This is a genomic window from Flavisolibacter ginsengisoli DSM 18119 (assembly GCF_900129295.1).
Taxonomy (GTDB): Bacteria; Bacteroidota; Bacteroidia; order Chitinophagales; family Chitinophagaceae; genus Flavisolibacter; species Flavisolibacter ginsengisoli.
This window is the reverse complement of record NZ_FQUU01000024.1, coordinates 1-52,268: the sequence shown is the minus strand read 5'-3', so window position 1 is coordinate 52,268 and position 52,268 is coordinate 1. Positions and strand designations below refer to the sequence as shown.

Sequence of the window (52,268 nt, the reverse complement as noted above, 5' to 3'; positions counted from 1 at the left end):
CTATGTCTCCGTCAAGTTCACCTCACTTTTCTTCCCACAAAATTCTTAATCTTTCTTTTTTCAGCTATTCAATATGTCAATGAACTAATTTGATCTAAAGGCCTCTGTGGTTCTCCTCTCTCTACTTCATCATTCGATATTCCTTGTTCTATTGTTCTGCGGTTCTCTCACCTCAGTATAAACAGTATCCCACCGCTCCATGTCCTGTAATTATTGGACTTTAATGCTCCATGCGCCAGGTCGTACTGTGAATACCACTGGTAGGAAACAGAACCAGCCGATTTGATCTTGCCGGCATTATAACGGTCATCAAAGACCGTAACCCAGCTGATGGGAATATTGCCAATGGATTTTAATTTACCTCTCAATGATTCATCTTCATAAGAGCCATAATAATCAAGCAGAAGGTCGCCGGCAAACTTTAATTTCCCGCGTGTGCCTTTATCATCATACATGGAATAATAATCAAAATTCATCATGCCCATTGTTTTCAGCTTTCCTCTCCTGGTAGTCTCTTCATACGAATCGTAGTAGGTGACGTTGGTGGTGCCAATGCTTTTCACCTTGCCCCTGTAGGCAGAATCTGCCCCAGCATCATAGTATTCTACCCTTGCCAGGAAAGGCTGCAGCTTCTGGGCATAATAATTCCCCCTGTCAGAAAGTATTTCTGTACCCCATTCTATTATCTTCCCATCTTCCGTAATGCGCACCAGCACATCCTGGTCGGTAAGTATGGAGAAATAGGCAAGACTGCGTGCATTAGTGAATGTTACCTGCGCCAGTTGCTGGCCATAAGTAAAGCTTGTGGCAAAAATGAATAATATTGTAATGAAGGGTCTCATAACCAGCACTATGAAGATATAGCATTTCAAAATCCGCAGCAATACAGGCTGGGCGTATTATTATCACGAAGTTAATTTTGCTAATTCTCTGTATCCATTACCTGGCGGCCTTGAGAATTGCCAGGTGGTTTGCTATCAATTATAAATGATCCATGTAATTGGGTTTGCCTTATTTCCTTAAGATCTTGTCCATAGCTTTACCTTTTGCCAGTTCATCCACCAGCTTATCCAGGTAGCGGATCTTTTGCATCAGTCCTTCCATTTCTTCCACCCTGTAACCACAAATAACACCGGTAATTTTTGAAGCATTAGGATTGAGTTGGGGTGCTTGTGCAAAAAAGGTTTCAAAATCTACCTTCTTGTCAATTTGTTCCTGCAATGCCTGTTGATCATATCCGGTCAGCCAGCATATGATAGTATCCAGTTCTTCCTTTGTGCGTCCTTTTTTCTCTGCTTTATTAATATAATGCGGGTATACACCAGCAAAGGACATTTTAAATACTCTTGTATTATCCATATGTGCAGTTGTTATTCAAAGATAATTTTTGGCTTCACGAAAATATTACAGTCGAAAACGGCAGGCAATCACTACTAATGACTCAGTGCTGTTATAGGCCTGAGTTCCAGCTTGCGAAAGGCCACTTCAGCGCCTTCAGCCTGTATGGCTATTTTCCCTTCCCGGGCCGTGGCGCCATAGCCAAAGTTTACCAGGTCGCCATTCAACCAGACTTTCACACTGTCTGCCAGGCATTCAATGGTCATCTGGTTCCATTGGCCCACAGGCTTTTCCGATCCATTGGTAAGGTTGACGATCCTGCGTGCCTTGCCTTCGGTGATACCCCATGTTTCTTTGGGTCCGCGACGCTTTTCCATATCCGGAACTGTAATATCTTCAACAATGCACCAGAAGTCTCCTGCATTTTCATGCTCCATCTGCACTTCTATGGATTGGGGAAACATGCCATAAAGAGCCCTTGGTTTTGACGCATGTACCAGGATGCCGCAGTTGCCCGGATTTCCGGTAAAGCGGTACTCTGCATCCAGCCTGTAGTTTTTGTATACGGCATCAGTGAGCAGGTGGCCCTGGGGTTCTCCCTTGCTCACAAGCATACCATCCCGGACAATAAAGGCATCCGGTGCCGCAGCATTAGTATCCTTTTCCGGTATGTCTGCATGCCAGCCATCCAGGTTTTTACCATTAAATAAAGAGATTGATTGCTGGCTCTTTCGGGTCGCACAGGCTACGAGCAGGCATAGTACTGCTACACAAACTAAACTCTTTTGCATGCCAAAAGATAATGGAAAATTTCAAAACGAGTAGTGGTGGCAAAAATGCAGCGAGGGTTAGTTGAAAAGTTGAAAGGTTGACAAGTTGATAAGCAGAGATTCCAGTAATGTAAATAAATATTATTCTGTATAGCTGATATAGTTAGTACTCTTTTATATTTATTACGACAGCTATAAAAAGAGTACTTCAACCTAAAGAACCAGAAACAAAAAACTATAAACCAGAAACTTCTCAAAAACTGCCTAATCCTTTTCCCCTCAGATCCTCAATGATCCGTTGTTGCAGCATCAGCTTTGCATCCACGTATCCATGAGCTGCCACCCAGGCACTCACCAGTACTTTGTAGCCATCGGCTTCCACATTAGATACCCCAATACGGTGAACAGGATCTTTCAACAGCCCTGCCTCCGCATTAATGCTTTGTTCCAGGATGCCCTTCACCTGGTTGAAGTCAGCAGCGAAGGGAAACTTCAATTCAATATCCACCCTTCGCTTGCCTTCGCGACTCAGGTTCACGATCACTTCATTCGACAATTTGCTGTTGGGCATGATCACCGTGCGGTTGTCATAGGTCTTGATGATGGTAAAGAATATCTGTATGGTATGAACCGTTCCTTCCTGTCCCTGCGCGATGATATTATCGCCAATGCGGAAAGGTTTTAATAATAGGATGAGCACCCCGCTGGTAAAGTTCTGCAGGGTACCCGAAAGCGCCAGTCCTGCCGCCACACCAAAAGCACCCAACAGGGCTGCAAAAGCAGTCATCTGTATGCCTACGATCTGCATAAAAGCCAGTCCAAGGAGTATTTGAAGGGTAACGATGCTCAGGTTAACCAGAAAGGGACGGACAGAAGAATTCACCTGTTTTTTCAGGAGGTGGTTGGTCAGCCATTTTTTGAGGAGACTGATCAGCCAAAGACCTATAGCTACTAATACCAGTCCGAATAAAACCTTGGGTGCCATGGTCACCACCCAGGCAGAGGCCTTTACGTAAAAACTATTCCAGTTCACTTTTTTTATGGAGGGAAGGGTAAAAACCGTGCCCGGGAGTGAGTCAGGAGTCGGGAGTCGGCAGCCAGGAGATGAAACCACAGCGGCACAGCGGCACGGAGAAGCACAGGATGAAAAATTTAAAGCGTTAGAAAGTTGACAAGTTGAAATGTTGACCGGTTAACAAGAGGAAAACGTAAAATGTTAAATGAAAAAGCTATAGGTCTGAGGGAACATTTATAACTCAATGCATCCGCTTGAATGGTGAATAATTGTACCAGCCACCAACTAGCTTCTCCTCAAAAATCCTTTCCCATCCTGCCAATCTTAGTTCTAAAGTTTTACTTCCCCATCCAGTTTTTAAAATCTGCTGCTCTTTCGCGGCTTACCAGCACATCTTCTTCCGCGGCAGGGTGCAGTGTCAGTTTTAGTTTGTTGTTGAAGAAAGGGTGAATATCCTTTACTGATTTCACATGAACCAGGTACTGGCGGTTGGCCCTAAAAAATTCCTGGGGCGGCAGCATCTCCTCCAGTTCGTCCATAACATAATCGATATAATAAGATTCCTTTTTCCAGGTCTTCAGGAAAGTTACCCGGTTGCGGAAAAAGAAATAGGCGATATCATCCACCTCGATGGAAAAGTAGCGCTGGCCCGACTTGACCAGGAATCGTTCACGGTAGGCAGCTTCAGGGCGATGTAAATGTCGCAGCAATTGTTCCACGGCAGCCGATTGGGCAAAGGGCAGGTGGTTGCCAAATGTTTTGAGTTTATTGATCGCCGCCTGCAGATCCTCCGGCTTCACGGGCTTCAGTAAATAATCAATGCTGTTCACTTTAAACGCTTGTATCGCGTATTCATCATAAGAGGTGGTAAAGATCACCGGGGTGGTCACCGCTACCTGGTCAAAGATGGCAAAGCTTTGCCCGTCGGAAAGCTCAATGTCCATCAGTATCAGGTCAGGTTTGGGATTGGATTGCAGCCATGCCACAGAAGCTTCCACGCTATCATTTACTCCCACCACCTGCATGCTGGCATCGGCCTGCGAAAGTAACTGGCGCAGGCGGTCGGCTGCCAACGGTTCGTCTTCAATGATCAATACATTCATACCAATTGTTTTTTGAGAAGGGGTAGCATTACGGTAAATTGTTCGTCCCTGTCAGTGATCATTACTTCATTGTCCTGGTTCAGCAACCGGAATTTCGCCAGGATATTGGTCAGGCCCATTTTGTGGGAAACAATAGACTGTGTCTTCTTTTGCAGGTTGTTTTGCACGGTCAGGAAAACTTCTCCATTCATGCCGCCATTTTCGGTGCTCAACCTGATGGTCAGTGGCTTTGTTGATGACACTACATTGTGCTTGACAGCATTTTCCAACAGCAGTTGAAGGGTGAGCGAGGGCAACTGGTAGTGCAACCATTTTTCATCCACCGCTTCTTCCAGCTGTATGGCATTTCCAAACCTTGTTTTGAGCAGATGAAAATAGGAATGAGCAAACTGTAGTTCCTGCTGCAGGGTGGCCAGTTGGTTTTCGTTTGCCTGCAGCAGGTAGCGGTACACCGATGAAAGCTCTATCAGGAAGGCTTCAGCCTTTGCCGGCGACGTGGGTATGAGCGACAATACCGTATTGATGCTGTTGAACAGGAAATGCGGGTTGACCTGTGTTTTCAGCGAATCGAGCTGGCTTTGCAAATGCGCTTTTTTCAATTCTTCTTTTTCCCTGTCTATGCGGCGCAATTCAAAAAAATTAAAGATCACTTCGTGTGCGCCGATGATCAGCGCACTGAAAAAGAAACAGGGCCCGAAATTGTTTCGAAACTGGGCCATCCCGAACAGGCGATGTTCAAAAAGCCACATGGGAATGCCATAAACCACAGTAGACATGATCATGGATAGGACGCCGCTGACCAGGATGCTGTAAACAACCCTGCGCACGAGTTGGGTGTAATGCGGATATTTTTTTAGCCAGTACCGCCACACATAGCGTGCCACCAGCCATTGCAGGAAGGCAATCACCAGCATCAGGCCCAGGTCGCGCAACTGTTCCGGCAGGGTGCCGCTTCGGCCGCCTTCATCACTCATGTACCATCCAGAAAGAAAGGCAAGGATGCTGCCCAGCATCACCCTTCTTTCCTGTTTGGTGAGGTCGTTTTCCTGCATGGAGTTTAGTTGCTTCTAGTAAGATAAAAAGAAATATGAAAATAATTTCGCCCACTGCCATATTAGTATACAACCCTTATGCACTGGCTGCAAGACCAGGCGCTGTTTGTCGTGCATTGTTGGTAAATAGAATGTATGAGAGTCCACAAAACAGCAGCAGCAGCCATACATCGCTGGTGATCATGAGGGGATTTATTTCCATGGCATTGCCAAACCAGAATAGGATGCCTGCAAGGATAAATGAGATTGCAAAAGCCCTGGGCAAAACCCTGTGCTTTACAAATGCAATTCCAAACAGGACCAGGCTGACAGGGAAACACAGGCCGGGAAAGAACAAGGTTGGCGCATAAGCACCTTTATCAAACACCGATTGCACGATCGTGGGAAATTCATTGGCCTTCTCCATAGGGTAGTAAGCACCCAGCCGAAAAAGCGGCATCATGGTGGAGACGCCAATGCATCCCACAAAGTAAAATGCTGAGGCTATTACCGCCCATGTGGCGCTTTTGGGCGCTACCAGCCGGGCCAGTAAAAACCCAATAGGAATAAAGAAGATAAAGCTGGCTTCGCGCCAGAGACTCCAGGAAAAAGGGAAGGACTGGCTTACCCAGAGGCTGTCACCCACCAGTTGCAGCAGTGGGGCCAGCAGCAGGCAGGCGATCAATGAATGTTTGATGGTTGGATGTAAGGGTTGCATAAAAAGAGTTTTATGGTTTTTGATTGCTAAGGGTTATTTGATAACAGGTCATAGTAGGTTTTATGGGTAAGGGAAATGCTGTCGCAAAGGATTGGTTAGTACACAGTTTCCTGTAGTTTGGGGTGCACACCAGCAAGCCCGCGGATTGGCTGCTGATTGGCTTCGCCGGTATTGCCGGAACTGGTTATAATACCAATGGCCATCAGCGACCAGGTAAGGGCAGAGTAGATGCCGGAGAACAACAGCATGCCGGGTGTCCTGGTTAAGATAGCCCAGAGCACCAGACCTATAGGGAGCCAAAGACCAACAGCCAGTGGCACATAGCGGCGCCAGCCTTTTAATACGCCCTGTGCTGCTATGGTGATCCCGCTCACCAGCATACAAAGGTTGCCAATGGGCCAGAAGGCATCCAGCATGAAATACAGGGTGGTTTCAGCACGGGGCTGCATCCATTCGTAAATATTCCAGCAGTCGGCCAGTACCAGGCAGCTGATCTGTACCCAGAAAATGATTTTGCCAAATCGCTTATCGCCAAAAGCACCCATGCGTTTCAGGGCAATGACAGCGCAGATCCATCCCGTGGTATACAGGAGGTTGAGCAGCCCCGAAATGCCGGAGCTTTGGTTGATATTAAAACCATTGTTGGCGGTATCTATCAATAAAAAAGGAGCACCTATAAGGGCCAATATGCCAAGTGTTCTATTGTTCATGATGGTCTGGTTTAAATTGGTTAATTTTTTTTTCAGAGACAAAAATCGTTACCACAGGTGCGCAGGTCAAGGCTATGGTGATCGAAATGAGATGGAAAAGGTTTAAAACGTCAGAAGCAATGCCGGAAGGGTAAAATGAAAAGGTGGAAAAGGAGGTTTTTTGGAAGTTAACTACATTTCTATTCAGGAAATTCAGCGCTACCAACTCAATAAAATGTCGCCCTTACAGGGCTTTCACACCCAAATAAAATGTTTCTGCTACCAAAATATCGCCTCTCTGAGGCTTGGCCCCGGAAGATCATCTTCCCTGCTATAAAGGGATTATGTAAAAAGCAAAGCAATAGTTTGAGTTGGGGATTAGCCCTGTAAGGGCGGTATTATGGTAGAAGAATGCATAACGGAAGAGATCCACAAAGCCCCAGCGGGGCGGCATTTTCTTATTCCGTAAAACTCAAGAAGCTATTTTCTTTCCAGTCGTTTCGTTTGCATCCAGGCAAACTGACTCGCGGGTATAGAAATTAAGCGAATGATCTTCCGGTTTCTGCTACCAAAATATAGCCTCTCTGAGGCTTGGCCACGGAAGATCATCTTCCCTGCTAAAAAGGGATTATGTAAAAAGAAAAGTAATAGGTTGAGTTGGGGATTAGCCCTGTAAGGGCGGTATTATGGTAGAAGAATGTATAACGGAAGAGATCCACAAAGCCCCATCGGGGCGGCATTTTCTTACTTATCAACCCTGGAAGATATTTTCTTTCCAGGCTGTCTCGCTTGCATCCAGGCAAATTGACTTGCGTGTATAGAAATTAAGCGAATGATCTACCAGTTCAAAAGTATACCGCGTATAAGCGCTAAAGATTATTCTCCATTCAGTACTCATTATAAAATTATTACTTTGAGCCAGGATTTCCTGTTAGTAATTGTTATCCTCAGCCTTTTATAAAAACAAATAGACAAATTCATTGCTTTATAGAGAAACGAATAAAAAATATTTTACAATACGGCATTTTCAAAAACTATCAGCATGGACATCTCTTACCTCAACCCACTACCTGAATGGGAAGACCGGTTTCAGAACATAGACAAGAGTGAGGCATGGAAATGGAAAGAGACACTGCAGGCAGCAGAAAAATTGTACAATCAATGGCGCGAAGTATTTGGCCTGGTCATGGCCTTTGTTGAAACCTTACCGGAAGAAGCGGACGAGTTCCATAGTACGAAAAGCATGATCTACCAGAATGCTTATGTTATTGCACCAAAGATCATCAGTGCATCCGGCGATACGCTATACCAGATTAAAATGGAGAATGCAGCCCTTATCCGTTTCAATTGCCGTCAAATGTGGGAGCAAATTGGTTTTGCTGTGCTAACCAATAAAGCCGAAATGGAACATGAGGAAGTCATTGAAGAAGCGCTGAACAAATTCAAGGAATTATTCCGTGCCTGGGTGGCTACTTTTAAACGTGATGAGTATGAAGATGATTGGGGTTTGTTTTAAGCGATAAATCTTTCCTTGCGTTTTATTACTGCATTATAACTCATATGCCTCCAAACCCCGTCTATTGTTTATCACAACATTCAGTGCCCCGGCTTGAGTCCTCATAATATCTTTTCATCCTGGCTTATCTTCGTCTGCCTAATAAAGATTACTAATGAAAGTTGATGATAGCCTGTTACAGAAATACGCCCGTGTCATGGTGCACTATGCATTGAACGATGGTAAAGGGATCAATAAAGGTGATACGGTTTTCCTGGTAGGACAAGAGTGTACAAAGGATCTATTCATGGCTATGGCCAAAGAGGTCTATGCCGCAGGTGGTAACCTCATCACCAACTATCAACCCAACAACTTAAGGGACAATAGCCTTGCCCGCTTCCTGTTGCAGAATGGTTCGGAGGAGCAGATTGCTTTTTTCGCCACGCCCTACTGGAAGGGAATAGTTGATGCCACAGACCATATACTCTTTATCATTTCAGAGCCTGATATTCATTACCTGGAAGATATCCCAGCCTCGAAGATCAGCCTGATGAACAGTGCACGTGCTCCTTACATGAAGATGCGTGAAGCAAAGGAACAGGCAGGAAAATTATCCTGGTCACTTTGCCTCTACGGCACACAATCCATGGCTGACGAAGCAGGACTTTCCCTGGAAGCCTACTGGGAACAGATCATTGAAGCCTGTTACCTGAGGGAGGATGATCCTGTATCCAAATGGAAGTCTGTGCAGCAGGAGATCGAACTGATAAAAGACAAGCTGGACGCACTGCCAATTAACAAGCTGCATATCAAGGGTGTTGATGCAGACCTGTATATACAATTGGGTGAAAACAGGAAATGGTTGAGCGGTGGAGGCAAGAACATACCAAGCTTTGAGATCTTCACTTCGCCCGATTGGAGGGGAACGAACGGACATATCCATTTCAACCAGCCATTGTATTATTCAGGCAAACGCATATCAGGTGTGTCGCTGCAATTTGAAAATGGTGTTGTGGTAGCTTCTTCCGCTACAGAGAATGAAGATGCCTTAAAGGAAATGATAGCACAGGAGAATGCAGATAAGGTAGGTGAATTCTCATTGACAGATAAGCGCCATTCGAAGATCACGCAATTTATGGCCACCACGCTCTATGATGAAAACAGGGGCGGTGAATTTGGCAATACACATATTGCCCTCGGCAATGCTTATAAGGATACATTTACCGGCGATATGGCAACCGTAACAGAGGAGCAATGGGCTGAGATGGGATACAATAGCTGCCCTAAAGTACATACTGATATTATCAGCACCACCGACAGGACAGTTACTGCGACGTTACGCGATGGAACAGAGAAAGTCATTTACAGGGATGGAATGTTTACGTTGTAATAGAAAGAGGCATTACCTGTTAAGCTTCCAAATATTACATCTTACATATTAAATATTACATCTTCTTTCTTTTCCGCCAATAGGATATATCAACCGTTGTTATATTAATATTTGCCATGGTCTAAACCATGAATAACCTTTGTGTATGAAAAACTGCCAGCTGGTATTCTTGCTGTTGCTGATCGGACTGTCTTTACAGGCTCAGAAGAAAGATACTATTATCCCCAAAAAGAAATATTTCACCAGCCAGCTCAATGGTACGATAACACTGGATGGTATTCCTTCGGAAGAAGCCTGGAACGCAGTGGAATGGGGTGGTGATTTTATTCAGAACCAGCCCAATGAAGGACATGCTCCTTCCCAGCAAACCAATTTTAAGATACTCTATGATGCCCAGTTTTTATACATCGCCTATCAATGCCTTGACAAGTCGCCCGACTCTATTGACAAACGCATGGGCCGCAGGGATGAATTCCCCGGCGACTGGGTAGAGATCAACATTGACAGCTACCACGACCTACGTACTGGTTTTTCCTTTACCCTCTCGGTCTCCGGTGTGCGCAGCGATGAATTTATATCCAGCGATGGCAATAACTGGGATGCCAGCTGGAACCCTATCTGGTTTGCCAAAACTCATATTGATGATAAAGGATGGACAGGGGAAGTAAAGATCCCCCTGAGCCAGTTGCGCTATGGCAATGAGACCGATAAGGTCTGGGGCTTCCAGGTCACCCGCCGCATATTGCGTAAAGAGGAGCGCTCCAACTGGCAATACATACCACAGAACTCCGGCGTATGGGTCAGTGCTTTTGGTGAGTTGCATGGGTTGAAGAACATACCTATGCACCGCCAGGTAGAAATAGCGCCCTACATCATTGCCCAGGCAGACACGTATAAAAAAGAACCCGGCAACCCCTTTGCCAAAGGGTCTGACAGCAAACTAACAGGAGGACTTGATGGCAAACTGGCCGTGACCAATGACCTGATACTGGACTTTACCATCAACCCTGATTTCGGGCAGGTGGAGGCAGATCCCTCACAGGTACGCATAGACGGTTTCCAGAATTACTTCCAGGAAAGGAGACCCTTCTTTATTGAAAGCAGGAACATCTTTGACTACCAGCTTACGGGCTCGCAAGCTGGCGGCGATTATGATGCGGACCTGTTATTTTATTCACGCCGCATTGGTGGCTCACCTCATGGCTTTGTGAACCTGAACAGCGGCGAATATGCCGACCTGCCCCAGAATACCTCCATATTGGGAGCAGCCAAATTCAGTGGTAAAACAAAGCAGGGCTGGAGCATTGGGGTACTGGAGAGCATCACCCAACGGGAACAGGGAACCATAGATCATAATGGCGATAGAAGAAAAGAACTGGTGGAACCCCTGACCAATTATTTTGTGGGTCGCCTGCAAAAAGACAGTAAGTCGGGCAATACCGTTCTTGGAGGTATCATCACGGGTGTTAATCGTGAGCATGGCCTGGATGACCTGCTTAACCGCAGCGCCTATACAGGAGGGCTGGATTTCCTGCAATTCTGGAAGAACCGCACCTGGTACATCCGTGGCAATATTGTATTCAGTCATGTGCAGGGCAGCAAAGAATCTATCCTGCAAACCCAGACAGGCTTTGAGCACCTTTTCCAACGCAGCGGGGCCTCCGAGGTATCGGTAGACAGCAGCCGTACTGCGCTCACAGGCACAGGCGGTACCATCCGCTTTGGAAAGAGTGGTGGCAATATGGGTAAGTACGGGCAGGTGTTCCGCTTTGAGACAGGTGTCACCCTGCGCTCTCCACAACTGGAATTGAATGATATCGGGTTTATGCTCACCTCCAATGAGATCAATCATTTCACCTGGATGGGACTTCATTTTCAAAGACCGTTCTCGGTTTTCCGTACTGCACGCCTCAACTACAACCACTGGTCAAAATGGGATTACAGCGGCAAGTTTATTTACCAGGCTTTCAACTTTAATTCGCATGCCACTTTCAAAAGCAACTGGCAAACAGGAACAGGACTGACCTGGAATAGTTATGATATTTCAAACAATGCCTTAAGAGGAGCTTCGTCCTTACGCAGGCCGGCAGCACTCATGCACAATGTGTACCTGAATAGTGATTACCGTAAAAAGGTCTATGCCAGCCTGAGTGTATTCAATGCATGGGGCGCTAAAAACACGGTAAGAGATCATGAGCTGGGTCTTTCCATCAACTTTCAACCGGTCAATGCTTTCAATTTTAGTATTAGCGGCAACTATTCCTATTACTGGCGACGCCAGGATCAATTTGTAAGCAGTGCCAGTTATAACAATCTTTCCAGGACTATTGTGGGTGAGGTACGCCAAAAGACCCTACGCTTCACCGGTAGACTGAGTTATAACATCACGCCGGAGCTCACCCTGCAATATTATGGACAGCCCTATATCACGCGTCCCCTGTATGATCATTTTGCCTATGTTTCCAATCCCCTGGCTGCTAAATACGAAGACCGCTTCCATATATTCACCCCGGCACCGGTTAGCGATGGCACTGGCAAATGGATGGTGGATGAAAACGGGGATGGCGTTCCTGATTACAGCTTTGATAAGCCCGATTTTAATTTCGTGCAATTCCGGTCAAACCTGGTTGTTCGGTGGGAGTATAAGCCGGGGTCTGAGTTTTACCTGGTATGGTCGCAGGGAAATACCCCCGATGCTTTTTCTGACCTGGATACACCACTGGCCAAAAGCCTATTTGACAATGCCTTTGCCAGCAAGGCCAGGAATAGCTTCCTGGTAAAAGCTACTTACAGGTTCCTGAAGTAGTCCATACTAAATGAATGAGCAGGAGTGATGATGGTAAGGGGAAAAATCTCCTGGACAATCCATGGACATTGTACTTAAATTACTTTCTTTGCCGGCACAACCACTTGCCACCACCAGATGCCTAAGAATGCTTTTACTGCCATAGATTTTGAAACGGCCACCGGCCGGCGCAACAGCATTTGCCAGGTAGGCCTGGTGCGTGTGATCAGGGGCGAGGTGGTGGACCAGGTAAATTTACTGGTGCGTCCGCCGGGCAATGAATATTCAAAATACAATATTGACGTGCATGGCATCACGCCTCGCATGACTGCCTCGGCACTGCCCTTTGATAAAGTGTGGTGGGCACTGGAACATTATATTGCCGGCCAGCACCTGGTAGCGCATAATATGGCCTTTGATAATAGCTGCCTGTAGCAAACGCTTTCACACTACCGTATTCCCATTCCGCAATACCAAACGCATTGTACCTACCGCCTCTATGGCAAAAAGCTATCCCTTCTTTGCCAGCAGTACCGCATAGAGTTGAATCATCATGATGCCATATCCGATGCCGTTGCCTGTGCAAGGTTGTTCTGGATGCACCTGGGATCAGGATCAGGATTACATAATTAATAGATTTCCCGGATGTATTTTGATAGTTGCTATGGTAGTAACTAATATCATACACATGTAGACCCTGTCATGCTTTGACACATGAAATTGTGATCAGGTACAAGCCTATTATATATTAACCATAATTCTTCTCCATGGCGTTGAAACCAATTTGAGAACTAAATAATCTTCGATAATAGTACTGTCTGCAACCAACCTACATTTTCCCTCTGTCATGCTGACGTAGGAAGCATCTGTGGCAACCACATAGGTGACCATTGTACTATTGGAGCTTCATCAACCTAAATCATAAAGAATAAACACTTACAAATGGCGCTTTATCAACGGTTTATCTCAGTCACTATCAGGTAGTCAACCTGTAACCAAAGTAATTCAATAACTATGTAAGGAGCTGGTAATCAATGCAGACAGGCTAAGTTTCCATATTGGTTACAGCCAGGGTGAAGCATAGCAAAGGTATACCAACAGCATACCAACGGTATAGATACTGCGTGATCATCACGCAGTATCTATACCGCAGGTAGGGAGTTGATAGGGGCCAGCTATACTTCAGGTAGGTAGCAGCCAGGCAGTTCATAGAGTGGTAATTGCAAGGAGACATAAATCAGACAGACGCTATCAAAACTTTTACATAATAGAAGAAATACGAATTTCATGCACTCCCCATGCATTAGTTATGCTATATGTAGGCACTTGCCATACAGGAACTATGCACCAGCTATAGCATCTATATACCCAAAAGCTACATCTGCTATATTGACACTGGCTACAGACTACAGACTCCTGATTCCCGACTCCTTTCTCTGTGCCTCTCCCTGTCGCCCTGACTCCGTGGTTCCTTCTCTTTTCAACTGATTTTCCTCACGCTAATAGGAAACATTAATAATAATGCCTATACTTGTGACCTTTGTTTGCTTTAGGTAGCCGCTAATGAACCAAAACCCTGAACAGATTGCCCGGGATGAGATCGACAAGCAGTTGACTGCCTGTGGCTGGATTGTGCAGGACAAAAAACATATCAACCTTCGCGCCGGCCCTGGCGTGGCCGTTTGTGAATACCAGACCAATGTGGGACCAGCCGATTATGTACTCTTTGTAGATGGCAGGCCTGTGGGACTGATTGAAGCCAAGCGGGAAGAAGAAGGCGTTCGGCTGACCATGCACGAGGAACAGTCGGTGGAATATGCACAGGCCAAACTGAAATACATCAACAACGACCCGCTGCCCTTTGTATATGAGAGCACGGGCGATGTGACACGCTTTACGGATTACCGCGATCCCAAGCCCCGCTCAAGACCGGTATTTACTTTTCACCGGCCGCAAACATTTGAGTATTTGCTGCGGGAAGCTGAAACCCTAAGAAAGAGAGTTCACAATATCCCTGTCCTGCAACCTGATGGGCTGCGGGACTGCCAGGTAACAGCCATAACTAACCTGGAAAAGTCTTTCCGGGAGAACAGGCCCAAGGCCCTGGTGCAGATGGCTACGGGTTCGGGTAAGACCTTTACGGCCATTACATCCATTTACCGCTTATTGAAATTTGCCAGGGCAAAGCGGGTATTGTTCCTGGTGAATACGCGCAACCTGGGTGAACAGGCGGAGCAGGAATTCAAACGCTATGAACCACAGGATGATAACCGCCTCTTTCCTGAGCTCTATGGCGTTACCCGCTTGAGTAGCTCCTTTATTCCACCAGACAGCCAGGTATATATCAGCACCATTCAGCGACTGTATTCCATATTGAAAGGAACAGAACTGGACGAACGTGATGAGGAAGAAGATCCCGCTTCCAAAAAATGGAAGCCCAAAGAACCCATGCCCGTGGTGTATAACCAGAAGGTGCCGATGGAATTCTTTGACTTCATTGTGATAGACGAATGCCACCAGAGTATATACAACCTCTGGAAACAGGTGCTGGATTATTTTGATGCTTTTCAAATTGGTTTAACTGCTACTCCGGATAACCGCACGTTTGGCTATTTTGAAAAGAACATTGTTTCTGATTATGGCTACAAGAAGGCGGTGGAAGATGGGGTGCTTGTACCTTATAATGTTTTCGAGATACAGACAAAGATCACCAAAGAAGGCGCGAAGCTTTCGCTGGGTGAATATATAGACAGGCGGGAAAAGCTGACAAGGAAGAAATTCTGGAACCAGTTGGATGAGGATGTAGAGTACAGTGCCAAGCAACTGGATGATAAGGTGGTCAATCCTAACCAGATCCAGTTGATCATACAGGCCGTGAGGGACCAGTTGCCAGTAATGTTTCCCGACAGGGTGGACAAGGACGGGAATTTTGAAGTACCCAAGACCCTAATCTTCGCCAAGAGCGACAGCCATGCCGATGATATCATTAATATAGTGCGCAGGGAGTTTGCCGAGGAGAACAAGTTCTGTAAAAAGATCACCTACCGCACAGCGGAAGGAGAAGAAAAAGAAGACCCCAAGACAGTATTACAGCAATTCAGAATGAGCTATTACCCGCGGATTGCCGTGACGGTAGATATGATAGCCACGGGTACGGACATACGCCCGCTGGAAGTATTGCTCTTTATGCGGGACGTGAAAAGCCGCAGCTATTACGAGCAGATGAAGGGACGTGGCACCCGTACCTGCAGCCTGGATGAATTGAGAAGCACGGGCACTCCCGCCGCCAAATACACCAAGGACCATTTTGTGATCATTGACGCCATTGGGGTGGAGAAGAGCCAGAAGACCGATAGCCGGCCCATGGAAAAGAAGCCGGGCATGAGCCTGAAAGAAGTGCTGGAAGGCATTGCCATGGGCAATAAGGAAGAAGAGATGCTGAGCACTTTAGCCAACAGGCTGATACGGCTGGACAAGCAGATCAACGAAAAGGAGAAAGCTGCCTTTGCGGAGAAAGCTGGGGGCAAAAGCATCAACAGCGTGGTGAAGGACCTGCTGAATGCCTATGATGCAGATACGATAGAGCAGGTGAAATGTAATATTGAAAAGGAGCATCCCTATGCTACGGTGGAAGAGCAGGAAGCCATTTATACCAAGAAGCAATCAGAACTGGTGGAACAGGCCACTTCTATTTTCAATAGCTGGGAGTTGCGCAACTATGTGATTGATGTTCGTAAAAAATATGACCAGTACATAGATCATATCAACCTGGACGAGATACAAAATATTGGCTGGGTGAAGGACAATAAAGTTGCTGCCGAGAGCATCATACATGATTTCACCCATTGGATAGAGGAGCATAAAACTGAGATCACAGCACTGCAGGTATTTTATGCGCAGCCCTACCGCAGGCGCGAGCTTTCCTACAAGATGCTGAAGGACCTGGTGGAAACCATCAAGATGAACAAGCCTATGCTGGCGCCCCTGCAGGTGTGGAAGGCCTATGAGCAACTGGAAAAAGTGAACGGCCAGCCGAAGAATGAACTCATGGCTCTGGTGGCCCTGGTGCGCAAGGTGAGTGGTATGGATAGCAGCCTTACGGCTTTTGATAAAACCGTGGACCGCAACTTCCAGGACTGGATCTTTAAAAAGCAGGCAGGTACGCTGAAGTACTCCGAAGCACAGGTGCAATGGCTGCGCATGATAAAGGATTACATTGCCGGCTCTTTTCACCTTGACAAGGAAGATTTTGAACTGGATCCTTTCAATAAGCAGGGTGGATTGGGAAAAATGTGGCAGTTGTTTGGGGAAGAGACAGAGGAGATTATTAAGGAATTGAATGTAGAACTAGTTGCGTAAATAATATCAAACTGTATGGCTTCGAGTAACCCACATTTATTGAAAAGTCCCTCCCTGTTTGCCTTGTTTTGTATGTCATACTTACCATTGTTCTTTTTACTTATCATAAAAGTGATTGTAGCCAACAAAAACTATTTGAACTATGGAGGGTTTACTGAAGCAGCCACCTTTACATTTTTTGAAAAATTTGGTTTTGTACTGATTTTACTTTTGTTAAGCATCTACGCCTTAATAGGGGTCAAGATGACATTTCGAAATATAAAAAGCAAGAAAGCAAATGCATTCCCTGTTATAGTTTCATCAATCAAGCCAAAAAACGAAGAAGCCCTTTCTTATTTAGCGACATATGTTATTCCGCTTCTTATGCAAGGGGAGATAGGCCTATTTGAGTATACTACATTTTTTATACTGTTTATTCTTTATTATAAACTGTATTCAACATCGAGTTTGATATTGATCAATCCAATTTTAAACACTAAATATGGACTATATGAAATCGAATACAGTTATAATGATTCCAGCGAAAACAAAACCGCTTTAATTATTTCTCAACATCGATGGATAGATGAAGGGGAAGAACTAAAAATATTTAAACTCAGCCATCGATTATTTTTTGCCTTTTAAAATTATCTTATGACTTCTAAAAAGCTGCTAAATCGCCTCGAGGAATTCACCTCTGTTGAAACTGTGCATCTCTATGTTATAGAGAGAAAAACAAAACTAGACCATGGAACGAAAGCTCGTCCCTCGGATAAGTTTGAATATGCTCCGTTGCAAATACAATTAAGCCCTGAATTAATGCCTGTTATTTCTTCAATGCTGAAAAAGGTTATAGAGAAGAAAATAAAAGAAGATGTACAAATTGTGGAATATGAAGTTATTGACGATACAATTGATAAAATTTATTCTTACACAGATCTAGGAAAAATTTCAGGTTTCCAGGAATTTCTAAAAAATAGATTAAACAAACAAATTAGCCCATTAAAAACATTTGAAGAATTAGCCGATCTTGAAAAGGCGTGGGCATTATGCTATGGCTTTTACAATTCTAAACAAAAGAAATGGCTGTATTGTATAAAGAAATTACAACCAAGCAAAATGGCAGTTGAAATCGAAACATCCACAAGTGTAAATGAAGCGGTCAAAAATGGTTTTACAGCATTATTTGATACAAAGACAAAAAGCCTTAAGCCGTTTAAAGGCTTTTCTTTAAATATTGAACCTAGTATAGACATGATTTATGTTGATGAAGGCATTTATATATTTCAAAAAAAGGCTTTTGAGGACATCACAAGTATCACCGAAGAATTCGAAGTTGTGGCGCAAGAAATTGTTGCAGAAATTGAGGACATCAAGTTTGTTGACGGCCTTAAACATTTGTCTGGAGTTATTGCTCAAAAACCAGCGTTTAGAAATAAATTAATCAAGGCAAAGGCTATCGGGAATCTTGAATTTTTAAAGACTTGTAAGGATATAAAGAAAGAATTTAAAAGGGCAGGCAACAAATTAGCGATCAAATTCAATTTTGATGGCAAGGGCAGGGTAATAGCATTAGACGAACACGCCGCGGAAGACATAATTAAAGTATTATGCGAATATTACAAAGAAGGAATATTCGGAGGTAAAGTATTTGAGTCTCCAGCAGGTAGATTGAAGAAATAGTAAACAATGATAGAGTTAAATAGCAAAAATAGAAATGGGCTACCAAAGGATTGGCATTGGATAGAAGTTAAAAATATTGCTGAAAGCATTCAGTACGGTTATACTGAATCTTCATCGAAAGAAAAAGTTGGTCCAAAATTTCTGCGAATAACAGATATTCAAAATGGCGACGTTCTGTGGAATGCTGTACCCTACTGCCCAATTGATGCAGATAATAAGGAGAAGTATTTACTAAAAGTTGGAGATTTATTATTTGCAAGAACTGGTGCAACTGTTGGAAAAAGCTATTTAGTCAAGGGAAATATTCCTGAATCTGTTTTTGCTTCTTATCTAATTCGTGTTCGCTTTAAGAAAGGTATTATTGATAAATATATATACAATTATTTTCAATCACTATATTATTGGCAGCAAATCACAGACGGACAAGTTGGTATAGGTCAACCAAATGTTAATGGAACTAAACTAGGTCTATTAGTTGTTCCAATGGCTCCACTAAATATTCAGCAACAAATTGTTTCAAAAATAGAAGAACTCTTTAGCGAATTAGATAAAGGCGTTGAAGAATTAAAAACTGCACAACGGCAATTAAAAGTTTACCGGCAGGCTGTATTAAAATGGGCTTTTGAAGGGAGGCTGACAAATGAGGGTGTGAAGGATGGCGAGTTGCCGGATGGGTGGAAAAGGATCGAATTAAAAGATGCTTGCATAATTAAAAGAGGTAAGTCCAAGCATAGACCAAGAAATGAACCTTCATTATTCGGTGGTAAATATCCATTCATCCAAACGGGGGATATAAGGAATGCAAATGGCTGCTATATTTCAACCTTTACACAAACATATAGTGAGCAAGGATTACAACAAAGTAAGTTATGGCCTAAAGGAACTTTATGTATTACCATAGCAGCGAATATTGGCGAAACAGCTATATTGAATTTTGATGCATGCTTTCCAGATAGTGTTGTTGGTTTGATTTCCAAGGAAGAAGTTCTGCTAACCAAATACACAAACTATTTCTTCATTTTCTACAAGTCGAAGTTGGAGGAGATGGCGCCAGCAACGGCTCAAAAGAACATTAATGTAGATATACTAGAAAAAGTAAAAGTTCCTTTATGCTCTATTGAAGAGCAACACCAAATCGTTCAGGAAATAGAAAGCCGTCTTAGTGTTTGTGATAATATAGAAGAAACAATAACAAGTAGCTTAAAACAAGCAGAGGCTTTAAGGCAAAGTATTTTGAAGAAGGCGTTTGAGGGTAAATTATTTTAAAACCAAAACTACACATATAATGTCGTTCGAGCTCCATCAAATAAGAGAAGCTTATATAAAACTAAAGTCTTACATCTATTTTGATAGTACAGACCTTCTTTTAAGAAGGAAGCTAGTTGAATTTGAAACAAATACAATTAAGGATGACATTTTATCTTTGATTAAAGGCGGCCCTAGGCCATATTTAAACAAAATAAGTTTTAAGAAATTAAAAATATCTGAAAGCGTTGATAAGAAACTAGAATCAATTAAAGATGCATTAAATGAATACCATGAGGACCAGAGTTTTTTTGATTATTTTTTGGCGCAAATAACAGTATTGTTTTATCCAAAATCTATAGAGCAAAGAAATATTGATGAAAATTTTATAACAAATAAAAGAATTGAAAGCTCCTATAAAGTTGACCGGGTTAATGCATTTATTGATGCTCCTTTGGAGCTACATATTTTATCTGTCTTGTGGATAATGGAGTATGGCGTACACTATGATGCAGTTTTAGATGATAGTTGCTTAGGCAATAGACTTTTACTGAATAAAAGTAAGGATAAGGTTGTTCAAGGATCAAGCCTTTTCAAGCCATATTTCAAACAGTATCAGAAGTGGAGAGATGACTCAGTCAAGGCCGCACAAAGCCTTTTAAAAGACAACAGAAATGCACTTTTTTTAAATCTTGACATTCAAGATTATTTTCATTCTGTTAGGATTCCCACTACAAAACTCTATAATAACAATAAAGCTGGAGTTTTACAACATTTATCAAATCTTGAGGAGATTTTCTTAAAAATCCATACTATTTATTCAGAAAAAGTAGGAAAGAAGTATGAAGTGCCATACGAATTTTTCAAAAGCTTGAAAAAGGACAATTCAAATAACCTTTCTGAAATTATTCTTCCAATAGGTTTATTGTCTTCGTACGTTTTGGCAAATGACTTCCTTAAGGATTTTGATACCCGAATTTTTCAATTAATAAAACCTGCATACTATGGAAGGTATGTTGACGACATATTAATTGTAATTGCAGACCCTAAACCTGACTACCATAAGACAGAAAAAGATGAAGATTTTAAATTTTCTTTTAAAAAGTACAAGAATAAAATAAACAGAGCAAAAAAAAGAAATGAAAAGGTTTCGTTTAGCGAGGAAAGTTTGACCCAGTTAGAAGAGTATGTACTGCAGAATTTTTCCGTCGTTATTAAATTAATCGATACTCCACCCTTTATTCAAAAGGAAACTAATAAAGATAAGCACGTGCAAAAGTCTTTTAAATTGTGTGGATATGATTCACTTTATTGTCAAAGCGCTAAATCATTATTGTACTTTTTTGATTCAGAAGAATCAGATTTGGTCATCGACAAGCTTAAAAAAGAATTGGATGAAAAAACAAGCGAGTTTAGAGATTTTCCAGAGGAAGATCATAACGAAGAAAGCTTCGAAGAAAGTGCTTATTATTTGCAATATGATGGATCCGATGGAAAAATTAGAACTTTGAAAGATTATAAGGAAAACAGATATGGGCTTACTGTTTACTTAGCTAATAAAATATTCAGTGCTCTAAGACATGAAAGACAGATATCTGATGAGGAAGGCAAGCAAGTGTTAAAATTTTTTCGTGGTTCCAACTGTATAAATTTTTATAGGCTTTGGGAAAAGATCTTCACTTATTTTCTTGTTAATAGACAAGCTAAAACATATGTCGATTTTTATCTTCACTGTCTCATAGAAATTCAAAAACTTGTAAATGTTAATAAGAAAAATAAGGTCCAGGATTCCCTAATTAAGGAAACAATGACTAATTACTTGGATTGTGCTCATGAACTTGCACTATCTCTAAATCCAAAATTTATAAAGGATACACAAGAAGCATTTATCCATTTTGAATTTCAATTAAGGAAAATAGAATCTACTCTTCCATTTTTCTTTAGTTTAAGTTTTGAACCAACCAAATCGAATTCATTTTGGGTCTATAGATTTAGGCAAACGAATATGATTCGTCATCATTATGTAATTCATCCATTACTTAATTACACCAGAAAGTCGAAAAAGGGGATGATAGATCTTACTTCTTTAAATTTTTCTTTTCAAGATTATTACTTGGATCAAGAGTTGTTGAATAATTCTCCAAGAGCAGTAAAATTTTGGGAATGCTGTTTAGCAATTGCATTAGAGAAGTTATCAAAGTTTGAGAAAAGAAGTGGTATCTACGAAGATGGTAGAATAATAACTAATGTTTTGGGAATTACTGATGTGGTTAGTAAGGATACATTCAAAGAAGATGAACATACTGATGAATTTTACCTTGATGCTGCTTTTGAATTGTATAAGCAGATAAATCAAAATCATATACCTAGTTATAAATTTGATGAGGAGGATTTTAGAGAGCAATTTTACAAACGCTCATCACAATCTGTTCATTATGATAAAATTAAACCATTAAAAGTTCAAGAGATAAGGGTGTCGTCAGGTAAAAGTAAATTGGCAGAACCAAGTATATCATTTGCGAACACAGAAGTAAAAGAGGACAATATTCTTAAGAGCTTAAGAGGGATACCGAATTTAGGTTTAGAAAGGTATCAGCAATTATCAGAAATACTAAAAAGTGCGAGAGTTGCTAGATCAAATATTCTAATATTTCCAGAATTTTTTATTCCTATTAATCTTCTTTCAAGTTTAGTTAGATATTCTGAAAAAAATAGTGTGCTTACCATTACTGGGTTGGAGCATGTAACAGTTGATTTCACTGTTTTTAATTTTATTGTTACGATTCTTCCGGTTGAAGTTGGAGGAATAAGAGACGCAGTCGTTGTCTTTAGATTGAAAAATCATTATGCCCATGCTGAAGAAGCATTAATTGAAGGGAATCATTTTGCGATACCGAAGCCTTCACCTTATAGATATGATATATTTAACTGGCGTAATATCTATTTTTCAAGTTATTATTGTTTTGAGCTTGCAAACTCATTGCATAGAAGTTTGATGAAGGGAAAAATTGACTTATTGATTGGAGTTGAATGGAATAGAGATACTCCATATTTTTCGAATATCGTTGAAACTGGATCACGAGATTTACATACATATGTTGCTCAAGTGAATACAAGTCAGTATGGCGATACAAGATTAACCCAGCCTGTAGAAACTGCGAGAAAAGATATTTTGAGATTGAAAGGTGGTACAAATGATACGATACTTGTCGCAAAGATTAATATAAACAGGCTAAGGGAGTTTCAAAGACAAAAGTTTTCTTTAACACATTCGGTCGGAGAATTTAAACCTTTGCCACCAGATTTTTTACTCCAAGATGTATTACGAAGAATGAGAAATGAAAGTATCTTATAAAATGCATATTCTGATGAAGGTTTTTGACGATGTCGGCAAGCTTTTCAAAATGTTTATCTATAGGCATGGTGCAATTAGGCCACATAATTCTCTTAACATAGAAGAGTGCGAAGCAGAGGGAAGTTTCATGTTGATTAGTTCAAGTAAAAAATATATGCCATGTCTACCAACCAAATCATATCCAAAGTCTGGTCTTTCTGCAACACGCTTCGTGATGATGGTGTAGGCTATGGCGATTACCTGGAGCAGCTTACCTACCTGCTGTTTCTGAAAATGGCAGATGAATATACGAGACCTCCTTATAACCGGAAGATGCCTATTCCTTCTCAATACAACTGGCAAAGCCTGGTGGATCTGAAAGGCGATGAACTGGAGGTGCATTATACAGCTACCCTCAGGGAATTGGGCAGGGAGAAAGGTATACTAGGGCAGATCTTTACCAAGAGCCAGAACAAGATATCGGATCCTGCCAAGCTGTATAAGCTGGTGCAGATGATACATGCGGAGAACTGGGTGCTGATGGATGCAGATGTGAAAGGCGATATCTATGAAGGCCTGCTGGAGAAGAATGCGGAAGATACCAAGAGCGGCGCCGGTCAGTATTTTACACCCCGCGCTCTTATCAGGGCTATGGTGGAATGTGTGCGTCCGGAACCAATGAAGACCATTGCCGACCCGGCCTGTGGTACCGGTGGCTTCTTTTTAGCCGCCTATGATTTTATCGTAAACAATCATAACCTGGATAAGGAGCAAAAGAAGTTCCTCAAGTTCAACACATTTTACGGCAACGAGATCGTAGCAGGTACCAGGCGGCTGGCACTGATGAATCTTTTCCTGCACAACATTGGCGATATAGATAGTGATAACTCAATTTCTCCTGCCGATGCATTAATAGCTTCTTCACCGGAGCGCTATGATTATGTGCTGGCCAATCCGCCCTTTGGCAAGAAAAGCAGCCAGACCTTTACCAACGAAGAAGGGGAGCAGGAGAAGGAAGACCTTACCTATAACCGCCAGGATTTCTGGGCCACCACCAGCAACAAGCAACTGAACTTTGTGCAGCACATCCGCTCCATGCTGAAGCCAACGGGCATGGCCGCTGTGGTAATACCTGATAATGTACTCTTTGAAGGCGGTGCAGGAGAGATGGTGCGCAAAAAGTTATTGGAAACAACAGAGGTGCATACCATTCTTCGTTTGCCTACTGGTATCTTTTATGCCAATGGCGTTAAGGCCAACGTGGTCTTCTTCGACAACAAACCCTCGGGCAAGGATCCCTGGACAAAGGAGGTTTGGTTTTATGACTACCGCACCAACATACACCATACACTTAAAAAGAATCCATTAAAGCTCGCCGACCTGCAGGATTTCATTACCTGCTACCATGCAGCTAACAGGCATAAGAGAAAGGAAACCTATCACCCCACAGATAATCCTGAAGGCCGCTGGCGCAGGTTCTCTTACGAAGAGATCATTGCCAGGGACAAAACTTCATTGGATATCACCTGGCTAAAGGATAAGAGTCTTGCCGATTTGGATAACCTTCCTGACCCTGATGTATTGGCGGAAGAGATAGCAGAGAACCTGGAAAGTGCGCTGGGGAGTTTTAGAGAGATCATTGCACAGTTGAAGAAGTGAGATTAGTAATACCCATAGTGGAAACAAAATGTATTGTAGTAAAATGAATGTTTTCATTTGTGTATACCGTCATACTGTCAATCCTAGCTATAAAAAGCAGGTCCTGGAGCTTTCTAATATGAACCATTGATCCATGAATTTGTAAAGGAATACTTTAAGCCTGGAAATATATATGATTGGGGTGATGATCCAGCTTTCTTTATGGCAACGAAGGAATTTAGTAATGCAAATTTTGCTACCTGGGGAGTTTGCCGTCCGGAGGTAAGAAGCCAATTAAAACAAGGTGACCTTGTAATCTTCTTTTGTGGCCGACAGGAAATCTCACGCGAATGGAACTATTATTTTATTGGTTTTGGTACTGTTCAGAAGACATTAAGAGAAAGGGAAAACATTTGGTTATCTGATACCTATAAAAAATACAGGAGCTTTTATAATTTATTGATTAGGAATGGTCAACAATTTGAACCGTTCGGGAAGCTTCATACAGATTGGGAGAAAAGGTCTCTATCTCCTTATGTTTTTTTTGAAACAAAGGAGCCCTTTACTTCATTTAATATATCATCACCTTTAAAAGTAGCAACTTGTATTCCCAAGGAATCATTGCTGGAAAGATGGGATTCTGATAATTCCCGGGTCAAAGAACTGGAAAACATACTCTTTAAAAAATATACACAATCAACTAGAAGATTAAGAATAAATAATCCTCAAAGAGCACATGTGCATATTAGGTATAAGCTAACTATTTCAGATATCAATAATTTAAGAAATGATCTTTTGCAGTTCGTTAAGTAATACACCACCTTATAAACTTGCAATTCATTGATTCAAGCAGTATTTTAACGCAAGATATTTTTATCTATACCCGTACTTATGAATCATAATTCTGCTTTAAGAAGAAAAGATGATATTTCATCTTTGCAACCTCTTATTTCTTTATCTGCTTTTGAAAAAGGTGAAGCGTTTGAAAAATTTGTAGCAAGCCTTTTTAACTTAAAAAGTAAGCGGTTTGAATTATTACATTATAATAGTGAAAATGCGATACTTTATGGCTTGGCAGCTGCCAAATGTCTCTACCCGGATTTAAAATTTCTCTTCTATACAAAAGATAGGCCTTTCAAATTTGCCATCGAATGTAAATGGAAGCAAAGTTTTGGTACAGGACATTTTCAATGGGCTGATAGCCATAGGATCAAAAATTATATGGCTTACGAAAAAAGAAATCATATTCCTATGTTCATTGCCATTGGCATCGGCGGACATCCGGCCAGCCCTGATAAATTATATTTAACCCCTCTTTCTCATTTTGGATATAAAACAGAAGTGTTTGAAAGGGACCTGATTCCATATAGGCGAAATCCCAAACGCCGGTTTTTCTATGATGCAAGACAGTTGAAACTATTTTAATCTGCTTATTAAAACTTTTCTTTCCATCCTTCATGCATTGCACAATGCTATGACAGACTTTGATAACCCTAGCACGCAGAAAACAAAAACCTAAGTTCCATGGTTGTAAATATTCAAATCGGTTATTATATTGTTGCCTTATTTACAACATAATACTCTATGAAAAATTGGCTTACCTGTCTGTGTCTAATATTACTAACACTCCAAAGTTGCAAAAAGGATACTAATTCCAGCGCAAATACCGATGGCCCTTTTTATTATAAGGCTACAATAGGCGGCACTTATTACGAGGCCAAAAGTAAAGCTAATCCAACAGGGCCTACAGACTACTGGTCCGGGTCTGGTATGGGTGGACAGGAAACAGTAAGTTTCTCCTCGGACATTACTCCATTGACAAACCCTACTCCTGCCGGGTTCACTACGATAGAAATAACCAAAGGACTCCTTTCCAATTATTATGCGGCAACAAACGCCACTGTTAAAGACTTCCTGGCTCCGGGCACTTATCCCTATAAGACTACCACTATTAATGGGATGTCTATTATTTGGCTGGATAAAGAAGGTAAATTCTGGAGTACGCACTATGGTAGCCAGGATCAAACGGGAAGCAGTTTTAAAATATTGAGTACGGAAGAATATAATGATCCCTCTGTAATGTATTCATTAAAAGTAAAAATGCAATTCAACTGCAAATTATACAAGGAAGATACCGGCGAAATGAAAGAATTAACCAATGGTGAAATGGTTGGTTTGTTCGCGAGGTTAAAATAATAAGCAACCAACTCCGGATGATCCGCTCTCTTATTTTGTTCTTTTCGATTCAAATTTTATCCTTAGGCTCTTTTGCCCAGGTTGCAGTGAAAGATTGTAATCCCGGATATTTCATTAAAAGCTATCGTAGCTCAGAGTCAAAAATTGAAGCTCAGGGCTTTTGCGTTTTAAAAAACAACCATTCCATTACCGTTGGCCTTTCCCCTAATGATGATGTAAATGATAACAGCGATGCTTTTTTGCTTAAAGTAGATGGTAATGGCAACAAGTTGCTGGAAAAAGTGTATGGAGGCACGGGTCATCAAAGTTTTAGTAAAATCCTGGGTTCAGGAGATGGAAATTTGGTAGCTGCGGGAATAGAAACCCTGGGACAGGATTTTAGTTTTTTTATTACCAGGCTGGATACATCGGCCAACGTTTTATGGAAGAGATCTTATGCATTTACCCTTGGAGTAAACTTTGCTATCACTGATTTGCAGGAGGATAGGGATGGGTCGATTTATATGACCTGCTTTTACGTAGCTGATGGTTTGTCCTTTTACGATCGCGTTATGTATATAAAATTTGATGCGAATGGAAACGTGCGCTATGCAAAGTCATTTAAACCACCCGGGGAGATCAATGATTTTTTCCCTTATAGTTTTTTGATTGATGGTGATTATACCTACATCACAGGCAATTATCATAGTTACTATCACTACGATGGTTTCCTCATGAAAATAAAAAATGCAACCGGGGAATTGTTATGGGCAAAGAATTATGATTTTAATGGTGGGGGAGCAATTTTTTTCCAGGTCTTTCCATACAAGAACCAGCTATGCATTATAGGTAACAATGATGTTTACGAGACTGATACCAGCATTATACTGTTATGCGATACTTCGGGGAAAGTGCAGAACACTCATTATATGCAGGGTGATGACAGAAGGCAGGGAAAGGCTATTATGGATGCATCAGGTGATATTACCTGGTTGAATTATAATTTCAGGTATAGTTCGGTGAATCCTATCCACCTTAATATAACCAAAATGAACCCGGCAAAGGGAGTCACCTGGTCCAGGAATTTTAACCAGTTGCCAAGAATGCGTGAGATAACAGGGGTAGGTTATGCAAGCGATAGCACTTTAATATTTAGTGGCCAACACCTGGATACTATTAATGAATTAAAGATTTTTAGTGGGCGCTTAAGTCCTTCAGGTGAATTGGCATGTGAACCCGAAACAGTTCAGGTTCGTTTTGGAGAGGGTACTTCCATTGCAAAAGATCTTAAGCTGGAAGTTCGCGATTATACGTTTACAGAGGTATTTAAAAGCTGGGTTATCATTGAAAATAGAATTGACAAGGTTGATACGTTTTGCTATCAAAAGAACAACTGTACCTTTTTAAAATTATATGCACCGGATACGCTATGCAAAACAGGTGATACCTTGTCAGTGGTCATTTCTAAAGACGCCGATTGCATTTCTACGCCTACATTTATGTATGATGCCAGCATGGTAAAACTGTTGAATTCCACTTCTTTCCAGGGGAAATTTGTTTTTCTAAAACAGGGTGTAACAACCATTAAATGTTTTATTCTGGCCGGATGCGCTTTATTGGAGGATTCTGTAACCGTGTATTACCTGCCTTCGCCGGGACAGGTAAGCCTGGGGAAGGATACGAGTTTGTGTAAGGACAATACGGTTCAATTAAAAGCTGGAGAGGGCTACGTTTCTTATCTCTGGCAGGACGGCTCCGCCGGTTCAGTTTATTTAGTAACAGTTCCGGGTATTTATCATGTAAGGGTAACTGATGCCTGTGGTAACAGTTTCATGGATACGGTGAAGGTAATCGAGGCCCCGCCTATCAGTTTTGATTTGGGTCCTGATCGTACCAAATGCAACATAGATACCTTGCACCTGTCCGCGCCGCCCGGGTTTTTAAATTACAAATGGTCTAATAATTATAATATCAGTTCTACCATTTCCCAAAATGTAGTGGTAAATCCTTTAATGGATACAGCCTACTACATCAAAGCTGAAAAATCGCCAGGCTGTTTTGCATACGATACAGTAAGGATAACAGTGAATCATTCTTCTGCCATTGATCTGGGTACAGACAAAAGCTTTTGTAGTGGCGACAGTGTGGTCTTTGATGCAGGTGGTGGATTTAAAGATTATAGGTGGAGTACAGGAACCCGTACGCAACTACTAACAGTTAACAGTATGGGTAGTTATACTGTAGTGGCTACAAACTCAGATGGCTGCAAAAGTTACGATACGGTAAAAGTGCTTGCAGTATATGCAAACCCTGTAGTTAGTTTAGACCACAGTAACACCCTTTGCATGGGTTCCTCAAGAATCTTAAATGCAGGAAGCTTTTCTTCTTATAAATGGAGTGATGGAAGCACTGCCAGAACGCTTGAAGTTAACCATACAGGTATCTATGCTGTTGATGTGCAGGATGCCCATGGATGTAAAGGAAGCGATACCACTATTATTACGGAGCTTCTCCCGGTACCAGGAAACTTTTTGCCTGCAGATACAGCTATTTGTTCTTATGGGTCGCTTACTTTAAAACCTATTCATCTTTACAACAGTTACATCTGGAGCAATAATGCCACTGCCTCATCTATCACTATTACGCAGCCAGGGCGGTACTGGCTCCAGGTGAAAGATGTCAATCAATGTATAGGAAGGGATACCATACTGGTAAATGTTAAGGATTGTATGACTGGATTTTACATTCCCACGGCCTTTACGCCAGATGGTGATGGGAAGAATGATGCATTCCGGCCCCTGCTTTTTGGGAGGGTAAAGAAATACAGCTTTACTGTTTACAATCGTTGGGGCCAGGTTGTTTTCCAATCTTCTGAATTAGGAAAAGGGTGGAATGGAACCTATGCCAGCTCCCAACAGGATAGTAATGTTTTTGCCTGGATCTGTACCTACCAGTTTGAAGGGCAGGAAGTGAAAGCAGAAAAAGGAACGGTAGTGTTGATCAGGTAAATATTTTGCAGGTAAAGGTGATTTCATTTTTAAACTGCGATTCTTTTTGTGCATGGAAAGACTATTTTAATTCCAAAAAGGCAAAAGCGTAAGGATGGTTGGACTGGTTACTTACACGAATAGGCTTGCCCGGTTCTATAAATATCAGATCTCCTTTGCGGGAGAAGCTTTTGTTGTTCACACTTACCTTCCCGGTATTATCTGTTAATCCAACAATGAGCAGGGGCCGTTTATTATTTACCAGAAGATTCTTTCCTCCTTCCATACTGAGCCTATATACCCGTTCGGGTGCTACATCAATCAGTAGTTGGCTACCTGGTACATTTGAAAAGGGACTTGCCATTGCTGGCTGCCCTTTGGAAAGAAGCTCAATATCCATGACATAAAATTCAGAGCTGTCTTCGTTCCATACCCTGTGTATACGTGGTGTGGTAGCAAAGCTTTCAAAGGAGATGGCGCAGTCGCCGCGCAGGGCTGTGGAGGTTTGTTCTTCCTGTATTACCTGGGATCCGGTTTTCACAGGGTTTAGCACTATGAAGACCGAGGGGGTTTCGTGCTTGTGAAATTGAGTGGTATCACCAGGTGGAATGTGAACGTCAAGTACTCGTACCCAGGCATTCTCAAAGACGTTATGGTGCAAAGGTTCCTGTCTGACTGGAACCTGGGACATGCCTGTACAAGAGATGCAAATGGGGAAGAGCAGAAGTAATGCTTTCATTATTATAGAAGTTACCATTTATATATTGAATTCCAGGTTAAATCCTCAGAACAGCCGCCTTGCCTATAACACAAAATCCAAATTACCTACAAGTAGGTATTTACTTTTTTCACTCACTGTGTAATCTTCGCCCTGTAAAATGAATGCCCATCACCCTGGGTATGCTCTATTGATTAAAATAAACTCTATGAAACTTAGATTATTCTGCTCTATGCTGCTGGTGTTATTTGTAGCAGCGCAAAGTTGTAAAAAGGCTGTTGAACTTAAGAACCAGTTGGTAGATGCCTATTGGGAAAACATTGATGGCGTTATGCTGCAGTTTGGCGACCAGGAGGCCTATGTGATAGATGCCGGCAATTCCAATCTTGAATCCAACCCCGCGGTGTTTGATATCAATTCCATGCCCTACATCAAGAACATTGTGCAAACAGGCCAGTACACTTATACTGGGGATATTGTCAATACCACTTCCACCAATGGAAAGATATCTTCCATCAGTTACCAGAATACCACCATCAATCTTTCGGAAGAAAACGGAAAGCTGGTGATCCATGTCTCTAACGCTGATGCTTCAGCGGGAACCTGGACCGGCACTTCTAGTACAAGTGGTACAGGCACCAATACGCCCCCGGTGGCCAGGGATACGACCAGCACATTTTTAAAAGACCAGGCCAGCACCTTTTCATCCACACATTCCACAGGAAGTGTTTCGAACTTTAGCAACTTCCCCGTATATGGACGTTATCGTCCTTTGAGTTATTCGCCCGGCAACTATTATTACAGAATGGATGCTTATGTAAATGGCGACTGGCTTTTGACCTTTTATTTTAGTGAAAAGCCATCCGTTAATAAAGTGTATAAATCAACCAGTGGTTCAACCGGTAGTTTATCACCTATGGATAAAGATAAAGTGGGTATAACATATCTCTCTTCTTACGAGGCCGAGAGTGGGAAGGATGTGAATGTAACCGTTAGTGGTGGTAAGATCACTGTTACAGGTACAAATATAAAAACACATACGGTTGCTGGTTATGATGATTACCTGACATTTAAGGTTATAGGACAGTAGGGCGATTTAATATTTAAGATGTAATATTTAGTATTTGCGAGCAGTTTGGCAATGTACGATGTATCCGGATACGTAAGATGTAATATTGGTAGCGAACTATTGCGCATTCCGTCCTTCATAATTATACATGGCCCTGGAACTCCGGGGCCTTATTATTTAATAATTGATATGTATGATTTAATATTTACCGTTAATAATAGTTATCTATTATTCAACCAGAAACCAAGGTTTATTTGTCCTATACCTGTGAATTTTGATACATTAACGGAGTGGGTCTCATTTGTGTAATCACCATTATAAACTGTGCCTTTGGCAAACAGGTAACCAATACCCAGGTTTAGATCCAGGCTGAAACGCTTCAGGCCATTACGTTGAAGTCCCCAGGCTAATCCAATAGTGGTTACAGGCCGTCGATCTACTTCTTTTAAATTGTATTCATCTGCTGTAGCCTGTGTAAAGATGGTCTCCACCATGCCAGCTATATAATTCATGTTGTTCATCTCTGTACGTTTTCCCTTTGCCTGCCTGGCGGTTGCATTGTAATAATAACGGTATTGTGCAGTGGCTGCAGGATCGAAGTAGATCCCCGAATTTGAACCAAAGGTGCTGGACCAGCTGAAATAGGCAGTGGTGTTTAAAAAGGCCTGTGCATACAGGGTTTGCATCTTACCTATTTTGGCTTCATAACTGATACCGGGATTCAAAAAGGTAAGCTTTGTAATATTCCTTACTTCTGTTCCTGTATTGTTTTGGGCCTGGCAAAAGCAGGTAGGAATAAGCAGTGCAATAAATAACAATTTCATTGAGTTGGTTTTGGTGATAGTAATATAATATTTAAAGTTTGTTAAAATGAAAGTAGCATCCATTATGCAGTGTTATGATTTATCGTTTAATGGATGTGTATGGTTTCGCTTTAACCGGGGTCCCCGCTAAGCTTCGCACCTACGTGGTGGTAGACCCCGGCTGCATACGTTTTTTTATGAAGCTCTTTATCATGAATGGATCTTCCGGCGGGGTCTACCCTTATTGAGCCTTGTGTAAGGCAGGGGGACCCCGGCGAACCGGAGTATTAAAACGCATATTGGAAAGCGTTAGTGCCTACGCTGTGTTAGGCCCGCCTAAAAGCCGAGGCCTGTTATTTTTGTAGAAACTCCAGCAGGTAGTATACCAGGAATGCGGGCCAGAAAATGGCTTTGAAGAATCCCAGTACACCGATCCAGAAACTGGTAGCCATCTGGATGAAATAGACCAGCGCACCTATGAATCCTAGCCCATAGATGGCGGAGCCTGAATGATTGCTGCTATCGCGGACAGTTGCCATAATGGAAATTTTGACAGTTAAGCTAAGAAAATTAGAAGCCCGAAACAATGATTTAGGGTGTAATCATTAAGAAGAGAACTAAATGCCGCCATCTCCACGGGATCAAGAGTTCGATGAAAGTAATTGGTTATTTTGCCTTCCATTAATCAACGATCTAATGAAACCTGTTTACAAGATGCATATGAAAACCTTTGTGATCCTGTTGCTGGTATTTGGCACCAGTCAATACTCCCATGCACAAACCGATTCACTGGCAGTAGTGAAAGCCAATTGGGAAACTAAAAAGATTGCCAGGGGTATTACACTGAAACAACACTGGTTTGATCATTCGCTTTTTGGCAGCAACCAGAATATCAGCATACTGGAAATAAAAATGCGCCATGGCATTAAGCTGGATGTAGCAGCCGAACCAAAGGTATTGAAGCCGGCCAGTGAATTTGGATCAGCAGAAAATGCAGTGGCTGCCATTAACGGCACCTTTTTCAACATGAAGAATGGCGGGTCTGAAGATTATATCCGCCTGGACGGACAGGCATTAAATGAAACGCATATTGGCAAGAATGGCAAACGCAGCTTTCACCAGCGATCAGCTATTGTTATTGATGGACGTAAAGTATCCATACAGGCATGGGATGGATCTGAAGACTGGGAGTCGAAACTAAAAGGCGAGGATGTGATGGTAACAGGACCATTATTACTGGATGATGAAAATCGGGTGCTCCTGGATTCGATCAGTTTCAACACGGCAAGGCATCCACGGACAGCACTGGCCATAAAGGGTAATAAGGTGTTACTGATCACGGTTGATGGGCGTAATGATAGAGCGGCTGGAATGAGCCTCTATGAACTGGCAAGTGTGTTGAAATGGCTAAAGGCTGATGATGGTATCAACCTGGATGGCGGTGGATCTACTACCATGTGGGTAAATGGTATGGAAGATGGTGGTGTGGTCAATCATCCTTCGGATAATAAGAAGATGATGAAATCGCCGGATTATAAACCCGGCATGGACCTGGACAGGCTGGCAGCTGATACTACGCGTTGGGATCATGGCGGGGAAAGAAAGGTAGCGAATGTGATTGTGGTGAGGAAGCGGTAAATAAAGAGTTTATATGTTGAAAAGTTGACAGGTTGAAAAGGAAGGGAAATAGGCTGTTATCTTCTTTTTATGAAAGGTCACATTTACCTGCATAATAATTCGGCCGCTCATAGCTCAATACAAAGATTCCGCCTGTGGCGGAATGACAGAGAAACATTGTTTAATGTTTTCAGTTAATCCTTATTTCAAAGGGTATCCTTAAATCTTTGTTCAGTATGGCTATCCATCACTCTCCTCTCTGTCGTCGAAAATAGTATGGCTTGCAATCTGTCTCTCTCTGACCTTGTCATCCTGAGGAACGAAGGATCTGTGGTAAAAACATAGGCGGCCTTTATATAATTGAAGTCGGTAAGGCCTTCTTTTATCAATAGAACCAACATTCATCTAATATCTTCCCGGCAAATCTCTAGGTGGCCAGCAGCCACATATTTCTTTATTTAAAAACTCCAGCCTGGGGTTCATTTCATTAATCATCTTCATCTTCTTTTCTCTTGTCAATCCTTTTATTTCCTTTTCCCTTGCAATCGCCTCATTAATGTACTTATATGGTTCATAGTATAAAAGATGGTAAACATTATATCTGCCTGCAAAACTTGTATTTTGACCTCTCTGCTTATAATGCTCTGTGATCCTTTGTTCAAGGTCATTGGTAACACCTGTATAAAGGACGGTCATTAATTCATTAGTAAGTATGTAAACGAAGTATGGCTTTGTGTACATAAGATTAAAGCAATAATGGTTTTTAAAGAAACAAAATATAATTATGAGGTTTGTGTTTTTAATGATGCAGGTGTAAGCTGTATTACAATTGCAAGTACTCTGCGATGCAGTTCAAAGATCCTTCGTGCCTCAGGATGACAGAGAAACATTGTTTATGCTTAGCAGTCAGACTTTACTTCAAAGTAAACATGATGAATTTCGATCCTTCATTATTTCTAAGGTTTACCAAATGCCATTGTGAAGGTCAATCTCTTCGAAAATAATACAGACTGCTATCGTTCACCCACAAGCTTGTCATCCTGAGGTACGAAGGATCTGTGGTAAAAGCATAGGCGCCCATCAATTCTATTTAATCTGTTAAACCTTACTCAATCAAGGCGGTCACTTGAATCCAAAATATACTTATGAGTTTATGTGCATTATGTGTAAGGTGTATCTGCACTACAATATCCTGGCACTCTATTGATGCAGTTCAAAGATCCTTCGTGCCTCAGGATGACAGAAAATCAGTGTTTATTCTTTGCAGCCAGTCTTAACTGCAAAGACGCTATTAATATCAGATGGGCATTCAACATTTACACCCGCCGGAATATTCTTTGCAACAATGTATTTAATTCAGGATGATTGGCCTGGAAGGCTTCGGGTTGTTCGAAGAAGTATTCGGAGATGACAGCAAAACATTCAACTGGGCTGGTGGCAGCATAGGCATCAATATCAGATACACCATTCCTTACATCCAGCATGGTTTGGTCAATGAGCTGCTTCCATTGAGCCAGGTATTTTCTTTCCAGCAATAGCTCGGGCACACCATCCAATGTGCCATCCATTTTATCTACCAGGTGAATGAATTCATGCAATGCTGTATTACGATTGCTTTGGCTGTTGATGAACCCCTGGCGCAATTCCCACTTGGATAAGATCATCACATTCTGCAGGTGACCTGTACCAACCATACCTGATATCATACGTTCATGACCCTCCTGTTCAAACTCGGTATTGAAGTTGCCCGGGTACACCAATACTTCCCTCAGGTTCACATATTCCCAGTCATTGATGTAATAGACAGGTATTACTGCCGCGGCGCCAATCAACACCCTGTCCAGGTCTTCAATAACAGCATTGGCACCCGTGATTTTTGTGGCCAGCAAAAACTTTTCAAACTTATCCTCAAATTGCTTCTTTCCTTCTTCATCCAGGTTGGCATAGAAGGAAACATAATCGTTCAATGTATCCCGGTAATCTTCCGGCCAGGCGATCATGTCTTTTCGCCTGGGACGAAACACGAACAGGATGATCAGGATGATGATAAGCAGGGCAAAGAAGATCTGGAGAAAGGTGATCATGAAGGATGTAAGATGTAATATTTAAGATTTAAGATTCAGGAGAGAACTATGTGCAAGTTATCTTAAATATAAGAGAAGCGATATGAGCTATTTAACATGTAATATTTAACATGTAATATTTTGGGGTTGAACTATCTGCAGGCTATCTCAAATATTGTTGTAGGGTATAGGGGATTTTATATCAGGGAATTTGTGTTGGCTGGGTAGATAGGGGTATAAATTTTGGTGGCATTTTTTTGTGTTCATTCAGCTTTCTGCATCACAATAAAAACATTTAAATGGAAGCAAATCAACAAGGTTTACAAGACCCACGCTATAAATATCCAAAGCCACCGTTTAAGGGCCAGTCTCAACCATGGCCTGGGCTGGCAGGCAAAATGGATCCAAAACCCGATCATGGTGAAACGAGCTATAAGGGCTCAGGAAGATTGCTGGGAAGAAAGGCTTTAATTACAGGTGGCGATTCAGGTATGGGAAGGGCTGCAGCTATTGCTTATGCCAGGGAAGGAGCAGATGTGGCCATCAATTATCTTCCTGCTGAAGAAGCCGATGCCAGGGAAGTAATAGCAATGATTAATGCAGAGGGACGTAAGGCAATTGCTATTCCGGGTGATATAACAGATGAATCATTTTGCCAGCGCCTGGTAGATGAAGCGGTAAAAGGTTTGGGTGGACTGGACATACTGGTATGCAATGCAGCCTTGCAACAAACACAACCTTCCATCCTTGATATTACTACAGAGCAGTTTGACCGTACGATGAAGACCAATATTTATGCACCCTTCTGGATCATTAAGGCTGCGCTGCCGCACCTGCCACCCGGTTCAGCGATCATTGGAACTACCTCAGAGCAGGCAGAAGATCCTTCTGAAGATCTGTATGACTATGCACAAACAAAAGCGGCTACTACCAATTATGTGCGTTCGCTGGCTAAACAACTTGCCGGCAAAGGTATCAGGGTAAATGGCGTAGCTCCTGGTCCTATCTGGACGCCCCTGCAGGTGAGTGGTGGGGCTACACAGGAAAAGCTGAAAGAGTTTGGCGGGAAAACCCCTTTGGGAAGACCGGGGCAACCAGCAGAACTGGCTTCCATCTATGTACAATTGGCGGCTAATGATGCGGGATATGCCACCGGGCAGGTATATGGCGCAGCGGGAGGAAGCGGGAAACCTTAGGGAGATGTAAGATTTAATATGTAAGATTTAATATTGGGTTTGCTAAGGGTAAGATGTTCTTCGATAGCAAGCAGCTTTTATGGCAATTGAGGATTTAAATATCTGAGTGGACAATGTGAGTTGTATTTTGATAACAAGCATGCGGAATACGTAGCATTCAGTTTACTGTTGTTTATATTTCAACAAGGAAAATTATTGGTCAATGGGTGTGGGTTGGATGACAACGGCTTTGAGACCCTGGCAGATGGAACGGATGCGTTGATAGGAGGCCTTTGAATTTTGATCTTTGTCCAGCTTCAGTTCCACATAACCCGGATCCGTTACCAGGTGAAAGGAACTGTGATCGGATAATGTGATCCGTCGGTCGCCTGATCCATCGATCAATATGGATGGATCGCTTTGTCCTATTTTATCATTGAGATAACGTTCCACATCATGCGTAAGGTCTTCATTAAAGTTCGTCTCCAGGTAATAGGAGTGGTGAGACTCTTTGACTGTGAATGATGTTTCATGCCTGTGATGGCTGCATGCGCTGATGGCCATAGATAAGAACAGGCATAATTGTATGGATACACGTTTCATGTTAATGGCATTATTACTTTCAAACAGGCCAGGCCGGTTCAATGTGATTCAATAATAGTGATGGGATAGGGTAGTAGTTAAAGTAGCATAAATATAAGCATAGGAACCTGCTTTGCAGCTACTGTATTATAAGCGGTCAATCATATCTACAGGTGGAATCAAAAGTTGGCCATTACGGAAGAAAATAAAATGCAGCTGGTTTGACAGCTGCATTTGTGTTGAATCATTTATTACCGTTGCGATTCTTCGAATGTTGGTCCATAGATGCCTGGAGGTTTATTGCCGGTGCTACGCAGGTAGATGACCATTTCGCCACGGTGGTGGTAGAGATGGTTGAAGAGGAAGCCACGCACCACCTGTGCCCTTGGCATTTCCGGGAAAACGGGTTCATCGCTTCCCATGGTCATTTTCCAATTCTTAGACATGCTTTCATCTGTAGCTGATTCCAGTGCTTTCCTGGCAGCCTTCACATTTTCTTCAAATTTGGCCACAATATTGGAGGCTTTACTGATATCTCCCTTGTCATACTTGTAGGTAGACATATCAAACACATCCTGGTGCAGCGTTGGCTGGTACCAGTTATATACTTCGGCAATGTGTGAGGCCAGTTGTCCTGTAGTCCATGATTTGTCTGAAGGTTTAAAATTCAGGGCGCTATCTGGTATGGCTTGTAACAGCTTGCGGGTGTTTTCGGCTTCGAATTCAAACTCACCGAGGAGAGATTTAACGAGCATAGAAGCTATTTAAGATTTAGTATGTAATATTTCTTATTGAGAGAATTAAAGATTGAAGAGTTTCCGATAGTTAATATAGAAGATGTAATATTTAATATCTACTGGTTATAAACCAGTCAGCTGAATGAGTCAGAGAAGATAGGTATTGTTATAAACTCCCTGAATATTCAATATTAAATATTATTTCATCTTAAATCCTCAATACGTTTTAGCTACGTGGTAATAATAGCGGTTGGGTTGGCCCATAACACCTGCGGCAGCCATTCTTTTTTTCATGGTATCTGATTTCAGGAAGCTCATGCCTTTAGCGCTGTCAGTAAAGGAAAGCACAACGGAAATCTTATGGTTGTCATTGATATCATAGCCAATGGCCCTGTCCATTAATCCATTATCGGTGCGCAATTGTTTGCCGCTTTCAAAAGCTGTTTTCCAGGCATCCCAGTCTTTAACTGTTTCATATGTCATCACGCGCAGGTTGGATGCCTGGCCGTTATCAAGAAAGGTTGTGTTGAAGATCATAATATTTGGCGCGCCGATGACGCCACCCTTTTGCATAGCTTTTTTCAGGCTAGGGTCTTTGGCAAATGCCTTGGCTTTTGCAGTATCATCCACTTTCACAGCTACCATCACCATATTGGAATCAGGAATGCCCCGCCCGATAACAAAATTGTGCAGCCCTGAGGCTACCCGCATGGAGTCATGCTCATCATAGGAAGCCATCCATTTGTTGAAATTGGCCACCTTGTGTTTGACCACCATAACAGTGGCTGTGGTAGTTGCCGGTGTGGCAGGGGTGGTGGTTGTGGTAGTGTGCATGGTAGTGTCCGTGGTCATGCTGGTTGAGTCGGTGGTGGTTTTTTCTTCCTTGCCACCGCAGGCTGTTAAGAACATAGCAAGCAAGCCGGCCAGAGACAGGAGAAGCGTTCTGTGTTTCATTTTGTAGTGTTATTTAGTGATGAAGAAAGTGGAGGGGGCAGATTGCGTGTTGCACGGGGTAAAGAGGATGTAAAAGTTAAAACATTTTTTGTAGAATTTGGAAAATGGAATAAGGAATATTGAAGAGGAGGCCACGAAGGCGCAAAGGCGCGAAGGGGCACTAAGTGGAAAATGTTGATAGGTTAACAAGTTGAAAGGTTGACAAGGAGAGAGAACTAAGATTGGCAGGATGGGAGAGGATTATTGAAGAGAAGAAGGGCCACGAAGGCGGAAAGGCGCGAAGGGGCACAAAGAAGAATATCGAACAATAGAACAAGGAATATCGAATGATGAAGGGGTTTAGGCCGGGGAGGCATTATTATAGCTGTCTGTTTTTAGGGTATTTGAAATTTTCAATGTTCAACGATCAATGTTCAATTTTCAAGGAAGAGAATAGGAGAACTTCCGCTCATGTTGGCGTCCCCGCCAACGTGATAAACCTGGATAGGATAAGAACTTATTCTCAGGATTGCAAGGATATTGCTCGTTGGCGGGGACGCCAACAAGGGCTTAGAAGAATATCGAACAATAGAACAAGGAATATCGAATGATGAAGGGGTTTAGGCCGGGGAGGCATTATTATAGCGGTCTGTTTTTAGGCCATTTGAAATTTTCAATGCTCAACGCTCAATGTTCAATTTTCAAGGGAGAGAATGGGAGAACAAAGATTGGCAGGATGGAGAGGATTATTGAGGAGATCCACTGACTCCCGACTACTGACTCCGGACTCATGACTCAGCTCCCTCCTTGTCAACTTTTCAAGCCTCCATCTAAACAATCCTATAGTTATTATGATCAAATGGCCGCTGACCGGTGAGCTTCTCTACGAGGTTCTTGAATTTTTCCTTTACAGGGAGGCGGTTGTAGGATAAGTCGTAATCGAATTTCCAGTTCATGGCGGCAATGCGTTGTTGCATTACCCTGGGGTGTGTACCCCTGAACTTTTCCAGCGCGTCTATATGTGACTGGTAATCATAGGCTTCATAGACTTTTTGTGGTTGCCAGTTGTCGCCGCTCCAGTGCTTGCTGAAGTTATATTGCTTCTCGTGCATGGTTTCGGGGGGACGCACCCAGCCATAATGGTGTATCCAGGCATTTAAGGGCTTCACCTTCAGCTTTTCATTATCACCCTTGCGGAAACCCTGTGCATCACGGTAAGAAAAGATATTGGGATCATTGCGGATGATGCGTATCTCGCGTTTGTACCATTTGGAAGACACCCCGATGTAATCAAATGATCCATAGAAATGGCGGTACTTAAAGAGTAGGCCATCCACTTCCTTCTTGTCTTTCCAGGTGTGCATGGCTTTGCGGATCTCGTCATAACCATCTTCGTGCAACACTTCATCGCCCTGTATGTAAAAGCACCAGTCAGTATCCTGCGCAATAGCACGGAAGGCTTTTTCTGTTTCCACAGCCAGCACCCGCCCACCTTCACGCAGGCTATCATCCCAAACGGTGTCAATGATCCTGATCTTTTGCGGATCAATACCGGCCACCAGCTCACGGGTACCATCATCTGAATCACCCACTGCCACTACCACTTCGTCACAAAGCGGCAGGATGGATTGCAGCGCCTCCACGATGGGGTACTGGTACTTTATGGCATTCTTGATAAATGAAAAGCCGGTAACTTTCATTTGCTGAAAATAACAAAGGAGAAAAGGAGCAGGTATGATCCTTTCCTCTTCTCCCTTGAGAATTAGCTATTATTGTTGTTCGCTGTTTTCTTCGTTAGCTTCCACTACCCATTTTTCCGGGCGCATCTGCGGGAAAAGCAATACGTCCTGGATAGAGGGCTGGTTGGTCAGCAGCATACAGAGCCTGTCAATTCCAAATCCAATACCTGAGGTAGGAGGCATACCATATTCAAGGGCACGCAAAAAGTCGTAATCAATATACATGGCTTCTTCATCACCTCTTTCCATGAGCTTCACCTGTTCTTCAAAGCGTTCGCGCTGGTCAATAGGGTCATTCAGCTCGCTGTAGGCATTGGCTATTTCCTTGCCGTTGATGATCAGCTCAAAACGCTCCACTAATCCATGCTTGGTGCGGTGCTTCTTGGTCAGGGGACTCATCTCTACAGGATAGTCGATGATGAAGGTTGGCTGCACATAGTGCTGCTCACATTTGCCTCCAAAGATCTCGTCGATCAGCTTTCCCTTTCCGCTGCTTGGCTCTACATCTATAAGCAACTGCTTGCAGACATCGCGCAGACCTGCTTCGTCCATTTCGCTCACATCAATGCCTGTATGTTCCTGGATGGCATCATAGATGCTTATTCGTTTGAATGGCGCTTTAAAAGAAATGGTCTTATCACCCACCGGCACTTCAGCTTGTCCACAAACATCTATAGCCGCTTTTTCCAGCAATCGCTCGGTCACGTTCATCATCCACAGGTAGTCTTTATAAGCCGTATAAAACTCCAGGATAGTGAACTCGGGATTGTGTGTGCGGTCCATGCCTTCATTGCGGAAGTTGCGGCTGAATTCATACACCCAGTCAAAGCCGCCGACGATCAGGCGCTTGAGGTATAATTCATTGGCCACGCGCAGGTAGAAAGGCGCATCGAGCGCATTGTGATGGGTAATAAATGGCCTGGCAGCGGCACCACCGGGGATGCTTTGCAATACCGGTGTATCTACTTCCAGGGCTCCATGCTCATTTAAAAACTCACGGATGGAGTTGATCAGTTTTGTTCTTTTTAAAAAGGTTTCCTTGATAGAAGGATTGATCACCAGGTCGGCATAGCGCTGGCGGTATTTGAATTCGGGGTCTGTAACCGCATCAAAAGTTTGTCCTTCGGCTTCCTTTACAATGGGAAGAGGACGCAGTGATTTTCCAAGGAAGGTCAGTTCTTTCACATGTACCGAGATTTCTCCTGTCTTGGTACGGAACACAAAACCCTTTACGCCAATGAAATCACCAATATCTACCAGTTTTTTCCAGACAATATCATAAAGGGTAGTATCACCATCTTTGGCCAGGTCGTCCTTTCGCAGGTAGACCTGGATTCTTCCCTGCGAGTCCTGTAATACGGCAAAGGAGGCCTTGCCCATATCACGGACACTCATGATGCGGCCTGCGAGGCATACATCAGACAGGGCATCTTTGTTTTCATCCGTGAAGGAAGATTTGATGGCGGCTGAATAATTATTTACGGGATATAGGGCAGCAGGGTAGGGATCAATGCCCAGTTTCTGCAGTTCTGCCAGTTTTTCTCTACGAACAATTTCCTGTTCTGATAAATGTTGAGTTTGCATGTACACCACGGTTTCTAAAGTGGTGCAAATGTACAGATACGAAGACAATAACACTGCTATCGGCCCAGCGGAATGAGCAGGCCAACACTTGTTTGCCGCAGGCTTGTGGAAGAGGGAACATCGATTTGCTGTGTTTTGACCACCATCATGGCCCTTAATTTATATTTCGACGCACTAATAAGCACCGGAATGCTGGCCAGGAAAGACACTGCGCCAAAACCAAACAATGCGTAGGTTGTTGAAATATTTTGTTTGCCGTCAAGGTTTATAGTGCTTATTCCACCAAATATTCCAAGTGTTAACCCCCCGGCCATCAAAAGAAAGGCACCCACTTTTTGATTACGGCTCTTTTGCAGGTAATGCTGCGACAAATCTTTACCTGTAAGCTTTTGTGGAATGCCTTTTAATTTTTGTGCACTTAAACTACAGGCGGTGCATATCAGTACCGATATAATGAATATCTTTTTCATGATCCTTTAGATTTGTTTGTTTCAGTGTGGTTATCGGCAATACAATGAAAAGCAAGCGTTTTCAAAAACGTATTTGCAAAGGAGATTTCACTGCTTCTTACCTGTAGGCAGGATCACCTGTACACCTACACCCATATTCCAGAAACCACCGGGTTCACCTGGCTTGAACAGGTAGCCAACTTCAGGACGGATGGCCCATTTATCCAGGTTGCTGCTAAAGCCTGCGCCTCCTGAAAACCCCATTAAAAATTCATTACCTCCTTCTGAGCTGATGATATAATCTCCTTTAATAGAAAAGGAAAGGTCTGCCTGGTTGCTCTTATTGGTAAATGTGCCTATGAGCTGTGGGGCGATGGAATAATTATGGTCTTTAAATGTTTCACCAGCTTCTGATTCTTCCTTGAAATTGTACCGGCTGATGGGGACAAGAACAGCAAATTTTTTATCCTTAATACTAAACTTGGGAATGACACTGATATAATTGGCTTTGAATTTACTGTCCTCCATGCCAACAGGTACCAGTTTTTCGTAGCACAGTTTGATGTCCATTTTGTCATTGATGCCATAGCCCACTTTACCTCCATAATTGTTGTTGGTAGCAGTGGATTCACCGTCGCCACTGAAACTATAATGGGTATAACTCCCGGAAAGTTCCAGGCCCCCTTTGCCCAGCGTTGCTGCTCTTTCATAACTGGTGTTTACAGGTGCCACCGTAGCACAGGAAATTAAAAATAGAGCGGGAAAAGCCGCAACTGCCAATAGTAAATTCTTTTTCATAACAAATAGTTTTAGGCAATGAAGCTACCCTCCCGGTAAGGCCATTTCTAATTGAATTATGCGCAGGGAAATCAAGTTGTGGCATTTTTTGCAACTGGCCGGAATATATCGCTCCGGGATTTTACCCCGGTTGCTTCTTTTGCTTTGGAACCAGTGCGATAACGTTTGCCAGTTGGCTGAATTATCTTAACTTAAAAGAAGATTCGGCCCTGCAATTATTACCAAAACCAACTTTATGGGTAACAGTTCGATCCAGGAACTTTTATTTCAAAGGATCAGGGAAAAGCTTTCACCAGGGATTTCCCTGGCAGAGCATATTTCAGAGCTGTTGTGCCTGAGTCCCGACAGTGCTTACAGGCGTATCAGGGGAGAGACCCCCCTGGTGCTGGAAGAAGTGAAGCTATTATGTGATACCCATTCTATCTCCTTAGACCAGTTATTACAATCGAAAGATGATTCGGTGCTTTTCTCCGTAGTGCGGGTGGAAGATGGCAATGGAAGCTTCAAAATCTTTTTACAGGAAATGCTGCACCGGCTAAAGATGGTTGCCAGTGCGGGACAGAAAGAACTGATCTACCTGAGTAAGGAGATCGTTGTCTTTCATTTTTTTATGCACCCGGCTCTTTTTGCCTTCCAGTATTTTTTCTGGATGAAATCTGCCCTGCGATCGGACAATATGCCCCTGCAATTTTCATTTGACCTGCTACAACCGGATATAGAAGCCATAGGAAAAGAGATCCTGTCTGTATATAATGCTGTTCCCTCTATAGAGATATGGAATACAGAATGTATCAATAATACTATTTCGCAAATTGAGTATTACCGGGAGGCCGGTTTATTCCGTTCCGGGCAGGATGCAGAAATTATTTATGCAGCCCTGCGGGATATGCTTTCTCATTTACAATTGCAGTGTGAAAAAGGGAGTAAGTTCCTGCCAGGTGAAAATCCACAGCTAAAGAAAAACAACTTCCAGTTCTTTCACAACCGTGAAGGGCTGGCAGACAATACCATTATGGCACTCACCAATGGGCGCAAAACGCTGTACCTGAACTATGAAGGATTGAATTATATGTACACACAGAACGAGCAGCTTTGTGAATCGGTCTATGCCCGTATGCAGAAATTACTAAGAACATCCACCATTCTAAGTGGTGTGAGTGAAAAGCAGCGACATCTTTTTTTTAATTCCCTGCGAAACAAAATACCTAACCGTCAAAAACTCCAGTTGAAATGAGCATCCTTAACATACAGGAAAGAATGTTCAGTGAGATCAAAAGCCGGTTGCCGGCGCAGGTTTCTTTGGTAGAAGAAATCGCTGCTGCCCTGGGTGTGAGCACCGATAGTGCCTACAGGAGGATACGTGGTGAAAAAGTATTGAGCCTGGAAGAAGGATATTCCTTATGCCACCGGTATGGGTTTTCTATGGATAACCTGGTAAACCCGGTTTCCAACTCTTATATTTTTACAGGCAATTTTGTAAAGACAGAGTCATTCAGTTATAAAGAGTTCCTGAATAACATTTACCAACAGGTGAAATACATGACGGGTTTTGAGAACCGTGAGCTGATCTACCTGGCCAAGGACATTCCCTTATTTCATCATTTTCATACCAGGGAGCTGGCAGCTTTCAAGCATTATTTCTGGATGCGCAACATCCTCCACCATCCCGATTTTGCCTCAAAGAAATTCAGGGTGGATGATTTTCCCGGAGACTTTTACGAGACAGGAAAGAAAGCCCTTGACTGCTACAACAACCTGCATACAATAGAGATCTGGAATATAGAAAGCATCAACAGTACCATCAGGCAGGTGGAATACTACCATGATACAAACGTATTCACCAGTGAAGAAGAGATCTACCATGTGTATGAAGCCGTGGGTAAACTGATAGACCACCTGGAGCGGCAGGCAACTAACGGGTATAAGTTTGCATTGGATGGTGACCCGGTCCAACCCCTTGGCAGATACGAGATGTATTTCAATGAGATTGTTATCCTGGAAAACTCTTTGCTGGCCATTTTAAATGGCAGCAAGATTGCCTTCCTGGTGCATAATGTGATCAATATACTATCTACAAGAGATGTGGCCTTTTGTGATAATATGTATAGCTATATACAAAACCTGATGAAGAAATCTACCCTGATTAGCACCGTTAGTGAGCGGGAACGTACACGGTTCTTTAAATACCTTCGGCAGAAGATCGCTAACCGGAAGCAAAGCCTGAAGGTGTAAGCTATTTATGCGCTTTACCAATTTCTGGCAGTAAATTTGAATCCATCCAATAAATCAAATTATGTTGAAACGCTACCTTATTGCCTTTAGCCTCACACTGGGGCTATTATCCTGTGAAACACTTTCCAATCTACCCATGTCTACTACCATCACCCAGGCCGAAGCGGCCCAGGGTATTCGTGAAGCACTGGACCAGGGCGTTGGCCGTGGTATCAGCCTGCTGAACAAAGAGGATGGCTTTTTTGGAAACCAGGCTTATAAACTCTTACTGCCACAGGAGGCAGTGAAAATAGAAAATACTTTACGCCAGATCGGTATGGGTTCGCTGGTTGATAAGGCCATCCTGCAGATCAACCGCTCTGCCGAAGATGCCGTAGGATATGCCAGGCCAATTTTTTTAGATGCAATCAAGCAAATGACCATTGCTGACGCCATCAACATTATCAAAGGACCTAAGGATGCTGCTACCCAATACTTCAGGGAAAAGACCACCAGTAAACTCATAGCGGCATTTACACCAATAATCAAAGGGTCGCTGGATAAATTCAGTGCCACTAAATATTATGGTGATATGATCAGTACCTATAATAATTTCCCTACTACCATGAATAAGCTGAATCCTGATCTTCCTTCCTATGTGGTGGATAAGGCCGTGAGTGCCTTGTTTGACCAGGTAGCGCAGGAAGAAGCCAATATAAGGGCAAACCCAGTGGCAAGGACAACAGATATACTGAAAAAAGTATTTGGCTGGGCAGCGAGAAGTTAAAAGAAATGAATCTAATAAAAAAAGGGGGGCGTTTGTCTCCCTTTTTTTATGCGGTTATTTATTGCCGTTATATGATCTATTGATTTTTTGCTTACGCAATCTTTCCAAACCTTGGGCAGGCATTTTCTTTTTGTGGTAAAGCCTTTCCTTCTCCACGTACCAGCTCAATGATATTGTAGGATTTGGTATGACAGAATGGGCAGGCATGCACATCGCCCGCTGAATCAACGTATACACTGCGGCTGCCCGAAAAGCAACCTACACGTCGCTGGTGATAGCCATGGTATAGCATCGTGGGATACTGGCTGTAGGAAGGATGATGATTGATAGTGGTGAATGCTTTTTCCAGCAGCCCAATATGTGCATCCTCCAGGTGAACTTCCTTACCTGCATAATGACCAACCTGCCTGGGCTCCAGCACCTGCACAAACTGAACACCCAGGTCCCGGGCAAATTCCATATAGGGCATGAGGTGTTTGCCATCCAGGAATTCTTTGGTAGCACATACGCTGATGGAAGTCACCATGCCTGCTTCCTGTGCGTATTTCACTGCTTTCACGGCCTGCACAAATGAGCCTTCTTTACCACGAAAGGCATTGTGCCTGTTGGGCAGGTAATGATCAATGCTTATTACCATTCCCTTACAACCAGCTTCTTTTAATTCACGGGCAGTTTGGGGTGTTACATTAAAACCCGAGGACAATACCCAGCATCCTGTTTTTTTAGATGTATAGCGAACCAGCTTTACCAGGTCTTTATACCGCACCATGGGTTCACCCCCACTGAAATGTATTTGCAATACTCCTTCTTTTTGATAGATGTCAACTACTTTATACAGGTCATCCAATGTAAATGATTCACTTAGGTTAAGGTTGTCCCATTCAAAGCAATGTTCGCAACGCATGGGGCACTTACGGGTAATGGCCAGGAAAACAAATGACAGCCGTTCTTTGGTATCCAATGGCGCGGCCTGCCTGCGTAATTCGCTTTTGATAAGATCATCGTAGGCTTTGGAAGGCCAGCCGGGAGTGTACTGGTTGAAGTAAAACTTATTACCAATATGGTATAGCTTTTTCAAATCTCCACCCCAAACGTTACTGCGCAGGGAAAGCATTCTTTTGTATATATCAAGGATCTTTTGAGGACTGCGCAAAATGATGCAGGTAAAATAAAATATACGGAGTTTGATTATCCACCAGGTGCATGTCCTGAATATACCGGTTACCTGGTGTGCCGGCCTGCTTCCTGTTTCAATAGTATCATTCTCCTGGTATAAATAATCGTTCAAGCTTATGGTTGTTTGCATGACTGTTCTTTTAGTTGTGTTTAATTGGAAGCAAAAAGCATAGGATTCGCCTGGTGCTGTAGTTTATAACGTTCCATTCCATACATCGGAAAGGCATTGGGCTTTGTAAATTGTTTCAGGAATTTGACATTGGCCTTGCCTGTAAAATTGCGAATGTGCTGGTAGTAACCTTTAGTATGAAATACATAGGAGTATTCCATACCTTCCTGCTTATTCCCTGCATTGTATTCAAGGGTGGCTACATTACCTATTTCTGGTTGCTCCAGGTATTGGCCATCTTCTTTGTTCAGCAGTGTCCTGATATCTTTGCCTGTTTCATCCGTCGCCTGGCTTAATGATAATTTCTCTACCGTAAAATCAGTATTGTTGCTGTAATCAATTGCTAAGGCATCTATCTCCCAAAACATAAATCCGCTGCTAAAACGAAGCTGTACTTCTTTTGAATTGATGCCGGTAAGATCCAATGGCACTACTACTTCACGGGTGGTTACTGGGCCAATAGTGGTTAGTTCCTGCACCTTTTTCCAGCCACCAGTTGTTTTGATAGATATCTCTAAGGGCAACTTTTGTTCACTCACCCATTTCAGTAATTCGGCCGCGGTCTTTTTATGTTGTTTCCTCATGTAGGTAGCATAATATTTCCCGAAACCTTTGGCCAGTTCTCCGTAGAGATAATCAAGGAAATAGGAATTCTTCAATGTCAGCAGCAGTTTGGCTTTATGCGCTTCTGGCGGCTTTCTAAATGTTACATGTAATTCATTCACACCATCCCTTGATGCCGTATCATCGAAATAGAAAAGCCGGAGGTCATTCGCTTCAGATATATTTTTCAAAGCGTCATTATGATGACGGAAGGTGGCCTCCACTGGTGACTGAGGTTCAGCAATGCTGAATAGTTCTCCATTTTCACCGGCCAGCACTTTTGTTCCGGGTTGGTGAGTTACCACCCATAGTTCCGCCAAATCAGTGTATTGGATCTCTTTGAGTTCGTTGCTGATCTTGATGCGGTAAGTTCCGTTGGCAGAAGGTGCCAGTTTGAGCGGCAGGTAATCATGTCTGGCCAGTTGGGGGTAGATGGCCCCGCCATATATTTCTCCCTGCAGGGAAAAGCTGTTGCCATCATCAGCACTTACAAAGGGACAGGAACTTTTGGTGGCGGCTATAATAATTGCTGCCACAGCTATGGCACCGATGGTGTATCCAATGGCGCCGATCACATAGCTATTGGTTGTACGCTTTTTATCTTTTTCAATCACTTCTATTTTTTGCACTTTGTCAAGTGATAAAGTATAACTGGAAGGGATTTGTATGGAACTGTCGTAAGGAATGTAAAAATGCACTTCGTTCAATACGCCCTCCTGCGAAGGTTTTCTGTACTTCAAATTCTGCTTAGGTCCATTCTTAATATATACCTGGTGAATAAAGGATAGTGAATCCAGGGTGACCTGTACCGTTTTGCGGTCTTCGCTCATAGCCCCCATCTTCATATAGTAAGCTTTATTGCCGTTGCGAAGAATAAAATCCCGATTGACCGTATGAAGGGAATCGATGACTGCCGGATCTTTTTTCTTTGTTGTGACCATATAGTAATTGTGACAGCCAGCGCTGATGGCCAGTAAGAACAATGGTATTAGCAGTGTTTTGAGTTTTGGTATATGTGCCATAGTATAATTATTAACCAGGTACCAAGGGCAGTTAATTTTTCCACGGGGTAGGAATAAATTCAGCAGTAAAACCGGCATATTTAAAATAAAAAATGCCTACATCTGCAATAAGGTAATGGAAGCCTTCCTTAATGAAACAACCTTATACAACAGGATGGATGTAAGAGCAGTCAGTTGGATAATGGTTGGTTTAGTTGATACTATAAGTTACTAACTATAAAGAATATTTCAAATTATTATTACCTGCAGTTATGCTTACCTGTTAATACATTTAAAACTATCCGGGCAATTTTGTTTATTGTCCAGGTTAAAAAAGTCCTGTAACCGAGCTTTAAAAAAATCAATTCCAAATATTGTTTGGACTATTTTGTTTTCTTACAGCGGTTTAGCTAAGTAAACACAACAGAATATTGGTTGCATTCATTATTGGAATAAATGACCACCCTGCTTTTTAATGCCCGGTAATGCATGGGCGTTGACATGCGGTAGTTTGTCATCGAAACTTATAATAGTAACACCTGCCAGGCATCATGAACATTTCCTTCATCTAAAAGTTTCGCTGCATAGCGGTGCGTTTCCTTTTCCATTTCTTCCGGGTTTACCGAGAAATACTGTACAATGTTTTTCAGGTGTTCATCATCGAAGGAAGGTTCAATTACAGGTAACTCATTTACATTAGCCAGTTGGCCCAGGTGGTTGCCGGTAAGTATGGTGCTCTTGCGAATGGATTCTGGCAATGCATCCATACCGATGCCCAGTTGCACATTGGGCTTGGGTACAGTAAACAGGTTTTCTTTGGACACATGGCAATACCAGTCGCCACCAAGGCGGGCTACGAGCTCAAGTTTGGTCTGATCCAGCTTTTTGTCTTCTGTAAACAGGCTGTCGTCAATATGGAGGAGTAATACCTCGCAGATCACCAGGTTACCTGCACCGCCTTCCTGCCCAAGGGACTTGACCTCAAGTACTTTGCACTCCAGGTTTACCTTGCTTTCTTTTACCATCGGCGGTTTAACCAGGGTGGCTGGTTGTTTGGTGAAACCAGCCTTTACAAATTCATCCACACCTTTGGGGTATTCGCAACTGGCCAGGGAAGTTTGCTGCACCATATCGTAGGTAACGATATTGATGACAACCTCGGGCACTTCCATTACGTTTTGTAAAGTATGCTTGGTAGTATTATCCCTAACCCGGCGTGCCGGTGAAAAAATTACAATGGGAGGGTTGGAAGAGAACATATTGAAAAAACTAAAGGGGCTCAGGTTTACTTTACCTTCCTTATCAATGGTGGAGGCGAAGCAAATGGGCCGGGGACCGATCACATGTTGAAGGTAATACTGTTTTTCTGCCGGCTTTAGTTCTTCCAGGTGAATGATCATACCGGGCAAATTTAGAAGAACTGGGAACTTAAAACCGTAATCCAAAAGAAAACTGCTAATCCTGGTGTTTCAGATGGTGAGACCGTATGCTCCCCGGAAGCCTTCTTTCTTTGGAATTTTGACTTTCCCAGACATAAAAAAACCGCTCAACGCGGTAAAAAAAGAAAGGGGCCCCGAACCAAGGCCCCTTTTACAAGCCACCATCCTCTTCCACCTAAGAGGTCATTTATGAAAAGACGCAAATGCGTCAGTCAATCGTAAGGGTTAAGGGTGAAATAATTACTTCTAAAAGAAATGGTTAAGGGTGAAACAATTACTTCTGTAAATAGTGTTACAAACTATATACCAATTCATTATCAGCGTAAAAACAAAGTCTTTTCTACAGGATTTTATTCATTATTGTTGAATTAAGACAACACCTTCCCCAAATTGTTTTCATACTTCTCTATATTTTCCCCAATGGAATTTAAGATGGACTGGGAACTGACCTTATTTAAAAGGCAGTTTATATAATTCCAGTTAATAAGCCATCCCTTTCCGGGTTTAAATAATCTAATAAATTCCAGGTAGTTTAAGACTTCAAATACTCTTTGGAAGGTAGTGTTTAGATAACTGTGTAAAGGGATAGTGAGGCACAGCAGTTGGGTGATTAGGATTACCTCAGCTGCTGTTGCCGGACGATATTAGTTAACTTTAAAACACAGTTGTTTTTATGGAAGTCAGCGAACAATTAAAGCTTTTGCTCAAAGAGCAGGTAAAGCGGCAATCCAGCGCTGGTGGCATCAGCGATTTATTGCAACAAGTCTTTAAAGAAGCTATCCAGGAGATGCTTCAGGCAGAAATGGACAATCATGTAGGCTATGAAAAGCATGCTCCTGATGCCTGTGAGTATCCCAATAGCCGCAACGGAACCAGCTCAA

At 42.6% G+C, this 52,268-nt stretch carries 46 protein-coding genes; 21 read left to right on the top strand and 25 right to left on the bottom strand.

Annotated features, from left to right (window positions below):
* Positions 1–167: 167 nt before the first annotated feature.
* From BUA53_RS19390 to BUA53_RS21345, 9 genes are all read right to left on the bottom strand, one after another.
* Positions 168–842 (bottom strand): hypothetical protein, encoded by a 675-nt coding sequence (locus BUA53_RS19390; protein ID WP_139256509.1) that lies wholly within the window; start codon positions 840–842, stop codon positions 168–170.
* Between the two features lie 169 nt (positions 843–1,011).
* Entirely contained in the window at positions 1,012–1,359 is a 348-nt protein-coding gene (locus tag BUA53_RS19385; RefSeq protein WP_072837054.1) for a DUF2200 domain-containing protein, read from the bottom strand.
* A 74-nt stretch (positions 1,360–1,433) separates the two neighbouring features.
* Entirely contained in the window at positions 1,434–2,129 is a 696-nt protein-coding gene (locus tag BUA53_RS19380; RefSeq protein ID WP_072837053.1) for a 3-keto-disaccharide hydrolase, read from the bottom strand.
* 232 nt (positions 2,130–2,361) lie between these two features.
* Positions 2,362–3,093, bottom strand: coding sequence for a mechanosensitive ion channel family protein (locus BUA53_RS19375; protein ID WP_072837057.1), 732 nt, complete (start codon positions 3,091–3,093; stop codon positions 2,362–2,364).
* Between the two features lie 368 nt (positions 3,094–3,461).
* Positions 3,462–4,226 carry a LytR/AlgR family response regulator transcription factor gene (locus tag BUA53_RS19370; RefSeq protein ID WP_072837052.1) on the bottom strand — a complete coding sequence of 255 codons (765 nt, stop codon included), beginning with the start codon at positions 4,224–4,226 and terminating at the stop codon, positions 3,462–3,464.
* A complete protein-coding gene (locus BUA53_RS19365; protein ID WP_072837051.1) occupies positions 4,223–5,278 on the bottom strand; it encodes a sensor histidine kinase in 1,056 nt (351 codons plus the stop codon). The genes BUA53_RS19370 and BUA53_RS19365 overlap by 4 nt, the downstream gene beginning before the upstream one ends.
* 76 nt (positions 5,279–5,354) lie before the next feature.
* Positions 5,355–5,975 carry a hypothetical protein gene (locus tag BUA53_RS19360; protein ID WP_072837050.1) on the bottom strand — a complete coding sequence of 207 codons (621 nt, stop codon included), beginning with the start codon at positions 5,973–5,975 and terminating at the stop codon, positions 5,355–5,357.
* A gap of 95 nt (positions 5,976–6,070) precedes the next feature.
* The gene (locus tag BUA53_RS19355) at positions 6,071–6,685 is read right to left on the bottom strand and encodes a hypothetical protein (protein WP_072837049.1); all 615 of its coding nucleotides are present in this window, start codon (positions 6,683–6,685) and stop codon (positions 6,071–6,073) included.
* Positions 6,686–7,415: 730 nt separating this feature from the next.
* The gene (locus BUA53_RS21345) at positions 7,416–7,562 is read right to left on the bottom strand and encodes a hypothetical protein (RefSeq protein ID WP_175546119.1); all 147 of its coding nucleotides are present in this window, start codon (positions 7,560–7,562) and stop codon (positions 7,416–7,418) included.
* Between the two features lie 144 nt (positions 7,563–7,706).
* On the opposite strand from BUA53_RS21345, the gene BUA53_RS19345 reads away from it, so the two are divergent.
* The 14 genes from BUA53_RS19345 (at position 7,707) to BUA53_RS19280 (ending at position 29,755) form a co-directional block, all read left to right on the top strand.
* Positions 7,707–8,180 carry a hypothetical protein gene (locus tag BUA53_RS19345; protein WP_072837047.1) on the top strand — a complete coding sequence of 158 codons (474 nt, stop codon included), beginning with the start codon at positions 7,707–7,709 and terminating at the stop codon, positions 8,178–8,180.
* 154 nt (positions 8,181–8,334) lie between these two features.
* Positions 8,335–9,549: an aminopeptidase gene (locus tag BUA53_RS19340; RefSeq protein WP_072837046.1), complete on the top strand. Its 1,215-nt coding sequence runs from the start codon at positions 8,335–8,337 to the stop codon at positions 9,547–9,549.
* Positions 9,550–9,694: 145 nt separating this feature from the next.
* Positions 9,695–12,355 (top strand): DUF5916 domain-containing protein, encoded by a 2,661-nt coding sequence (locus BUA53_RS19335; protein WP_072837045.1) that lies wholly within the window; start codon positions 9,695–9,697, stop codon positions 12,353–12,355.
* A gap of 117 nt (positions 12,356–12,472) precedes the next feature.
* Entirely contained in the window at positions 12,473–12,769 is a 297-nt protein-coding gene (locus BUA53_RS21485) for an exonuclease domain-containing protein (protein ID WP_217653034.1), read from the top strand.
* A 1,128-nt stretch (positions 12,770–13,897) separates the two neighbouring features.
* The gene (locus BUA53_RS19325; protein ID WP_072837044.1) at positions 13,898–16,693 is read left to right on the top strand and encodes a type I restriction endonuclease subunit R; all 2,796 of its coding nucleotides are present in this window, start codon (positions 13,898–13,900) and stop codon (positions 16,691–16,693) included.
* Positions 16,694–16,708: 15 nt separating this feature from the next.
* Positions 16,709–17,317 (top strand): hypothetical protein, encoded by a 609-nt coding sequence (locus BUA53_RS19320; RefSeq protein WP_072837043.1) that lies wholly within the window; start codon positions 16,709–16,711, stop codon positions 17,315–17,317.
* A gap of 9 nt (positions 17,318–17,326) precedes the next feature.
* Positions 17,327–18,355: a Kiwa anti-phage protein KwaB-like domain-containing protein gene (locus BUA53_RS19315; protein WP_072837042.1), complete on the top strand. Its 1,029-nt coding sequence runs from the start codon at positions 17,327–17,329 to the stop codon at positions 18,353–18,355.
* A gap of 6 nt (positions 18,356–18,361) precedes the next feature.
* On the top strand, positions 18,362–19,621 hold the full coding sequence (locus BUA53_RS21480; protein ID WP_084080288.1) for a restriction endonuclease subunit S: 1,260 nt from the start codon (positions 18,362–18,364) through the stop codon (positions 19,619–19,621).
* A 19-nt stretch (positions 19,622–19,640) separates the two neighbouring features.
* Positions 19,641–22,955 (top strand): RNA-dependent RNA polymerase family protein, encoded by a 3,315-nt coding sequence (locus BUA53_RS19305; protein WP_072837041.1) that lies wholly within the window; start codon positions 19,641–19,643, stop codon positions 22,953–22,955.
* A gap of 159 nt (positions 22,956–23,114) precedes the next feature.
* Positions 23,115–24,593 carry a class I SAM-dependent DNA methyltransferase gene (locus BUA53_RS19300; protein WP_072837040.1) on the top strand — a complete coding sequence of 493 codons (1,479 nt, stop codon included), beginning with the start codon at positions 23,115–23,117 and terminating at the stop codon, positions 24,591–24,593.
* A 126-nt stretch (positions 24,594–24,719) separates the two neighbouring features.
* Positions 24,720–25,385, top strand: coding sequence for a hypothetical protein (locus tag BUA53_RS19295; RefSeq protein WP_072837039.1), 666 nt, complete (start codon positions 24,720–24,722; stop codon positions 25,383–25,385).
* Positions 25,386–25,463: 78 nt separating this feature from the next.
* Entirely contained in the window at positions 25,464–25,997 is a 534-nt protein-coding gene (locus tag BUA53_RS19290; protein ID WP_072837038.1) for a hypothetical protein, read from the top strand.
* Positions 25,998–26,156: 159 nt separating this feature from the next.
* Positions 26,157–26,768, top strand: coding sequence for a hypothetical protein (locus tag BUA53_RS19285; protein ID WP_072837037.1), 612 nt, complete (start codon positions 26,157–26,159; stop codon positions 26,766–26,768).
* Positions 26,769–26,785: 17 nt separating this feature from the next.
* On the top strand, positions 26,786–29,755 hold the full coding sequence (locus tag BUA53_RS19280; RefSeq protein WP_072837036.1) for a T9SS type B sorting domain-containing protein: 2,970 nt from the start codon (positions 26,786–26,788) through the stop codon (positions 29,753–29,755).
* Positions 29,756–29,816: 61 nt separating this feature from the next.
* Here BUA53_RS19280 and BUA53_RS19275 read toward each other — a convergent pair whose 3' ends face one another.
* Positions 29,817–30,425: a cupin domain-containing protein gene (locus BUA53_RS19275; protein ID WP_072837035.1), complete on the bottom strand. Its 609-nt coding sequence runs from the start codon at positions 30,423–30,425 to the stop codon at positions 29,817–29,819.
* Positions 30,426–30,660: 235 nt separating this feature from the next.
* Here BUA53_RS19275 and BUA53_RS19270 point away from each other — a divergent pair, with 235 nt between their 5' ends.
* A complete protein-coding gene (locus BUA53_RS19270) occupies positions 30,661–31,542 on the top strand; it encodes a hypothetical protein (RefSeq protein WP_139256507.1) in 882 nt (293 codons plus the stop codon).
* A 200-nt stretch (positions 31,543–31,742) separates the two neighbouring features.
* Here the strand turns inward: BUA53_RS19270 and BUA53_RS19265 are convergent, their stop codons facing one another.
* Positions 31,743–32,345: a hypothetical protein gene (locus BUA53_RS19265; RefSeq protein WP_139256506.1), complete on the bottom strand. Its 603-nt coding sequence runs from the start codon at positions 32,343–32,345 to the stop codon at positions 31,743–31,745.
* Positions 32,346–32,677: 332 nt separating this feature from the next.
* Complete coding sequence (locus tag BUA53_RS19260; protein WP_072837032.1) at positions 32,678–32,863, bottom strand: hypothetical protein; 186 nt, start codon at positions 32,861–32,863, stop codon at positions 32,678–32,680.
* A gap of 157 nt (positions 32,864–33,020) precedes the next feature.
* On the opposite strand from BUA53_RS19260, the gene BUA53_RS19255 reads away from it, so the two are divergent.
* The gene (locus tag BUA53_RS19255) at positions 33,021–33,962 is read left to right on the top strand and encodes a phosphodiester glycosidase family protein (RefSeq protein ID WP_217653033.1); all 942 of its coding nucleotides are present in this window, start codon (positions 33,021–33,023) and stop codon (positions 33,960–33,962) included.
* Between the two features lie 185 nt (positions 33,963–34,147).
* On the opposite strand, the gene BUA53_RS21475 is transcribed toward BUA53_RS19255, so the two are convergent.
* The 3 genes from BUA53_RS21475 to BUA53_RS19245 all read right to left on the bottom strand — a co-directional run bounded on the left by BUA53_RS21475 (position 34,148) and on the right by BUA53_RS19245 (position 36,025).
* Entirely contained in the window at positions 34,148–34,342 is a 195-nt protein-coding gene (locus BUA53_RS21475) for a hypothetical protein (RefSeq protein WP_217653032.1), read from the bottom strand.
* A 4-nt stretch (positions 34,343–34,346) separates the two neighbouring features.
* Entirely contained in the window at positions 34,347–34,682 is a 336-nt protein-coding gene (locus tag BUA53_RS19250; protein ID WP_072837031.1) for a GIY-YIG nuclease family protein, read from the bottom strand.
* A 575-nt stretch (positions 34,683–35,257) separates the two neighbouring features.
* A complete protein-coding gene (locus tag BUA53_RS19245; protein WP_072837030.1) occupies positions 35,258–36,025 on the bottom strand; it encodes a M90 family metallopeptidase in 768 nt (255 codons plus the stop codon).
* A 278-nt stretch (positions 36,026–36,303) separates the two neighbouring features.
* On the opposite strand from BUA53_RS19245, the gene BUA53_RS19240 reads away from it, so the two are divergent.
* Positions 36,304–37,200, top strand: a complete 897-nt coding sequence (locus tag BUA53_RS19240) for an SDR family oxidoreductase (protein WP_072837029.1) — start codon at positions 36,304–36,306, stop codon at positions 37,198–37,200.
* A gap of 192 nt (positions 37,201–37,392) precedes the next feature.
* On the opposite strand, the gene BUA53_RS19235 is transcribed toward BUA53_RS19240, so the two are convergent.
* From BUA53_RS19235 to BUA53_RS19205, 7 genes are all read right to left on the bottom strand, one after another.
* Positions 37,393–37,782 carry a hypothetical protein gene (locus tag BUA53_RS19235; protein WP_139256505.1) on the bottom strand — a complete coding sequence of 130 codons (390 nt, stop codon included), beginning with the start codon at positions 37,780–37,782 and terminating at the stop codon, positions 37,393–37,395.
* Between the two features lie 230 nt (positions 37,783–38,012).
* Positions 38,013–38,516 carry a DinB family protein gene (locus BUA53_RS19230; RefSeq protein WP_072837027.1) on the bottom strand — a complete coding sequence of 168 codons (504 nt, stop codon included), beginning with the start codon at positions 38,514–38,516 and terminating at the stop codon, positions 38,013–38,015.
* A 198-nt stretch (positions 38,517–38,714) separates the two neighbouring features.
* Complete coding sequence (locus BUA53_RS19225; protein ID WP_072837026.1) at positions 38,715–39,452, bottom strand: hypothetical protein; 738 nt, start codon at positions 39,450–39,452, stop codon at positions 38,715–38,717.
* Between the two features lie 809 nt (positions 39,453–40,261).
* Complete coding sequence (locus BUA53_RS19220) at positions 40,262–41,131, bottom strand: glycosyltransferase family protein (protein WP_072837025.1); 870 nt, start codon at positions 41,129–41,131, stop codon at positions 40,262–40,264.
* Between the two features lie 69 nt (positions 41,132–41,200).
* Positions 41,201–42,754, bottom strand: coding sequence for a lysine--tRNA ligase (gene lysS / locus BUA53_RS19215; RefSeq protein ID WP_072837024.1), 1,554 nt, complete (start codon positions 42,752–42,754; stop codon positions 41,201–41,203).
* Between the two features lie 56 nt (positions 42,755–42,810).
* Positions 42,811–43,224: a hypothetical protein gene (locus BUA53_RS19210; protein WP_072837023.1), complete on the bottom strand. Its 414-nt coding sequence runs from the start codon at positions 43,222–43,224 to the stop codon at positions 42,811–42,813.
* Positions 43,225–43,311: 87 nt separating this feature from the next.
* Positions 43,312–44,001 (bottom strand): hypothetical protein, encoded by a 690-nt coding sequence (locus BUA53_RS19205; RefSeq protein WP_072837022.1) that lies wholly within the window; start codon positions 43,999–44,001, stop codon positions 43,312–43,314.
* 235 nt (positions 44,002–44,236) lie between these two features.
* On the opposite strand from BUA53_RS19205, the gene BUA53_RS19200 reads away from it, so the two are divergent.
* From BUA53_RS19200 to BUA53_RS19190, 3 genes are all read left to right on the top strand, one after another.
* Entirely contained in the window at positions 44,237–45,235 is a 999-nt protein-coding gene (locus BUA53_RS19200) for a helix-turn-helix domain-containing protein (protein WP_072837021.1), read from the top strand.
* Entirely contained in the window at positions 45,232–46,233 is a 1,002-nt protein-coding gene (locus BUA53_RS19195) for a hypothetical protein (RefSeq protein WP_072837020.1), read from the top strand. Before BUA53_RS19200 ends, BUA53_RS19195 begins: the two co-directional genes overlap by 4 nt.
* Before the next feature lie 61 nt (positions 46,234–46,294).
* Positions 46,295–46,999, top strand: coding sequence for a DUF4197 domain-containing protein (locus tag BUA53_RS19190; RefSeq protein WP_072837019.1), 705 nt, complete (start codon positions 46,295–46,297; stop codon positions 46,997–46,999).
* Between the two features lie 91 nt (positions 47,000–47,090).
* On the opposite strand, the gene BUA53_RS19185 is transcribed toward BUA53_RS19190, so the two are convergent.
* The 3 genes from BUA53_RS19185 to BUA53_RS19175 form a co-directional block, all read right to left on the bottom strand.
* Positions 47,091–48,305 (bottom strand): radical SAM protein, encoded by a 1,215-nt coding sequence (locus tag BUA53_RS19185; protein ID WP_072837018.1) that lies wholly within the window; start codon positions 48,303–48,305, stop codon positions 47,091–47,093.
* Positions 48,306–48,325: 20 nt separating this feature from the next.
* Positions 48,326–49,969: a hypothetical protein gene (locus BUA53_RS19180; RefSeq protein WP_139256504.1), complete on the bottom strand. Its 1,644-nt coding sequence runs from the start codon at positions 49,967–49,969 to the stop codon at positions 48,326–48,328.
* A gap of 503 nt (positions 49,970–50,472) precedes the next feature.
* A complete protein-coding gene (locus tag BUA53_RS19175; RefSeq protein ID WP_072837016.1) occupies positions 50,473–51,348 on the bottom strand; it encodes a flavin reductase family protein in 876 nt (291 codons plus the stop codon).
* 712 nt (positions 51,349–52,060) lie between these two features.
* On the opposite strand from BUA53_RS19175, the gene BUA53_RS19170 reads away from it, so the two are divergent.
* Positions 52,061–52,268: transposase (locus BUA53_RS19170; protein ID WP_175546076.1), on the top strand; the 208-nt coding region annotated here is incomplete at its 3' end.

Bases quoted from the DNA above. Each gene is read 5' to 3' on its own strand.
- BUA53_RS19360 (WP_072837050.1), bottom strand. From the start codon at position 5,975: ATGCAACCCTTACATCCAACCATCAAACATTCATTGATCGCCTGCCTG.
- BUA53_RS21345 (WP_175546119.1), bottom strand. From the start codon at position 7,562: ATGAGTACTGAATGGAGAATAATCTTTAGCGCTTATACGCGGTATACT.
- BUA53_RS19390 (WP_139256509.1), bottom strand. From the start codon at position 842: ATGAGACCCTTCATTACAATATTATTCATTTTTGCCACAAGCTTTACT.
- BUA53_RS19240 (WP_072837029.1), top strand. From the start codon at position 36,304: ATGGAAGCAAATCAACAAGGTTTACAAGACCCACGCTATAAATATCCA.
- BUA53_RS19265 (WP_139256506.1), bottom strand. From the start codon at position 32,345: ATGAAATTGTTATTTATTGCACTGCTTATTCCTACCTGCTTTTGCCAG.
- BUA53_RS19190 (WP_072837019.1), top strand. From the start codon at position 46,295: ATGTTGAAACGCTACCTTATTGCCTTTAGCCTCACACTGGGGCTATTA.
- BUA53_RS19335 (WP_072837045.1), top strand. From the start codon at position 9,695: ATGAAAAACTGCCAGCTGGTATTCTTGCTGTTGCTGATCGGACTGTCT.
- BUA53_RS19235 (WP_139256505.1), bottom strand. From the start codon at position 37,782: ATGAAACGTGTATCCATACAATTATGCCTGTTCTTATCTATGGCCATC.
- BUA53_RS19320 (WP_072837043.1), top strand. From the start codon at position 16,709: ATGGCTTCGAGTAACCCACATTTATTGAAAAGTCCCTCCCTGTTTGCC.
- BUA53_RS19210 (WP_072837023.1), bottom strand. From the start codon at position 43,224: ATGAAAAAGATATTCATTATATCGGTACTGATATGCACCGCCTGTAGT.
- BUA53_RS19260 (WP_072837032.1), bottom strand. From the start codon at position 32,863: ATGGCAACTGTCCGCGATAGCAGCAATCATTCAGGCTCCGCCATCTAT.
- BUA53_RS19220 (WP_072837025.1), bottom strand. From the start codon at position 41,131: ATGAAAGTTACCGGCTTTTCATTTATCAAGAATGCCATAAAGTACCAG.
- BUA53_RS19280 (WP_072837036.1), top strand. From the start codon at position 26,786: ATGATCCGCTCTCTTATTTTGTTCTTTTCGATTCAAATTTTATCCTTA.
- BUA53_RS19250 (WP_072837031.1), bottom strand. From the start codon at position 34,682: ATGTACACAAAGCCATACTTCGTTTACATACTTACTAATGAATTAATG.
- BUA53_RS19290 (WP_072837038.1), top strand. From the start codon at position 25,464: ATGAATCATAATTCTGCTTTAAGAAGAAAAGATGATATTTCATCTTTG.
- BUA53_RS19300 (WP_072837040.1), top strand. From the start codon at position 23,115: ATGTCTACCAACCAAATCATATCCAAAGTCTGGTCTTTCTGCAACACG.
- BUA53_RS19345 (WP_072837047.1), top strand. From the start codon at position 7,707: ATGGACATCTCTTACCTCAACCCACTACCTGAATGGGAAGACCGGTTT.
- BUA53_RS19175 (WP_072837016.1), bottom strand. From the start codon at position 51,348: ATGATCATTCACCTGGAAGAACTAAAGCCGGCAGAAAAACAGTATTAC.
- BUA53_RS19255 (WP_217653033.1), top strand. From the start codon at position 33,021: ATGAAACCTGTTTACAAGATGCATATGAAAACCTTTGTGATCCTGTTG.
- lysS (WP_072837024.1), bottom strand. From the start codon at position 42,754: ATGCAAACTCAACATTTATCAGAACAGGAAATTGTTCGTAGAGAAAAA.
- BUA53_RS19315 (WP_072837042.1), top strand. From the start codon at position 17,327: ATGACTTCTAAAAAGCTGCTAAATCGCCTCGAGGAATTCACCTCTGTT.
- BUA53_RS21475 (WP_217653032.1), bottom strand. From the start codon at position 34,342: ATGTTGGTTCTATTGATAAAAGAAGGCCTTACCGACTTCAATTATATA.
- BUA53_RS19225 (WP_072837026.1), bottom strand. From the start codon at position 39,452: ATGAAACACAGAACGCTTCTCCTGTCTCTGGCCGGCTTGCTTGCTATG.
- BUA53_RS19285 (WP_072837037.1), top strand. From the start codon at position 26,157: ATGAAAAATTGGCTTACCTGTCTGTGTCTAATATTACTAACACTCCAA.
- BUA53_RS21480 (WP_084080288.1), top strand. From the start codon at position 18,362: ATGATAGAGTTAAATAGCAAAAATAGAAATGGGCTACCAAAGGATTGG.
- BUA53_RS19185 (WP_072837018.1), bottom strand. From the start codon at position 48,305: ATGCAAACAACCATAAGCTTGAACGATTATTTATACCAGGAGAATGAT.
- BUA53_RS19200 (WP_072837021.1), top strand. From the start codon at position 44,237: ATGGGTAACAGTTCGATCCAGGAACTTTTATTTCAAAGGATCAGGGAA.
- BUA53_RS19270 (WP_139256507.1), top strand. From the start codon at position 30,661: ATGAAACTTAGATTATTCTGCTCTATGCTGCTGGTGTTATTTGTAGCA.
- BUA53_RS21485 (WP_217653034.1), top strand. From the start codon at position 12,473: ATGCCTAAGAATGCTTTTACTGCCATAGATTTTGAAACGGCCACCGGC.
- BUA53_RS19355 (WP_072837049.1), bottom strand. From the start codon at position 6,685: ATGAACAATAGAACACTTGGCATATTGGCCCTTATAGGTGCTCCTTTT.
- BUA53_RS19180 (WP_139256504.1), bottom strand. From the start codon at position 49,969: ATGGCACATATACCAAAACTCAAAACACTGCTAATACCATTGTTCTTA.
- BUA53_RS19380 (WP_072837053.1), bottom strand. From the start codon at position 2,129: ATGCAAAAGAGTTTAGTTTGTGTAGCAGTACTATGCCTGCTCGTAGCC.
- BUA53_RS19375 (WP_072837057.1), bottom strand. From the start codon at position 3,093: ATGGCACCCAAGGTTTTATTCGGACTGGTATTAGTAGCTATAGGTCTT.
- BUA53_RS19195 (WP_072837020.1), top strand. From the start codon at position 45,232: ATGAGCATCCTTAACATACAGGAAAGAATGTTCAGTGAGATCAAAAGC.
- BUA53_RS19370 (WP_072837052.1), bottom strand. From the start codon at position 4,226: ATGAATGTATTGATCATTGAAGACGAACCGTTGGCAGCCGACCGCCTG.
- BUA53_RS19365 (WP_072837051.1), bottom strand. From the start codon at position 5,278: ATGCAGGAAAACGACCTCACCAAACAGGAAAGAAGGGTGATGCTGGGC.
- BUA53_RS19385 (WP_072837054.1), bottom strand. From the start codon at position 1,359: ATGGATAATACAAGAGTATTTAAAATGTCCTTTGCTGGTGTATACCCG.
- BUA53_RS19230 (WP_072837027.1), bottom strand. From the start codon at position 38,516: ATGCTCGTTAAATCTCTCCTCGGTGAGTTTGAATTCGAAGCCGAAAAC.
- BUA53_RS19305 (WP_072837041.1), top strand. From the start codon at position 19,641: ATGTCGTTCGAGCTCCATCAAATAAGAGAAGCTTATATAAAACTAAAG.
- BUA53_RS19275 (WP_072837035.1), bottom strand. From the start codon at position 30,425: ATGTCCCAGGTTCCAGTCAGACAGGAACCTTTGCACCATAACGTCTTT.
- BUA53_RS19245 (WP_072837030.1), bottom strand. From the start codon at position 36,025: ATGATCACCTTTCTCCAGATCTTCTTTGCCCTGCTTATCATCATCCTG.
- BUA53_RS19340 (WP_072837046.1), top strand. From the start codon at position 8,335: ATGAAAGTTGATGATAGCCTGTTACAGAAATACGCCCGTGTCATGGTG.
- BUA53_RS19325 (WP_072837044.1), top strand. From the start codon at position 13,898: ATGAACCAAAACCCTGAACAGATTGCCCGGGATGAGATCGACAAGCAG.
- BUA53_RS19205 (WP_072837022.1), bottom strand. From the start codon at position 44,001: ATGAAAAAGAATTTACTATTGGCAGTTGCGGCTTTTCCCGCTCTATTT.